The 56,284-nt window shown below is 73.5% G+C and carries 55 protein-coding genes and 1 pseudogene (1 of these 56 cut by a window edge); 29 read left to right on the forward strand and 27 right to left on the reverse strand.

Translation table 11 applies throughout. The features are described 5' to 3' along the window. Positions 1-193 precede the first annotated feature (193 nt). Both AC2H4J_RS23145 and AC2H4J_RS23150 read left to right on the forward strand, forming a co-directional pair. Positions 194-565, forward strand: coding sequence for a phage holin family protein (locus AC2H4J_RS23145; RefSeq protein WP_487467278.1), 372 nt, complete (start codon positions 194-196; stop codon positions 563-565). A gap of 79 nt (positions 566-644) precedes the next feature. Continuing rightward, entirely contained in the window at positions 645-5,618 is a 4,974-nt protein-coding gene (locus AC2H4J_RS23150) for an NAD-glutamate dehydrogenase (protein WP_487467279.1), read from the forward strand. Between the two features lie 134 nt (positions 5,619-5,752). Here the strand turns inward: AC2H4J_RS23150 and AC2H4J_RS23155 are convergent, their stop codons facing one another. Then, positions 5,753-7,165, reverse strand: a complete 1,413-nt coding sequence (locus tag AC2H4J_RS23155; RefSeq protein ID WP_487467280.1) for an amidase — start codon at positions 7,163-7,165, stop codon at positions 5,753-5,755. A gap of 63 nt (positions 7,166-7,228) precedes the next feature. On the opposite strand from AC2H4J_RS23155, the gene AC2H4J_RS23160 reads away from it, so the two are divergent. Further along, the gene (locus AC2H4J_RS23160) at positions 7,229-8,905 is read left to right on the forward strand and encodes a DEAD/DEAH box helicase (RefSeq protein WP_487467281.1); all 1,677 of its coding nucleotides are present in this window, start codon (positions 7,229-7,231) and stop codon (positions 8,903-8,905) included. Here AC2H4J_RS23160 and AC2H4J_RS23165 read toward each other — a convergent pair. Both AC2H4J_RS23165 and yaaA read right to left on the reverse strand, forming a co-directional pair. Next, positions 8,902-11,405 (reverse strand): annotated as a pseudogene (locus AC2H4J_RS23165) (SpoIIE family protein phosphatase). The gene AC2H4J_RS23160 and the pseudogene AC2H4J_RS23165 overlap by 4 nt on opposite strands. A gap of 151 nt (positions 11,406-11,556) precedes the next feature. Beyond that, positions 11,557-12,303, reverse strand: a complete 747-nt coding sequence (gene yaaA / locus AC2H4J_RS23170; RefSeq protein ID WP_487467282.1) for a peroxide stress protein YaaA — start codon at positions 12,301-12,303, stop codon at positions 11,557-11,559. Positions 12,304-12,361: 58 nt separating this feature from the next. Here yaaA and AC2H4J_RS23175 point away from each other — a divergent pair, with 58 nt between their 5' ends. Beyond that, positions 12,362-12,814, forward strand: a complete 453-nt coding sequence (locus AC2H4J_RS23175; RefSeq protein WP_487467283.1) for a VOC family protein — start codon at positions 12,362-12,364, stop codon at positions 12,812-12,814. 6 nt (positions 12,815-12,820) lie between these two features. Here AC2H4J_RS23175 and AC2H4J_RS23180 read toward each other — a convergent pair whose 3' ends face one another. Next, positions 12,821-13,624: an exodeoxyribonuclease III gene (locus AC2H4J_RS23180; RefSeq protein ID WP_487467284.1), complete on the reverse strand. Its 804-nt coding sequence runs from the start codon at positions 13,622-13,624 to the stop codon at positions 12,821-12,823. 28 nt (positions 13,625-13,652) lie between these two features. After that, the gene (locus AC2H4J_RS23185) at positions 13,653-14,603 is read right to left on the reverse strand and encodes an acyl-ACP desaturase (protein ID WP_487467285.1); all 951 of its coding nucleotides are present in this window, start codon (positions 14,601-14,603) and stop codon (positions 13,653-13,655) included. A gap of 242 nt (positions 14,604-14,845) precedes the next feature. Between AC2H4J_RS23185 and AC2H4J_RS23190 the strand changes: the two genes are divergently transcribed. Continuing rightward, positions 14,846-16,393, forward strand: coding sequence for an LCP family protein (locus tag AC2H4J_RS23190; protein ID WP_487467286.1), 1,548 nt, complete (start codon positions 14,846-14,848; stop codon positions 16,391-16,393). Between the two features lie 4 nt (positions 16,394-16,397). Here AC2H4J_RS23190 and AC2H4J_RS23195 read toward each other — a convergent pair whose 3' ends face one another. Genes AC2H4J_RS23195 through AC2H4J_RS23215 form a run of 5 tightly spaced genes read right to left on the reverse strand, consistent with a single transcriptional unit; the run spans position 16,398 to position 20,577 of the window. Further along, a complete protein-coding gene (locus AC2H4J_RS23195; protein WP_487467287.1) occupies positions 16,398-18,002 on the reverse strand; it encodes an ABC transporter permease in 1,605 nt (534 codons plus the stop codon). Continuing rightward, positions 17,999-18,925: an ABC transporter ATP-binding protein gene (locus tag AC2H4J_RS23200; RefSeq protein WP_487467288.1), complete on the reverse strand. Its 927-nt coding sequence runs from the start codon at positions 18,923-18,925 to the stop codon at positions 17,999-18,001. Before AC2H4J_RS23200 ends, AC2H4J_RS23195 begins: the two co-directional genes overlap by 4 nt. Positions 18,926-18,974: 49 nt before the next feature. Further along, the gene (locus AC2H4J_RS23205; RefSeq protein WP_487467289.1) at positions 18,975-19,358 is read right to left on the reverse strand and encodes a VOC family protein; all 384 of its coding nucleotides are present in this window, start codon (positions 19,356-19,358) and stop codon (positions 18,975-18,977) included. 10 nt (positions 19,359-19,368) lie between these two features. Next, positions 19,369-19,641: an ArsR/SmtB family transcription factor gene (locus AC2H4J_RS23210; protein WP_487467290.1), complete on the reverse strand. Its 273-nt coding sequence runs from the start codon at positions 19,639-19,641 to the stop codon at positions 19,369-19,371. A gap of 45 nt (positions 19,642-19,686) precedes the next feature. After that, positions 19,687-20,577: a DNA/RNA non-specific endonuclease gene (locus AC2H4J_RS23215; RefSeq protein WP_487467291.1), complete on the reverse strand. Its 891-nt coding sequence runs from the start codon at positions 20,575-20,577 to the stop codon at positions 19,687-19,689. Between the two features lie 81 nt (positions 20,578-20,658). Between AC2H4J_RS23215 and AC2H4J_RS23220 the strand changes: the two genes are divergently transcribed. The 3 genes from AC2H4J_RS23220 (at position 20,659) to AC2H4J_RS23230 (ending at position 21,740) form a co-directional block, all read left to right on the forward strand. Beyond that, positions 20,659-21,189, forward strand: coding sequence for an N-acetyltransferase family protein (locus tag AC2H4J_RS23220; protein WP_487467292.1), 531 nt, complete (start codon positions 20,659-20,661; stop codon positions 21,187-21,189). A gap of 20 nt (positions 21,190-21,209) precedes the next feature. Further along, positions 21,210-21,416 (forward strand): hypothetical protein, encoded by a 207-nt coding sequence (locus tag AC2H4J_RS23225; RefSeq protein ID WP_487467293.1) that lies wholly within the window; start codon positions 21,210-21,212, stop codon positions 21,414-21,416. Between the two features lie 123 nt (positions 21,417-21,539). After that, positions 21,540-21,740, forward strand: a complete 201-nt coding sequence (locus AC2H4J_RS23230) for a hypothetical protein (RefSeq protein ID WP_487467294.1) — start codon at positions 21,540-21,542, stop codon at positions 21,738-21,740. 7 nt (positions 21,741-21,747) lie between these two features. Here AC2H4J_RS23230 and AC2H4J_RS23235 read toward each other — a convergent pair whose 3' ends face one another. The 5 genes from AC2H4J_RS23235 to AC2H4J_RS23255 all read right to left on the reverse strand — a co-directional run bounded on the left by AC2H4J_RS23235 (position 21,748) and on the right by AC2H4J_RS23255 (position 26,917). Next, entirely contained in the window at positions 21,748-22,959 is a 1,212-nt protein-coding gene (locus tag AC2H4J_RS23235; RefSeq protein ID WP_487467295.1) for an acyl-CoA dehydrogenase family protein, read from the reverse strand. Positions 22,960-22,992: 33 nt separating this feature from the next. Beyond that, entirely contained in the window at positions 22,993-23,265 is a 273-nt protein-coding gene (locus AC2H4J_RS23240) for a hypothetical protein (RefSeq protein ID WP_487467296.1), read from the reverse strand. A gap of 74 nt (positions 23,266-23,339) precedes the next feature. Beyond that, positions 23,340-23,780: a DUF4383 domain-containing protein gene (locus AC2H4J_RS23245; RefSeq protein ID WP_487467297.1), complete on the reverse strand. Its 441-nt coding sequence runs from the start codon at positions 23,778-23,780 to the stop codon at positions 23,340-23,342. A 120-nt stretch (positions 23,781-23,900) separates the two neighbouring features. Continuing rightward, a complete protein-coding gene (locus AC2H4J_RS23250) occupies positions 23,901-25,625 on the reverse strand; it encodes a RecQ family ATP-dependent DNA helicase (RefSeq protein WP_487467298.1) in 1,725 nt (574 codons plus the stop codon). A gap of 62 nt (positions 25,626-25,687) precedes the next feature. Beyond that, the gene (locus AC2H4J_RS23255) at positions 25,688-26,917 is read right to left on the reverse strand and encodes a DUF2786 domain-containing protein (RefSeq protein ID WP_487467299.1); all 1,230 of its coding nucleotides are present in this window, start codon (positions 26,915-26,917) and stop codon (positions 25,688-25,690) included. A 90-nt stretch (positions 26,918-27,007) separates the two neighbouring features. Between AC2H4J_RS23255 and AC2H4J_RS23260 the strand changes: the two genes are divergently transcribed. From AC2H4J_RS23260 to AC2H4J_RS23285, 6 genes are read left to right on the forward strand one after another with little or no spacing between them, the layout of a single operon-like run. Further along, positions 27,008-27,406 carry a TOBE domain-containing protein gene (locus AC2H4J_RS23260; RefSeq protein ID WP_487467300.1) on the forward strand — a complete coding sequence of 133 codons (399 nt, stop codon included), beginning with the start codon at positions 27,008-27,010 and terminating at the stop codon, positions 27,404-27,406. 40 nt (positions 27,407-27,446) lie between these two features. Next, positions 27,447-28,229, forward strand: a complete 783-nt coding sequence (modA, locus tag AC2H4J_RS23265) for a molybdate ABC transporter substrate-binding protein (protein ID WP_487467301.1) — start codon at positions 27,447-27,449, stop codon at positions 28,227-28,229. Beyond that, positions 28,226-29,026 (forward strand): ABC transporter permease, encoded by an 801-nt coding sequence (locus AC2H4J_RS23270; protein ID WP_487467302.1) that lies wholly within the window; start codon positions 28,226-28,228, stop codon positions 29,024-29,026. The genes modA and AC2H4J_RS23270 overlap by 4 nt, the downstream gene beginning before the upstream one ends. Continuing rightward, the gene (locus AC2H4J_RS23275; RefSeq protein WP_487467303.1) at positions 29,023-30,069 is read left to right on the forward strand and encodes an ABC transporter ATP-binding protein; all 1,047 of its coding nucleotides are present in this window, start codon (positions 29,023-29,025) and stop codon (positions 30,067-30,069) included. The genes AC2H4J_RS23270 and AC2H4J_RS23275 overlap by 4 nt, the downstream gene beginning before the upstream one ends. Before the next feature lie 12 nt (positions 30,070-30,081). Continuing rightward, positions 30,082-30,669, forward strand: a complete 588-nt coding sequence (locus AC2H4J_RS23280; protein ID WP_487467304.1) for a nucleotidyltransferase family protein — start codon at positions 30,082-30,084, stop codon at positions 30,667-30,669. Then, complete coding sequence (locus tag AC2H4J_RS23285; RefSeq protein ID WP_487467305.1) at positions 30,666-31,076, forward strand: molybdenum cofactor biosynthesis protein MoaE; 411 nt, start codon at positions 30,666-30,668, stop codon at positions 31,074-31,076. The genes AC2H4J_RS23280 and AC2H4J_RS23285 overlap by 4 nt, the downstream gene beginning before the upstream one ends. On the opposite strand, the gene AC2H4J_RS23290 is transcribed toward AC2H4J_RS23285, so the two are convergent. The 5 genes from AC2H4J_RS23290 to moaA are packed head-to-tail and all read right to left on the reverse strand — an operon-like array spanning position 31,073 to position 33,986. Then, the gene (locus tag AC2H4J_RS23290) at positions 31,073-31,579 is read right to left on the reverse strand and encodes a GAF domain-containing protein (RefSeq protein WP_487467306.1); all 507 of its coding nucleotides are present in this window, start codon (positions 31,577-31,579) and stop codon (positions 31,073-31,075) included. The two genes, AC2H4J_RS23285 and AC2H4J_RS23290, sit on opposite strands and share 4 nt — an antisense overlap. A 49-nt stretch (positions 31,580-31,628) precedes the next feature. Beyond that, on the reverse strand, positions 31,629-32,459 hold the full coding sequence (locus tag AC2H4J_RS23295) for an SMP-30/gluconolactonase/LRE family protein (protein ID WP_487467307.1): 831 nt from the start codon (positions 32,457-32,459) through the stop codon (positions 31,629-31,631). An 18-nt stretch (positions 32,460-32,477) separates the two neighbouring features. Next, positions 32,478-32,669 carry a hypothetical protein gene (locus tag AC2H4J_RS23300; RefSeq protein ID WP_487467308.1) on the reverse strand — a complete coding sequence of 64 codons (192 nt, stop codon included), beginning with the start codon at positions 32,667-32,669 and terminating at the stop codon, positions 32,478-32,480. A 20-nt stretch (positions 32,670-32,689) separates the two neighbouring features. Next, complete coding sequence (locus AC2H4J_RS23305) at positions 32,690-32,932, reverse strand: MoaD/ThiS family protein (protein WP_487467309.1); 243 nt, start codon at positions 32,930-32,932, stop codon at positions 32,690-32,692. 1 nt (position 32,933) lies between these two features. Then, on the reverse strand, positions 32,934-33,986 hold the full coding sequence (gene moaA, locus AC2H4J_RS23310; protein ID WP_487467310.1) for a GTP 3',8-cyclase MoaA: 1,053 nt from the start codon (positions 33,984-33,986) through the stop codon (positions 32,934-32,936). Positions 33,987-34,120: 134 nt separating this feature from the next. On the opposite strand from moaA, the gene AC2H4J_RS23315 reads away from it, so the two are divergent. The 6 genes from AC2H4J_RS23315 to AC2H4J_RS23340 all read left to right on the forward strand — a co-directional run bounded on the left by AC2H4J_RS23315 (position 34,121) and on the right by AC2H4J_RS23340 (position 41,257). Continuing rightward, positions 34,121-35,362 (forward strand): MFS transporter, encoded by a 1,242-nt coding sequence (locus tag AC2H4J_RS23315; protein WP_487467311.1) that lies wholly within the window; start codon positions 34,121-34,123, stop codon positions 35,360-35,362. Next, a complete protein-coding gene (locus AC2H4J_RS23320) occupies positions 35,359-36,219 on the forward strand; it encodes a tryptophan 2,3-dioxygenase (protein WP_487467312.1) in 861 nt (286 codons plus the stop codon). The genes AC2H4J_RS23315 and AC2H4J_RS23320 overlap by 4 nt, the downstream gene beginning before the upstream one ends. 96 nt (positions 36,220-36,315) lie before the next feature. Then, on the forward strand, positions 36,316-37,152 hold the full coding sequence (locus tag AC2H4J_RS23325; protein WP_487467313.1) for an aldo/keto reductase: 837 nt from the start codon (positions 36,316-36,318) through the stop codon (positions 37,150-37,152). A 174-nt stretch (positions 37,153-37,326) separates the two neighbouring features. Further along, positions 37,327-37,899, forward strand: coding sequence for a PadR family transcriptional regulator (locus AC2H4J_RS23330; protein WP_487467314.1), 573 nt, complete (start codon positions 37,327-37,329; stop codon positions 37,897-37,899). Further along, on the forward strand, positions 37,896-38,621 hold the full coding sequence (locus tag AC2H4J_RS23335) for an ABC transporter ATP-binding protein (RefSeq protein WP_487467315.1): 726 nt from the start codon (positions 37,896-37,898) through the stop codon (positions 38,619-38,621). The genes AC2H4J_RS23330 and AC2H4J_RS23335 overlap by 4 nt, the downstream gene beginning before the upstream one ends. Beyond that, on the forward strand, positions 38,618-41,257 hold the full coding sequence (locus AC2H4J_RS23340; RefSeq protein ID WP_487467316.1) for an FtsX-like permease family protein: 2,640 nt from the start codon (positions 38,618-38,620) through the stop codon (positions 41,255-41,257). The genes AC2H4J_RS23335 and AC2H4J_RS23340 overlap by 4 nt, the downstream gene beginning before the upstream one ends. A 27-nt stretch (positions 41,258-41,284) precedes the next feature. On the opposite strand, the gene AC2H4J_RS23345 is transcribed toward AC2H4J_RS23340, so the two are convergent. Beyond that, complete coding sequence (locus AC2H4J_RS23345; protein WP_487467317.1) at positions 41,285-42,094, reverse strand: DUF3097 domain-containing protein; 810 nt, start codon at positions 42,092-42,094, stop codon at positions 41,285-41,287. A 304-nt stretch (positions 42,095-42,398) separates the two neighbouring features. On the opposite strand from AC2H4J_RS23345, the gene AC2H4J_RS23350 reads away from it, so the two are divergent. Beyond that, positions 42,399-43,202, forward strand: coding sequence for a DUF2382 domain-containing protein (locus AC2H4J_RS23350; RefSeq protein ID WP_487467318.1), 804 nt, complete (start codon positions 42,399-42,401; stop codon positions 43,200-43,202). A gap of 60 nt (positions 43,203-43,262) precedes the next feature. On the opposite strand, the gene AC2H4J_RS23355 is transcribed toward AC2H4J_RS23350, so the two are convergent. Further along, positions 43,263-44,546 carry a M18 family aminopeptidase gene (locus AC2H4J_RS23355; RefSeq protein ID WP_487467319.1) on the reverse strand — a complete coding sequence of 428 codons (1,284 nt, stop codon included), beginning with the start codon at positions 44,544-44,546 and terminating at the stop codon, positions 43,263-43,265. A gap of 86 nt (positions 44,547-44,632) precedes the next feature. On the opposite strand from AC2H4J_RS23355, the gene AC2H4J_RS23360 reads away from it, so the two are divergent. The 6 genes from AC2H4J_RS23360 to AC2H4J_RS23385 are packed head-to-tail and all read left to right on the forward strand — an operon-like array spanning position 44,633 to position 49,296. Next, positions 44,633-45,547, forward strand: coding sequence for an AAA family ATPase (locus AC2H4J_RS23360; RefSeq protein WP_487467320.1), 915 nt, complete (start codon positions 44,633-44,635; stop codon positions 45,545-45,547). Then, a complete protein-coding gene (locus AC2H4J_RS23365) occupies positions 45,540-46,643 on the forward strand; it encodes a vWA domain-containing protein (protein ID WP_487467321.1) in 1,104 nt (367 codons plus the stop codon). Before AC2H4J_RS23360 ends, AC2H4J_RS23365 begins: the two co-directional genes overlap by 8 nt. Continuing rightward, the gene (locus AC2H4J_RS23370; protein WP_487467322.1) at positions 46,636-47,757 is read left to right on the forward strand and encodes an XdhC family protein; all 1,122 of its coding nucleotides are present in this window, start codon (positions 46,636-46,638) and stop codon (positions 47,755-47,757) included. Before AC2H4J_RS23365 ends, AC2H4J_RS23370 begins: the two co-directional genes overlap by 8 nt. Before the next feature lie 59 nt (positions 47,758-47,816). Beyond that, on the forward strand, positions 47,817-48,086 hold the full coding sequence (locus tag AC2H4J_RS23375) for a helix-turn-helix domain-containing protein (protein WP_487467323.1): 270 nt from the start codon (positions 47,817-47,819) through the stop codon (positions 48,084-48,086). After that, complete coding sequence (locus tag AC2H4J_RS23380; protein ID WP_487467324.1) at positions 48,083-48,742, forward strand: ClpP family protease; 660 nt, start codon at positions 48,083-48,085, stop codon at positions 48,740-48,742. Before AC2H4J_RS23375 ends, AC2H4J_RS23380 begins: the two co-directional genes overlap by 4 nt. A gap of 20 nt (positions 48,743-48,762) precedes the next feature. Continuing rightward, on the forward strand, positions 48,763-49,296 hold the full coding sequence (locus tag AC2H4J_RS23385) for an MOSC domain-containing protein (protein WP_487467325.1): 534 nt from the start codon (positions 48,763-48,765) through the stop codon (positions 49,294-49,296). Here the strand turns inward: AC2H4J_RS23385 and AC2H4J_RS23390 are convergent. The 3 genes from AC2H4J_RS23390 to AC2H4J_RS23400 all read right to left on the reverse strand — a co-directional run bounded on the left by AC2H4J_RS23390 (position 49,260) and on the right by AC2H4J_RS23400 (position 52,361). After that, a complete protein-coding gene (locus AC2H4J_RS23390; protein ID WP_487467326.1) occupies positions 49,260-50,198 on the reverse strand; it encodes a vWA domain-containing protein in 939 nt (312 codons plus the stop codon). The two genes, AC2H4J_RS23385 and AC2H4J_RS23390, sit on opposite strands and share 37 nt — an antisense overlap. Before the next feature lie 68 nt (positions 50,199-50,266). Continuing rightward, positions 50,267-51,118, reverse strand: coding sequence for an AAA family ATPase (locus AC2H4J_RS23395; RefSeq protein ID WP_487467327.1), 852 nt, complete (start codon positions 51,116-51,118; stop codon positions 50,267-50,269). Between the two features lie 52 nt (positions 51,119-51,170). After that, entirely contained in the window at positions 51,171-52,361 is a 1,191-nt protein-coding gene (locus AC2H4J_RS23400; RefSeq protein WP_487467328.1) for an NDMA-dependent alcohol dehydrogenase, read from the reverse strand. Between the two features lie 103 nt (positions 52,362-52,464). Here AC2H4J_RS23400 and AC2H4J_RS23405 point away from each other — a divergent pair, with 103 nt between their 5' ends. Beyond that, the gene (locus tag AC2H4J_RS23405) at positions 52,465-53,943 is read left to right on the forward strand and encodes a bifunctional 3-(3-hydroxy-phenyl)propionate/3-hydroxycinnamic acid hydroxylase (protein WP_487467329.1); all 1,479 of its coding nucleotides are present in this window, start codon (positions 52,465-52,467) and stop codon (positions 53,941-53,943) included. Here AC2H4J_RS23405 and AC2H4J_RS23410 read toward each other — a convergent pair. Further along, positions 53,903-54,106: a hypothetical protein gene (locus tag AC2H4J_RS23410; RefSeq protein WP_487467330.1), complete on the reverse strand. Its 204-nt coding sequence runs from the start codon at positions 54,104-54,106 to the stop codon at positions 53,903-53,905. The genes AC2H4J_RS23405 and AC2H4J_RS23410 overlap by 41 nt on opposite strands. A gap of 240 nt (positions 54,107-54,346) precedes the next feature. Between AC2H4J_RS23410 and AC2H4J_RS23415 the strand changes: the two genes are divergently transcribed. Beyond that, positions 54,347-55,168, forward strand: coding sequence for a mycofactocin-coupled SDR family oxidoreductase (locus AC2H4J_RS23415; RefSeq protein ID WP_487467331.1), 822 nt, complete (start codon positions 54,347-54,349; stop codon positions 55,166-55,168). Between the two features lie 45 nt (positions 55,169-55,213). Here the strand turns inward: AC2H4J_RS23415 and mftD are convergent, their stop codons facing one another. After that, on the reverse strand, positions 55,214-56,284 hold the 3' portion of the coding sequence (gene mftD, locus AC2H4J_RS23420; RefSeq protein WP_487467332.1) for a pre-mycofactocin synthase MftD. Its footprint extends 165 nt past the window's final position; the window shows 1,071 of its 1,236 coding nt (coding positions 166-1,236); its start codon lies off the right edge, out of view — the gene reads right to left on this strand; its stop codon occupies positions 55,214-55,216.

Consider the following 56,284-nt stretch of genomic DNA (forward strand, 5'->3'; position numbering starts at 1 on the left):
GACGAAGTCCGCCGGGTCCGGCAGCTCATCGCCGTACTCGGTCTCCAGCCAGGCGATGTCGAAGGCGCGCGACTCCTCGGCGGTGAGGATCACCACGCCCTCGTCATCGAACATGTGTTCGATGATATCAACAGCTCGCCGTGTCTACCAGCGCAGATGGGGAAAACCTGCGGCGAGCCGATAGCGTGGCCGAGTGGTTAAGTTCGCGCTCAAGGTGGTCATCCTCGCGGTGGCCTTCTTCGTCATGGGCAAGTACCTGCTCAACGGTCATCTCACCGTCGAGACGAATCCCAGCGGGCCGCTCGGTGAGTACGGCACCTACCTGTGGATCGGGCTCATCTTCGGTGTGGTGAACGCGATCGTCGGGCCCATCCTGCGACTGCTGTCACTGCCGTTCGTCGTCATCACGCTGGGGCTGTTCCTCCTGGTGATCAACGCGGCGCTGCTCGGGATCACCGCCGCGATCAGCGACCGGCTCACCGTCGACGGGTTCGGCACCGCCCTCATCGGCGGCCTGATCCTCGCCCTCGTTGGATGGGCGGCCGACCAGTTGCTCGACCGTTGACGCCCGACGGGAGCACGGGCCGGTAACTCTCGCCGCGTCGCAGTGACGCGCACCTCAAGTCGCAGTAGCGTCGATGAACATGCCCACCACCACCGGTGTCGCCCCGGAGACCCCGGTGCGCAAGCCGGAGAGTGGCTCGGCGGACGGCTCTCTGACCGAGCTGGCCGCCCTCGAAGCCGCTCGCAGAGAAAAGCGTCAACTGCTCGATCGCGCCGCCGCGACGGCCCGGTCGGAGCTCGGGACGAAGCTGCGGCTGCCCGCCGGCTGCGCGCCCGAGGACCTCCCCGCGCTGTTGCAGCGCTACTACTGGAGCGAGCCCGCGGCCGAGGTGCTCGGCCACGAGCCGGAGGACCTCGCGGGCCTCGCCCTCGGGCACCTGAAACTCGCCGAGGTCCGCCCGCCCGGTTCGGCCACCGTCGACGTGCAGCGCCTGCCCGACGGGCGGTCGGTGATCCGCCTGGTCACCGACGACATGCCCTACCTCGTCGACTCGGTCACCGCGGAGGTGGTGCGCCAGGGCGTGACGCTCGCGCACATCGTGCACCCGGTCGTCGTCGTCCGGCGTGACATCCGCGGCAAGATCAAGGCCTTCTGCGACAGCTCGCTCGCGGTCGGCTGCGGCTCCGACGCGCTGACGGAGTCGTGGATGGCCGTCGTCGTCGACGGCGCGCTGGACGACGAGGCCGGCGCCGACCTGGTCAGCGGGCTGCGCACGGTGCTCGACGACGTCCGGGCGGTGGACGAGGACGCCGAACGGCTGCGCGGCCGCGTGCTGGAGCTCGCCACCCGCCTCGAGGAACTGCCGTCGGCGGAGGCCGGCGTGGATCCCGCCGACGACCCGGCCGAGGCCGCGGCGCTGCTGCGCTGGCTGGCCGACGGCAACTTCGTGTTCCTCGGGTCGCGCGAGGTCGATCTCGTCGAGAGCCGTGGCAAGGCCGCCGCGCGCGCGGTGCCCGGCACCGGCCTCGGCGTGCTGCGCAGCGACACCGACATGACCGCCTCGGTCGCCGAGATGCCCGAGGCCACCCGCTCCCCCGCGCACCACCTGCTGGACGTCACCAAGGCCGATGCCCGCTCCCCCGTGCACCGCCGGGCCTGGCTGGATCTGATCGCCGTGACGCTCCCGGCGGCCGACGGCGGTTCCACCCGCCAGCTCCGCTTCGTGGGGCTGTTCCCGTCGGCTGCGTACACGTCCAGCGTGGTCGACGTGCCGCTGGTCCGGCGTCGCGTCGCCGAGGTGATCGCACGGTCCGGTGTGCCGGCCGACAGCCACACCGGCAAGGAACTGCTCGAGGTCCTGGAGACCTATCCCCGTGACGAGCTGCTCCAGGTCGGCGCCGACGAGTTGCTGCCCGTCGCGCTGGCCGTGCTGCACCTGCAGGAACGCCGCCAGACGCGGTTGTTCCTGCGCCAGGACCCGACCGGCCGGTTCTGGTCGGCGCTGGTCTACCTGCCGCGCGACCGCTACACGACCGAGGTCCGCCTGGCGATGCAGCAGATCCTGCTCGAGCGGCTCGGCGGCACCCATGTCGAGTACACGGCGCGGTCCACCGAGTCGGTGCTGGCGCGGCTGCACTTCGTCGTCCGGGTGCCGGTGGGCCGGCGCGGGTCGCCGAAGCCGATGGCCGTCGACGTCGACGCCCTGCAGGCCGAACTCGCCGCTGCCGCCCGCAGCTGGACCGACGACCTCTCCGACGCGCTGCACGCCCGCCACGGCGCCGACGCCGAGAACATGCTCGCCCGCGTCGCCGACGCATTCCCCGCCAGCTACCAGGAGGACTTCTCCGCCGAGCAGGCCGTCGACGACCTGGAGCGCCTGGACGGGCTCGGCGACGGTCAGCTGTCGCTGCGGCTCTGGCTGCCCAAGCGCGCCGCCCCCGGTGACCGGCGGCTGACGATCTACCGGGTCGGCCAGCGGCTGCTGCTGTCCGAGGTGCTGCCGGTCCTGCAGCACATGGGCGTGGACGTCGTCGACGAGCGCCCGTACGAGATCGACCGCATCGGCGCTCCCCCGACCTGGATCTACGACTTCGGCGTGGCCGTGCCGCAGGTCGAGCTGCCGCTGCTGCGCTCGCTGCCGGAACGCTTCACCGAGGCGGTGGCCGCGGTCTGGCGCGGCGAGGCGGAGGACGACGGCCTGGGCGCGCTCGTCCTGCTCGCCGGCCTCAACTGGCGGCAGGTGACCGTCGTCCGTGCGTACGTGCAGTGGCTGCGCCAGGCGGGGCTGCCCTTCGGGCAGCGCTACGTCGAGGAGACCCTGGCCGGCCACCCGGACGTCGTCGCCCGGATGGTCGCGCTGTTCGAGGCGCGGTTCTCCCCCGAGCGCAGCCGGGGCCGCGAGGCCCGGCAGCGCGATCTCGTCGAGAGCCTGCGGACGGCGATCGGCGAGGTGGAGTCGCTGGACGCCGACCGGGTGCTCTCCTCGCTGCTGGCCGCGATCACCGCCACCCAGCGGACGACGTACTACGCCGGCGGCCCGCTGGCTCTGAAGCTGGACCCGCACGCCGTCCCCGATCTGCCCGAGCCGCGGCCGGCCCGCGAGGTCTGGGTCAGCTCGCCCCGGGTGATGGGCATCCACCTGCGCTTCGGCGCCGTTGCTCGCGGGGGTCTTCGCTGGTCGGACCGCCGCGAGGACCTGCGCACCGAGGTCCTGGGCCTGGTGAAGGCACAGATGGTGAAGAACACCGTCATCGTGCCGACCGGCGCGAAGGGTGGCTTCGTCGTCAAGAACCCGCCGCCGGACGGGGCGTCGCGCGACGCCGTCCTGGCGGAGGGGCAGGCCTGCTACAAGATCTTCATCGGGGCGCTGCTGTCGCTGACCGACAACCTGGTGGACGGCAAGGTCGTGCCGCCGGAGCGGGTCGTGCGGCACGACGGTGACGACACCTACCTCGTCGTCGCGGCGGACAAGGGAACGGCGACCTTCTCCGACCTCGCCAACTCCGTGGCGCTGGAGCGCGGCTTCTGGCTGGGCGACGCGTTCGCCTCGGGCGGCTCGGTCGGCTACGACCACAAGGCCATGGGCATCACCGCCCGCGGCGCGTGGGAGTCGGTGACCCGGCACTTCCGGGAGCTCGACATCGACGTCCAGAAGCAGGACTTCACCGTGGTCGGCATCGGTGACATGTCCGGCGACGTGTTCGGCAACGGGATGCTGCTGTCCGAGCACATCCGGCTCGTCGCCGCGTTCGACCACCGGCACGTGTTCGTCGACCCCACGCCCGACGCCGCGTCCTCGTTCGCCGAGCGGAAGCGGCTGTTCGGGCTGCAGCGCTCGTCGTGGGCGGACTACAACCGGTCGCGGATCAGCGCGGGCGGCGGCGTCTGGCCGCGCACGGCGAAGTCGATCCCGGTCTCCGCGCCGATGCGGGCCGCGCTCGGGCTCGCCGACGGCATCACGTCCCTGAGCCCGATCGACCTGATCCGGACGATCCTGACCGCACCCGTCGACCTGCTGTTCAACGGCGGCATCGGCACCTACGTGAAGGCCACGACCGAGAGTGCCCTGGACGTGGGGGACAAGGCCAACGACGCCGTGCGCGTGGACGGCCGCCAGCTGCGCGCCCGGGTGGTGGGCGAGGGCGGCAACCTTGGCCTGACCCAGCGCGGACGGGTCGAGTACGCGCTGGCCGGCGGCCGGGTGAACACCGATGCCATCGACAACTCCGCCGGCGTCGACACCTCCGACCACGAGGTCAACATCAAGGTGGCGCTGAACCGCGTCGTCGACGCGGGCAGGCTCAAGCCCGACGCGCGGGCGGCGTTGCTCCACGAGATGGCCGACGACGTCGGGCTCGCCGTCCTCACGAACAACCACGCGCAGAACGCGACGCTGGCGGTCGAGGTGAGCGCGGCGCGCAGCCTGCTGGACGCCCACGAGCGGTTCATCCGCAGCCTCGAGCGCTCGGGCCGGCTGGTGCGCAGCGTGGAGGCGCTGCCCGATGACCGGCAGCTGGCCGAGCGACGCCGTGACGGTCAGGCGCTGACCAGCCCCGAGCTGTCGGTGCTGCTCGCCTACGCGAAGCTGGCCACCGATTCCGAGGTGCTGCACTCCTCGCTGCCCGACGACCCGGCGCTCGAGGAGCTGCTGGTCGACTACTTCCCCAAGCCGCTGCGCAAGCGGTTCCCGACGGCGATCACCGGCCACGCGCTGCGGCGGGAGATCATCGCGACGGTGCTGACCAACCGCGCGGTCAACATCGCGGGGGTCACCGGGCTGTTCCGGCTGACCCAGGAGACGGGCGCCCCGCTCGCGCGGGTGGTGCTGGCACACGCGGTGGCCCGGTCGGTGTTCGACGTCGACCGGCTCTGGGACGCCGTCCGGCCGCTGGACAACGTCGTGTCGGCCGCCACGCAGGTGGAGCTGCGGTCGGAGGCGACCCGGCTGGCCGAGCGCACGACGCGGTGGATCCTGCGCCAGCCGGAGCTCGCCGAGGAGACCGCCCCGGCGATCGCCGACGTGCGTGACCGGTTCGCCGCGCCCGTGGCGGCCGTGCGGGCGGGTCTGCCGCGCTGGCTGCTGGGCGGGGAGGCGGAGGCCTATGCCGAGCGCGCCGCGCGGCTGCACGAGGCCGGCGTGCCGGCCGCGCTGGCGGCCGAGGTCGCGGCGGCCCCGCTGCTGCCGGCCGCGCTCGACCTGGCCGTGGTCACCGAACGCACCGGTGCGCCGGTCGCCCTGGCCGGGCAGGTGATGCAGTGCGTGACCGAGCGGCTGGCGCTGGTGCCGCTGCGCGAGCTGGTCATCGCCCTCCCCCGCGACCGGCGCTGGCCGTCGATGGCCCGCGCCTCGCTGCGGGACGATCTCGCCATGGAGCAGGCGTCGCTGGTCGAGGACGTGCTGAGCCTGCGGACGGCGGACACCGACCCGCCGGAGAAGCTCGTCGCGGCCTGGGCCGACGGCTGGGACACCACGCAGGCGCGGTCCGCGGCTCAGCTGGCCGACATCGCCGCGGGGGACCGCCACGAGCTGGCCGAGCTGCTGGTCGCCGTCCGGACGTTGCGGGGTCTGCGCAAGCGCCGCCAGGCCCGCCGGCTGCCGCGTCCGGAGAAGTGAGCACTTTCCGGGACCGAGTGCGACGATGTGGGGGCCATCAACGCCTGATGGCCACCACTTCGTCGCACTCGAACGCGGCTCCCTAAAGCCGTCTCGCGATGTCTAGCCGCGCTGCTAGAGAGTCGTAGATCGGTTCAGAGATCGGGACGGCGCTCGCCGAACCCGGTGGCCTGCTCGAAGGCGTGGCCCACCTCGAGCACCTGACGGTCGGCCCGGGGCGCGCCGATGATCTGCAGTCCGACCGGCAGTCCGTCGTCGGTGAACCCGCCCGGCACCGACAGCGCCGGGCAGCCGGTCGCGGAGATGATCGTGCAGGAGCGCATCCACTCCAGGTAGTTGTCCTGCGGCACCCCGCCGATCTCGGTCGGGTACTCGAGCTCCACCGGGAACGGCAGCACCTGTGTGGTCGGCGCGAGCAGCACGTCGTACCGCTCGAAGAACGCGACCATCCGCTCGTACAGCTTCGTGTGCGCGATCTCGGCCCGTGCCAGGTCCGCGCCGGTCAGCTTCGCGCCCATCTCGGCGTTCCAGCGGATCGACTCCTTCAGCTTGTCCGGTGTCCGCTGGGCGATCTCCGAGAAGTTCGTGTCGAAGATCCACGCCCGCAGCGTCCCGAACACGTCGTCGGCGTCCTTCAGGTCGGGGCAGGCGTCCTCGACCGACGCACCCAGCGACTCGAAGACGCCGCCCACCGACGACAGCACCGCCGTGATCGCCGGATCGACGGTGATCCGGCCACCGAGATCCGGCGCCCAGGCCACGCGCAGTCCGGCGAGCGACGACGGCAGCGGCTCAGCAAAACCGGCCGGGTCGCCCGCCAGCGAGATCGGCACCCGCGCGTCCGGCCCGGCGATCGCCGACAGCTGCAGCGCGACGTCGGACACCGTCCGTCCCATCGGGCCCTGCACCGACAGCTGCGACCAGCCCATCGACGTCGGCCACGACGGCACGCGCCCCGGGGTGGCACGGAACCCGACGACGTTGCAGAAGCCGGCCGGGTTGCGCAGCGAACCACCCATGTCGCTGCCGTCCGCGAGCGGCACGAAGCCGGCAGCGAGAGCCGCGGCCGCGCCGCCCGAGGACCCGCCCACCGAGAGGCCGTGCCGGTACGGGTTGTGGGACGCCCCGAACAACGGGTTGAACGTGTGCGAGCCCGCGGCGAACTCCGGCACGTTGGTCTTGCCGACGCGTACCGCCCCCGCGGCCTTGTACCGGGCCACGATCAGCTCGTCGCGCAGCGGCACGTCGTCGGCGTGCAGCGGCGAGCCCCACGTCGTCCGCATACCACCGGTGGCGTGGGTGTCCTTGTGCGCGACCGGCAGGCCGTGCAGCGGGCCGACGTCCTCACCCGCGGCCAGCGCGGCGTCGGCCGCGTCCGCGGCGGCGCGCGCACCCTCGGCATCGAGGGTCACGACCGCGTTGAGGGCGGGATTGAGGCGGTCGATGCGGGCGAGGTGCGCGTCGAGCAGTTCGCGGGCGGAGATCTCCCGGGCACGCAGCATCCCGGCCAGCTCCGTCGCGGGCCGGAAGCAGAGGTCGTCGGTCACGCTGTCCAGCCTGACATGGGGCCGCCTGCGGACTCCAGGGGCAGCCGGGGAACGATGGTGCCGATGGACAGCCAAGCAGACACCAGCACGGAGCAGGGCCCCACCTTCGACGACCTCGGCCTCCGGCCCGAGCTGCTGCGTGCCCTGTCCGCGCTCGGCTACGAGGAGCCGACGCCGATCCAGCGCGAGGCGATCCCGCCGCTGGTCGAGGGCCGCGACCTGCTCGGCCAGGCCGCCACCGGCACCGGCAAGACCGCCGCCTTCGCGCTGCCGGTCCTGCAGGTCCTCGAAGCGCACCGCCGCGCCAAGGCCCCGGTCGCGCTGGTCCTGGTGCCCACCCGCGAGCTCGCCGTCCAGGTCTCCGAGGCCCTGCACCGATACGGCAAGGAGCTGGGTGCCCGCGTGCTCCCCGTCTACGGTGGCGCCCCCATCGTCCGCCAGCTGCGCAGCCTCGACTCCGGCGTCGACGTCGTCGTCGCGACCCCCGGTCGGGCCCTCGACCTGCTCAACCGCGGCAGCCTGAAGCTGGGCGAGATCGCCACCGTCGTGCTCGACGAGGCCGACGAGATGCTCGACATGGGCTTCGCCGAGGACCTGGAGGCGATCCTCGACGAGACGCCGGAGACACGGCAGACCGTCCTGTTCTCCGCCACCATGCCCCGGAGGCTCGACAGCCTCGCCCGCCGCCACCTGAACGACCCGGTCCGCATCACCATCGGCCGCGAGAAGGCCGAGCCGGGGGAGGCGCCGCGAGTCCGGCAGACCGCCTACGTCGTCCCGCGCGCGGCGAAACCCGCCGCCCTCGGCCGGATCCTCGACGTCGAGGCGCCCGCGGCCGCGATCGTCTTCTGCCGTACCCGCGAGGAGGTCGACTCGCTCACCGAGACCCTCAACGGCCGCGGCTACCGCGCCGAGGCGCTGCACGGCGGGATGAGCCAGGAGCAGCGCGACCGGGTGATGGGGCGCCTGCGGGGCGGGACGGCGGACCTCCTGGTCGCCACGGACGTCGCCGCGCGGGGCCTGGACATCGACCAGCTCACCCACGTCGTCAACTACGACGTGCCGTCGGCGCCGGAGTCCTACGTGCACCGCATCGGCCGCGTGGGCCGCGCGGGCCGGGAGGGCGTCGCGATCACGCTGGCCGAGCCGCGCGAGCACCGGATGCTCAAGACGATCGAGAAGGTCGCCGGGGCGCCCATCGCCGTCCAGCAGGTGCCGACGGTCGCCGATCTGCGCGCCCGCCGGCTCGACCTCACCCGCGGCGCGCTCCGGGAGAGTCTCCTGGGCAACGACCTCGACGGCTTCCGGGTGGTCGTCGAGAGCCTCGCCGACGAGTTCGACCTGATGGAGGTCGCGCTGGCCGCGGTGAAGCTGGCCCACGAGGCCGGGGGAGCGGTCGACGACGACGAGGAGATCCCACAGGTCGGGTTCAGGGTCGATCAGGGTGCTCCCGCGCGGGACCGAGCGGACCGTCCCGCGCGTCGTCCCTCCGGTGGCGGTCCGGTGGCGCGGCTGTTCGTCGGCGTGGGCCGCGACGCCGGCATCCGCCCGGGCGACCTGGTCGGCGCGATCACGGGGGAGACCGGGCTGAAGGGCCGGGACATCGGCTCCATCGAGATCCACCAGCGGTTCGCGCTGGTCGAGGTGCCCGACGGTGCCGCGGACGAGGTCGTCCAGGCGCTCCGCGCCACGATGATCAAGGGACGCAAGGCGACCGCCCGCCGCGACCAGAAGAACTAGGAGGCTGGGTCGTCCGGCACGTCCGGCGGGACGTCGCTCGGTCCGGCCTCGGCCGGCCGGGGCCGGTCCTGCCGGTGCAGACGGACGGCGACCAGTGCGACGTCGTCCTCCGGATGCCCGTCGACCAGCCGCTCCAGCACCTCGTCCAGCAGCTCCTCGAGCGGCAGGTGCGCGAGCTCCATGAGGGTGTCGCGCAGCCGCACCATGCCGGCGTCGAGATCGGCGTCGCGGCGCTCGATCAGGCCGTCGGTGTAGAGCAGCACGGTGGCCCCGCGGTCGAGGGTGACCACGGACTCGCGACGGTCGGCGTCCGGGTCGACGCCCAGCAGCAGGTCGCCCCGCCAGGCCGCGAGCTCCGCGACGCTGCCGTCGGGGTTGACGATCAGCGGCGGCAGGTGCCCGGCGTTCGCCCACCGCATCACCGTGACGCCCCGCTCGTACTCGTCCGGCGTCTGTTCGAAGCGCGCGACGGCTGCGGTGGCGAGAGCCCGGTCTGCAAGGTCGTCATCGACGCGTCGAGGCCGCGCAGCACCTCGGCCGGCCCCGCGTCGCTGTAGGCCGCGATCCCCCGCAGCAGCCCGCGCAGCTGGCCCATCGCCGCCGCGGCGGCGGTGTCGTGCCCGACGACGTCGCCGATCACCAGCATGGTCGAGCCGCCGGGCTGCAGGAACGCGTCGTACCAGTCGCCACCGACCCGGGCGGCCTCGGCGGCGGGCTGGTACCGCACCGCGATCTGCCCGTGGTCGGGCTGCGGCGGTTCGGTGAGCAGGCTCCGCTGCAGCTCCTCGGCCAGCTGCTGCTGGGCGTTGTAGAGGCGCGCGTTGTCCAGCGCCATGCCGGCGCGGTCGGCGACGTCCTGCGCGGTGGAGAGGTCCTCGTCCTGGACGACGGTGCCGGGCGCGAAGTAGAGCGTGAGCAGCCCCAGGGTGCGGCCGCGGCCGAGCATCGGGATGACGACGACCGACTCCGGCAGGAGCAGCCGCAGCAGGTCCCGCGCCTCGCCGGGCGGCAGCATGTCCAGCACGCTGCGGCCCCCGGCGCGGATCGACTCGCCCGAGATCAGCGCGCGGGCGACCGGTGAGACGGCGGGCATGGTCTCGAGCCGCACGGTCGTGTAGCGGTCGAGGAGCTTCCGCTGCCTGGGATCGGCGTGCCAGGAACCGATGTCGCGCGCCCGGCCGTCGCGGTCGACCACCGTGACGACGGCGAAGTCGGCCAGGGCCGGGACGACGAGCCGCGGCAGGTGCGCCGCCGCGGCCTGGGCGTCCATGGTGCCGGCGAGCTCGGCGGCCACCTGGGCGAGGATGGCCAGCCGGCGCGCGGAGCGCTCGGCCTGCTCCTGCACGCGCCGGCGCTCGGTGATCTCGGTGAAGTAGACCGACAAACCGTCGGGGCTCGGCCACGCCCGCACCTCGAACCAGCCGTCGAGCGGAGCGGGGTAGTAGGCGTCGAACGAGACCGGGAGCCCGGTGCGGACGGCGGTCCGGTAGCTGTCCTCGAAGACGCTGCCGCTCGCCGCCGGCCAGTCGTCCCAGAACACCCGGCCCAGCAGGCTCTCGCGGGTCCGCCCGAGCAGCCGCTCGGCCTCGGCGTTGACGTGGGTGAAGCGCCATTGCTGGTCGAGGCTGAAGAAGCCGGCCGGCATCGCCTCCAGCACCCGGGTGACCAGCGCGGCGCCCTCACGCGCACCCGTGGTGTCGTACGCGGCGCCGAGCAGCCGACCGGCGGTCCCGTCGGGCCCGGGGATCGCCCGGCCGCGGGCGTGCACCCAGCGGGTCGCGCCGTCCGGCCGGACCACCCGGTACTCGGCGTCGTAGTCCCCGCAGACCTCGATGCAGTGCGCGAGGATCTCGGTCACCCGCGGCAGGTCAGCGGGATGGAGCCGGGCGTTGAACGCTTCGATGCTGTGGTCGAACGTCGCGGCGTCGTAGCCGAACATGCCGATCAGCTGCTCGTCCCAGGCCAGGTGGCCGGTCTCGAGGTTCCAGTCGAACGTGCCCACCCCGGCGGCGTCGATCGCGAGCCCCCACCGCACGCGGTCCCGCTCGTACTCGCGGACCGTCGCGGTCAGCTCCAGCTCGCGGACCGCCGCGTCGGCCAGCCGGCGCAGCGTGGAGACGTCGCCGTCGGACCAGTCGCGCGGCTCGGGGGCGTAGACGCACAGGGCCCCGATGGCCACGCCGGTCCGGTCGACGAGCGGAGTGCCGAGGTAGCTGCCCACCGTGCCGGACAGGACGGAGGGAAGGTCCCGGGCCCGCTCGTCGCCGCGCGCGTCAGGAATGACGAGCGACGCGGTGCCGGCCGCGGTGACCGAGCACAGCCACTCGTCGAGCGGGCTCGGGCGCAGCTCCGTCCCCGTGAGGAGCGAGGCCTGGGCGGAGGGGACGCCGAGCAGCCGCGTGGCGAGCTCGACCAGCCGGTCCACCAGGGCCGTTCCGCCGTCCTGGGAGAGCAGCCGCCGGGCCTCGTCCACGCGGGCGTGATCTGCGGAGACGTCCACCGAAGCCTTCCTGCCGGCGAACTGCCGGAACGCACTGATCGGGCTGTCACCCGCTGCTCGAGGAGACCCGTCCCGAAGTTATGTCACGGGGGGTCGATTGGGCGCAACCGACTGGACGAGGATCACGTTCCCGCCCGGGCGGACCGGCTGGTCAGGGAGCAGGGACGAAGAGGGTGAGGCGCGTCGCGCCGTCGTGTTCCACGTGCAACCCCGCCCGCCTCAGCAGCCCCCTCAGCCGCACGACGTCGCCCGGTTCGGCCGTCGTCGTGGCCAGCAGCCGGGCCAGCCGGCCCTTGTGCGCCTTGTTGAAGTGGCTGACCATCGATCGGCTGCCGTCGGGTCGCTCGCTCAGCACCTCGACCGACACCGCTCCGGCGACCGGGGCCAGCGCCGCGTAGGACCCGCTGCGCAGGTCGACGACGAGGTCGTCGACCTCGGCCAGGACCGGGGACAGAACGGGCTTCCACAGGGCGCGCAGGGTCGGCAGCCCCGGCAGCTGCGACCCCGCCGACAGCCGGTAGGCCGGGATGGCGTCGTCCGCGGCGACCAGGCCGAACAGGGCCGAGCCGACGGCCAGCCGTCGTCCGGCGCGCGCCCGCTGCGCCCGGGTCATCGACCGGACGTCGAGGGCGTCGTAGAGGACGCCGGTGTAACGCAGCACCGCAGGCATCGTGGGGGCCGTCCACAGCTCGGCGTTGCGCGCGATCTCGCCGTCCTGCTTCGGCGAGAGGCCCAGCGCCGCGCGAGCGGCCGCGACGTCGCCGGCCAGTTTCCCCAGGTTCTCGACGAGCTCGGTGCGGACGCCGGTCAGTTCCGGAGCGGTGAGCGCGGCCAGATCGAGCGGGGCGCCGTCCCCACCGGGCGCCTTGGTCTCCGACGGGGGCAGCAGCACGAGCACGAGGCGCCAGGCTACGTGAGCCCCCGGCCGCGTCAGTGCCCGCGGATACCGTCCACCCGTGGAGAACCTCGCAGCGGCGCCGCAGCTCGCCCTGACCTTCGACTGCGCGGACGCGCGCGGGCAGGCGCGATTCTGGGCCGTCGCGCTCGGCTACGTCCCCGCTCCGCCGCCGGAGGGCTGGCAGACCTGGGAAGAGTTCTATGCCGACCACGACGTGCCGCCGGGGGAGCGGGACGACGGCGCCGCCATCTGCGATCCGGGTGGCCGACGACCGACGATCTCGTTCCTGCGCGTGCCCGAGCGCAAGCGCGCTAAGAACCGGCTGCACCTGGACGTGAAGGTCTCGGGCGGACGGCACGTCGACCCGGAACTGCGGACGCAGCGGATGGAGGACAAGGTCGCCGAGCTGCTCGGCGCAGGCGCCAGGGTGCACGCGCGAGACGTGCTGCACGGCCGGCTGGACCACGTGGTCATGCTCGACCCCGAGGGGAACGAGTTCTGCGTGGTCTGACGTCGGTCAGTCGGCCAGGTCGACGATCACCGGCGCGTGGTCGCTGGCGCCCTTGCCCTTGCGCTCCTCGCGGTCGATCAGCGCACCCTTCACCCGGCCGGCCAGCGCGGGGGATCCGAGCACGAAGTCGATCCGCATGCCCTCCCGGCGCGGGAACCGCAGCTGCGTGTAGTCCCAGTAGGTGTAGACGCCCGGTCCCGGCGCGTAGGGGCGGACGACGTCGGTGAACCCGGCCTCGACGACCGCGCGGAACGCGGCCCGCTCGGGCGGCGAGACGTGCGTGGAGTGGGCGAAGACCGTCATGTCCCAGACGTCGTCGTTCTCCGGTGCGATGTTCCAGTCGCCGACCAGGGCCACCTGGGCCGCCGGGTCCTCGGCCAGCCAGCCGGCGGCCGTGGTGCGCAGCGCCGCGAGCCAGTCGAGCTTGTACTGCAGGTGCGGATCGGCCAGCGTGCGGCCGTTCGGTACGTAGAGGCTCCAGATCCGGACGCCGCCACAGGTCGCGCCCAGGGCGCGGGCCTCGGGTGCGGGGTCGACACCCTCCTTCGACGACCACGACGGCATGCCGGGGAAGCCGACCTCGACGTCCTCGATGCCCACGCGGGAGAGGAGGGCGACGCCGTTCCACTGCGAGTGGCCGACGTGCGCGACCTCGTAGCCGATCGCGTTGAACATCATCTCGGGGAACTGGTCGTCGCGGCACTTGGTCTCCTGCAGCGCGACCACGTCGACGTCGCTGCGCTCGAGCCAGGCGGCCACCCGGTCGGCCCGACTGCGGATGGAGTTGACGTTCCAGGTCGCGATCCGCATGGGGGTCGAGATTACGGACCGGCCCCGCTCAGACCTGGACGGGGACCTGACCCTTCGCGGCCATCCGCGCCCGCATCCGCTCGCGGCTCTCCACGAACTTGGTGGCCTGGGCGTCGAGGCCGGCGAGGAAGGCGGCGAGCTGCTCGCGGGCCTGCTCGCCCTCCGGCCCGAAGTCGCTGCGCTCGAAGACCTTCCAGGTGCGCAGGATCGGGCTGACCACCTCGTCGTGGTGCAGCCGCAGGTCGTAGATGCCGGCCTTGGCGATGATCGTGGAGTTCTTCCGGAAGTTCGCCATGTTCGCGCCGGGCATCTCGAAGTTCATCACCTCGTTGGCGACGGCCTTCATCATCTCGTCGGGATTGATGTCGAACGCCGCGGTGACCAGGTTCCGGTAGAAGATCATGTGCAGGTTCTCGTCGGTCGCGATGCGGGCCAGCAGCTTGTCGGCGATCGGGTCACCGGTGGCCCGCCCGGTGTTGCGGTGCGAGACCCGGGTGGCCAGCTCCTGGAACGACACGTAGGCGACCGCCTCGAGCGGCGTCTTGTCCCCTGAGTCGTAGCCGGTGGTCATGTAGTCCATCCGCGCCCGCTCGAGCTCGACCGGGTCGACCCCGCGGGTGACCACGAGGTAGTCGCGGATGGCGATGCCGTGCCGGCCCTCCTCCGCCGTCCAGCGCCCGACCCACTGTCCCCAGGCGCCGTCGCGGCCGAACCGGGTGGCGATCTCGCGGTGGTAGCTGGGCAGGTTGTCCTCGGTGAGCAGGTTGACGAACATCGCCGCCTTGGCCGTCTCGTCCAGCCGGGACTGCTCGGGTGTCCAGTCCTCGCCGCCGAGGAAGGCGAAGTTGCGGCCCTCGTCCCACGGCACGTAGTCGTGCGGATGCCATTCCTTGGCCATCCTGATGTGCCGGTCGAGGTTCTCGGCGACCACCGGCTCCAGCTCGGTCAGGACCGCGGCGTACGGGGACGTCTGGGGCATGAGCACCTCCGGGATTCTCGACCTACGGCTGCGTAACCTACGCTGCCGTAACCAACGGCCGGTGTCCACCGTGGAGTTCCCCGCCGCGGGCCCCTTCACGCCTGCCCGAGACATCGAGGCAGGTCGCCGCGGCGAGTCGCGTCTTCCCCGCCGGCCGTCAGCTCGCTTCCAGCCAGCGCCCAGACGCCGGTTCGGTGGGAGCATGGGCCGATGATCATGCAGCCCCGGTCGACGGACGACGTGTGACCGCCACCCCGGACGGGGCGGTACCGGCCCGCGGGCGCCGCCGAGCCGCCCGTGGCTTCGGGTCCGCCCTCGGCTGGACCGTCCTCGGCGCCGTCGTCCCCGGCACCGGTTTCCTCGCCGCCGGACGCCGGATCCTCGGTGCCGTCACCCTGGTCGTCTTCCTGCTGCTCGTCGGCGGTGGGGTGTGGCTGGCCACGGGCGGACGGCGGACGGCGCTGCGCACCGCGGTCGACACCAGCGCACTGGTCTGGGTGGTCGCCGGGATCGCCCTGATCGCCCTGCTCTGGATCGTGGTCGTGGTCAGCGGGTACCGGATGCTCCTGCCCGAGCGGGTCGGCCGCGGCAAGCACGTGCTCGGGGCGTTCGTCGTCCTCCTGCTGGTCGCGGTGATCGCCGCGCCCGCCGTCCTCGTCGGCCGCCTGGCGGCCACCCAGCGCGACCTGATCGCCGGCGTCTTCCACGACAACGGCAAGTCCGCGACGGTCGACCCGAAGAAGAATCCGTTCGGCAGTCAGGACCGGGTGAACGTGCTGCTGCTCGGCGGCGACGGGGGAGCGGGCCGCGAGGGGGTGCGCACCGACACGGTCATCGTGGCGAGCATCGACACCCGGAGCGGCGACACGACCCTGTTCAGCCTGCCGCGCAACCTCGAGAACCTGCCCTTCCCTCCGGACAGCCCGCTGGCCAAGCTCTATCCGGAGGGCTTCACCGCGGACAAGGAGGACGAGGGTCTGCTCAACGCCGTCTACCGCAACGGACCGGCGCTGCACCCCGACGCCCTCGGCCCGACCGACGATCCCGGCGCCGACTGGCTCAAGCTCGGCGTCGGCCAGGCGCTGGGCCTGAAGATCGACTACTTCGTGCTGGTGAACCTCGACGGTTTCAGCCAGCTGGTCGACGCCCTCGGCGGCATCACCGTCAACGTCAACTACTACGTGCCCGTCGGTGGCGAGCCGACGATCGGCACGCTGCCCGACGCCTACATCGCGCCCGGTCCGAACCAGCACATGGACGGGCCGACGGCGCTCGCCTTCGCCCGGGGCCGGTTCGGGCTGACCGACTACGACCGGATGGCCCGGCAGCGCTGCACGATCAAGGCGATCATCGACGCCGCCGACCCGGTCACGCTGCTGGAGAAGTACCAGCAGCTCGCCGCCACCACGAAGGACATCCTCAGCACCGACATCCCGCGCTCGGTGCTCGACGACTTCGTCGACCTCGGCTTCCTGGTGAAGGACGCCGACGTCCGCAGCGTCGTGTTCGACGAGAGCCTCATCAAGCCCGCCTACCCGGACTACGACAAGATGCGCCAGATCGTGCAGGAGGCGCTGGCGCCCGCGGCCACGGCTTCGTCGTCGCGCAGCAGCGCACCCGCGGGCAGCAGCGCGCCCTCCAGCAGCGCCGCGGCGCCGAGCTCGGGCGCGGCGGCTCCGTCGGCCGCCGCGCAGGACCCGGCAGCCGACGTGGGCGACGCATGCAAGTACGACCCCGCGCGGGCGAAGCAGGCGCTGGACGAGGGGCAGCCGCCGACCAAGAGGAAGTGAGCGATCAGGCCGTGGACAGGTCGCGGCGCCGGAAGGTGCCGAAGCCCACGGCCAGCAGCCCGGCGACGGCGGCCACCAGACCGACGGCCGCGGGCAGGGTCCAGGCCTCGATCGGCACCCGGGGTGTCCAGGTGAACGGCGACAGGTCGCCGATCCAGTCGGGCCAGTTCAGCGGTCCGGCGAAGACCGAGACGATCACGACGTAGCCGAGCATTCCCCAGGCCACGGCCGCGGCCACCCGGGGGAGCAGCCCGAGCGCGGCCACGGTGAGCGCGGCGAGCACCCACACGGCCGGCACGTAGGCCAGCGACGCCGGGAAGAGCCGGCCGAATGCGCCGGCGTCCCCGCTCTGCGCGGCGTGGACCAGTGCAGTGCCCGCGCCGGCGACCGCGACCATGGCCGCGGACCCGGCCAGGGCGACCGTGACGTGGCTGCCGAGCCAGGCGCTGCGGCTGGTGGCTGTGGCGAGCACGGGCTCGGTGCGTCCCGCGGCCTCCTCCCCGTGGGCACGGAGCACCGACGAGACCGCGAAGGCGCCGGCCAGCAGGGCGTCGATGGAGAAGATGGTGGCCAAATAGGCGTCGACCAGTCCCGCTGAGGACACCCCCGGGAAGAAGACCTGGGCCTGCCGGTTGTCGCGGAAGAGCGTGTCGACGGCGTCCCCCATGGCGCCGTAGACCGCGCCGAGCAACGCGAGGCTCACGCCCCAGGCCAGCAGGGCGGCGCGCTGCAGCCGCACGGCGAGCCCCAGCGGCGAGCCGAGCAGGCGACCGCCCGTCGGCGGGCCGGGCCGCCCGGACAGCAGGCCCGCGCCGAGGTCGCGGTGGTCCAGCAGCACCTCGGCCGCCAGGACCAGGGCGACCGCCGCGATCAGGCACAGCAGCAGGGGGAGCGGGCGGTTGTCGGAGAACGGGTGCACCGCCTGCGCCCAGCCGATCGGAGACACCCAGCTCACCCAGCTGCCGTTGATGTCACCGACGGCGCGCAGCAGGAACGCGACCCCGAGCACGGCCCCGACCAGCCCGTAGGTCGACCGGGTGGACTCGGTGATCTGCGCGGCGGCCGCGGTCACGCCGGTGAAGACCAGCCCGCAGGCGGCCACGGCCGCGCCGAGCAGGAACGAGCCGGCCGCGGGCAGGCCGGTGGCCGTGCCGACGACGCCGATGGCCACGCCCGTCGCCAGGCACGCCAGGACCGACACGGTCACCGCGGCGACGAGCGGGGCGTGCCGGCCGACGTCGGCGGACCGGACCAGCTCGGTGCGCCCGGCCTCCTCGTCGGCCCGCGTGTGCCGTCCGGTGGTGAACATCGCCAGCAGCGCCACGGCGATCATCGCCGATCCCGAGATCTCGAACGCCACCGTCCCGGCCACGGTGTCCAGCCCCACGGGCGGACCGGAGAAGGCGATCGCCGCGGCGCTGCGGCCCACCGTCGCCCGGTAGATCGCCAGGGCGCCGGGGGTGCTGTACAGCGTCTGGCTGCTCGCCGACTGGGAGGCCACGAGCCCCGCGATCACGGCCACCCACACCGGCAGCCTGATCCGGTCGCGGCGCAGACCGAACCGCACCAGCGTCCGGGTGCCCGCCAGGACGGGGTGGGCGACGTTCACGACCGGTCCAGCGCGGCGAGCGGCACGCCGTCCTCGGCCAGCTCGTCGCCGTAGTGCCGGAGGAACAGCTCCTCCAGCGTGGGCGGGGCGCTGCGCAACGAGCGGACGCCGAACGCGGTCAGGTGCCGCAGGACGTCGTCCAGATGGTCGGTGTCGACGTCGAAGCGCACCCGGCCGTCCCGCACCGCGGCGTCGTGCACGCCGGGGAGGGCGTCCAGCCCGGTGACCGGTCGCGCCGTCTCGACGGCGATCGACGTCCGGGTGAGGTGACGGAGCTCGTCGAGACTGCCGGTCTGCACCGTGCGGCCGTGCCGGATGATGCTCACCCGGTCGCAGAGCGCCTCGGCCTCGGCCAGGATGTGGCTCGACAGCAGCACGGTGCGGCCGGCGGCGCGCACCTCGCGGATGTGCTCCTGGAAGACCGCCTCCATGAGCGGATCGAGCCCCGACGTCGGCTCGTCCAGGATCAGCAGCTCGACGTCCGAGGCCAGGGCGGCGACCAGCGCGACCTTCTGCCGGTTGCCCTTGGAGTAGCTGCGCGCCTTCTTGGTGGGGTCCAGGTCGAAGCGCTCCAGCAGCTCGGCCCGGCGCGCGGGGTCCAGGCCGCCGCGCAGCCGGCCGAGCAGGTCGATCGCCTCGCCGCCGGTGAGCTGCGGCCAGAGGGTCACGTCGCCGGGTACGTAGGCCAGTCGGCGGTGCAGGGCCACGGCGTCGTCCCACGGGTCCCCGCCCAGCAGCCGGACGGCTCCCGCGTCCGGGCGCAGCAGACCGAGCAGGACGCGGATGGTGGTCGACTTCCCCGACCCGTTGGGGCCCAGGAAGCCGTGCACCTCGCCGGTGGCGACCTCGAGGTCGAGGCCGTCGAGGGCCCGGGTGGCGCCGAAGGTCTTGACCAGGCCCGAGACCGCGATCGCAGTGCTCATGTCTGGAACCTAGAACTCCCGCGGACCGTTGGTCAGCCCCGGCGCGCTGTCACATGGCGGCGATCTGGATCAGGTTCCCGCAGGTGTCGTCGAGCACCGCCGTCGTCACCGGGCCCATGGCCGTCGGCGGCTGGGTGAACGTGACGCCCAGCGCGGTGAGCCGCTCGTACTCCTTGTGCACGTCGTCCACGGCGAAGGAGGTGAACGGGATCCCGTCGGCGACGAGGGCCTCCTTGAAGGGCCGCACAGCCGGGTGCTCGCTCGGTTCGAGCACGAGCTCGACGCCGTCCGGTTCGTCGGGCGAGACGACCGTGAGCCAGCTGTGGCCGCCCAGCGGGATGTCGGTCTTCTTCACGAAGCCCAGCACCTCGGTGTAGAAGCGCAGGGCCTTCTGCTGGTCGTCGACGAGCACGCTCGCCAGGTTGATCCGCACGATCGTCTCCTCAGGTGTCGGTGGGCCATCGGTCGGTGATGGCCCGCAGGGGCGTGGTGTCCAGGTCGTGGAACTTGTAGCGGCCCTCGCGCCGGGTCCGGACCAGCCCTGCCTCCTCGAGGACGTCCAGGTGCTGGGAGACGGCCTGCCGCGACGAGCTGAGCCCGTGCCGGGTGATCAACCGGCTGCACAGCTCGAACAGGGTCTGGCCGTTCCGTTCCTGTAGCTCGTCGAGGAGAGCGCGACGGGTCGGGTCCGCGAGGGCCTTGAACACATCGCCCACGGGACCACCATAGGCAAGTGGATACTTGCCTGACAAGACCTTCCGTCAACCGTCCAGGACCATGTCGTCCAGCGAGCCGAGCGGCACCCACGTCGAGGACGTCCCGCCGGGAGCAGGCGGCGTCTCGCCGGTCGCCGGGGCGTTGAGACGGTCCACCAGGATCAGCTGGTCGAGGTCCACCCCGGCCAGGACGGCGATGTCGGCGATCGGCACCTGGAAGGTGCGGAAGGCGCCGAGCGGCGGCGCCTCACCGGCGGCGGCCGCCTCGGCGAGGACCGCGTCGACGTCGTGGACCAACGGGGTCTGGTCGAGGATGTAGCCCGTCGCCGCGAGCGCGCCGTCCTGGACGAAGGCGACGACCTTCCAGAACCGCAGCGGGATCTGGATGCCGCGGTAGGGCGGGTCGTCGGGGTCGAGGACCGGTCCGGCGAACACGGCGAGCTTCCGGTCGAAGGCGTTCGCGTTCTCGAGGACGTAGTCCTCGAGCCCCAGCCACAGCTCGTGCCCCTGGTTGAACAGCGCCGCCTGGGGTGCCGCGTTGGTGAAGTAGAAGGTCTCGGCCTCCGCCTGGCGGGCCTCGTCCTCCGTGTCGCCCCAGGTGGAGGACGAGCGCATCACGAGGTGCCCCCGGTCGAGGTCGTTGTCGAGGTAGACCGGCGGTCCGGCCTGCGCGTCCTTGGGCACCCGGGGGTCGAACAGCCACTTGTCGGTGCGCACGATGTTCTGCAGGGAGGCGCCGTCGAGATCGAGTGCGGTGACCGCGGCGAACTTCCGGTCGGGACGGAACAGCACGGAGTAGTGCAGGTAGGGCAGCAGCACGGTGGCTGCGTCGGTGGTGACACCGGGCATGGGCACGCCGGGGCCGAGGAACGCCGGGTCGTAGCCCGTGCGATCCGCCAGGTCCTGTGCCGTCGGAGTTCCGGCAAGGTCTGTCATGGCGGAACGCTAGGACCGCGCGACCGGGCCGCGCCAGGAGGTCCTGCGCGGCGCTCCGAACCCACGCGGGACGATGGTGACGTGTCCGATGTCCGTGCCCACGTCGCTGTCCGTGCCGTCTCCGCCGTCGACGACGTCCTCCGCGCGGAGCTGCTGGCCTGCTGGACCGACGTCTCCAACGCCGGTGGCGCCGTGGGTTTCGTCCCCCCGGTCACGGCGGACGACGTCGAGCCCGTGCTCGCCCACCTGCTGGAGGGCGTGCACTCCGGCCGCGACGTGCTGGCGGTGCTGACCGTCGACGGCGCCACCGCCGGCTGGGCGGCCGTCGTCGGGTCGTCGAGCCCGCTGCGCAGTCACTGGGGAACGGTGCTGCGCGTGCAGGTGCATCCGTCCCGCCAGGGGCAGGGCCTCGGCCGGGTGCTGATGGAGGGCGTCCACGAGATCGCCCGGCAGCGCGGCTGGGAGTTCCTGACCCTCACCGCGCGCGGCGGTACCGGGGTCGACGGTTTCTACCGGGGGCTCGGCTACCACGAGGTCGGCCGGATGCCGGGCGCGATCCGCGTGGCGCCGGGGGACGACCGCGAGGAGATCCTGCTGCGCCGCGCGCTGTGACCGCCTGAGAGGGTGGGCCCATGGACGGATCGGCGCCCGACCCCCGCGACCCCGCGCGGGAACGGCTCTACGGGCTCCTCGCACTGGGGGTCGCCCTCGTGCTGCTCGTGTCGTCGGTGACCTGGTTCGGCACCGGTCAGACGCTCGTGGGCATCGGGCAGCTCGTGCTCGGCGTCGGCCTGGCCGCCGTCGGCGCGGTCCTCTACCGCCGGTCGCAGCGCGGCTGATCCGGTGTGCGCGGGCCTGGTTGAACGAGGTCGTGATCGACCTGGACGGTCGAGGCCACGTTGCAGCGGGTCGATCCGCGCCGCAGACTCCGGATCTGGACGTCGGTGAGCAGGGGAGATGCCGTGAAGCTGGACAAGCAGGAGTTCGTGCGCGTGCTGCGCACCGAGGGCGACAACGACACCGCGGACAAGGTGGACGCCGCGCTGCCCGACGAGATCGACACCGACCGGGACGCCGACGCCCTCGAGAGCGCCGGGCTCGACCGCACCCAGCTGATGGCCAAGCTGGCCGGTGGCGGCCTCGGGGGCACGGTCGCCCCGTAGCGAGGGCTCAGCCGCGGTAGGGGCGCTCCCGCGCCAGCTCCTCCTTGGCCACGCCGCGGATGTGCACCGCGTCGGGGCCGTCGACGATCCGCAGGGTGCGGGCGCTGGCGTAGAAGCGGGCGAGCACGGTGTCGTTGCTGACGCCGGCCCCGCCGTGCACCTGGATGGCGCGGTCGATGACGTCGAGGGCCACCTTCGGGGCGGCGACCTTGATCGCGGAGATCTCGGTGCGCGCTCCCTTGGCGCCGAACTTGTCGATCAGGTCGGCGGTCTTCAGCACGTAGAGCCGGGCCTGGTCGATCTCGATGCGGGACATCGCGATCGCCTCCCGCACGGTGCCCTGCTCGGCGAGCGGCCGGCCGAACGCGACGCGGCTCTGGGCCCGCTCCACCATCAGGGCCAGAGCGCGCTCGGCCATGCCGATGGCGCGCATGCAGTGGTGGATCCGGCCCGGGCCCAGGCGCGCCTGGGCGATCATGAACCCGTCCCCCTCGCCGGACAGGATGTTGCTGGCCGGCACGCGGACGTCGGTGAAGCGCAGCTCCGAGTGCCCGTGCTGGTCCTGGTAACCGAAGACGGGCAGGTGCCGGATGATCTCCAGCCCCGGGGTGTCCCGCGGCACGAGCACCATCGACTGCTGGCGGTGCGGGGCGCCGTCCGGGTCGGTCTTCCCCATGACGATGAAGATCTGGCAGCGCTCGTCGGCGGCACCGCTGGTCCACCACTTGCGGCCGTTGATCACGTACTCGTCGCCGTCCCGGACGATCGACGTCTGGATGTTGCGGGCGTCGGAGCTGGCGACGTCCGGCTCGGTCATCGCGAAACCGGACCGGATCTCGCCCTCCAGCAGCGGGTTCAGCCACCGCTGCTTCTGCTCGTCGGTGCCGAACAACATGAGCGTCTCCATGTTGCCGGTGTCGGGCGCCCCGACGTTCATCGCCTCCGGGGCGATGGTGGGGGACCAGCCGGTGATCTCGGCGACCGAGGCGTACTCGAGGTTGGACAGCCCGCCCAGCTCGTGGTGGAACAGGTTCCACAGGCCGCGCTTGCGAGCCTCGGCCTTGAGCTCCTCCAGCACCGGTGGGTGCTCGTGGTTGTCGTACCCACGCTCGGCCCGCCACTGCTCGTACACGGACTCGGCGGGGAACACGTGCTCGCGCATGAAGTCCCACGCGCGGGCGCAGACGTCCTCGGCTTTGGCGGAGAGCGCGAAGTCCATGCCCGCAACGTAACGGCGGAGGTGACCGGCGTCTCAGGCGGGGGCGTCGGGAGGCTCTGGATCCCCGGCGCAGAGCCACGCCACCAGTACCGGCGAGGAGAGGACCAGCAGCATGGCCAGCACGCCGAGCGTGACCCGGGCGGGGAGCAGCAGTGCCGGGATCAGCAGTGCCGGGATCAGCAGTGGGAGCAGCAGCCACGCGGCCGGGTGCCGGTGGCGGCGGCGCCCGCTCAGCAGCGCGGCGAGCGCCGGGTCGTCGTGCTCGAGGTAGGCGTCCAGCGCGGACAGGACCGGATCCTCGTCCATGACGCACTCCTTCCGCCCGCGCCAGAAGTGTGCGCCGGCGAGGGCGGAAGGCGGAAGGTGCGCGCGTGCGTCGGTCAGCGGGCGGCGTGGACGGCCGTGCGAACCGGCAGCAGTGCGATCACCAGGCCGACGACGGCGGTGAGGATGTGCAGGACGTTGTCGCCGGCGTTGATGTTGAGGAAGTCCCAGTTCTTGCCGACGGCGATGAGGCCGTAGACGAACAGTGCGGCGTACAGGCCGGCGAGGAGCCAGCCATAGGTACGGGCGCCGGCCAGCGTGCGGGCGAGCACGAGCCCGACGACGCCGACGAGGATGTGGGCGATGTTGTGGAGCGGGTTGATCATGAAGAGCCCGAGCAGCATCTCGTGCTGCTCGTTCCCGGCGAAGTTGTCGAAGCCGGTGACGAAGAATCCGACGATCCCGACGAGCAGGTAGACGGCTCCGAAGACCAGCGCCAGGATCTCCGGGACGCTCTTGCCCCGGCCCGTGGTGGTGTTGTCCGCAGCTGCGGCCATGTGTGGTTCCTCCTGGGAAGTGGTTCCGCCGGTGGTCCGGCGGTCAGGAGGCGGGATACCCGGCGCGCACGGCCCTATTCGTATTTCGCCCGATCGTGTGGCGCGCAACTTTCCCGCCGATCACCCCGGTGTGCGCGACCGGAGGAGGCCGTTCTCGGTGACCGCGACGAGCCCGAGGGTCTTGTAGCCGACCTCGTCGAAGAGGACGACGACCCGGTCGTCCTCCACCCGCATGACCACCCCGTTGCCCCACTCGGCGTGCTCGACCGGCGTCTCGACCGGGAAGGGAGTGTCGTGGTCGGCCGGGCCCGGGTTCGCCTGGGCGGTGCCGGCCGAGCAGTTGTCGCAGTTGCCGCACGGCTCGTCCAGTTGCTCGCCGAAGTACCCCAGCAGGAACTGGCGGCGGCACTCGATGGTCTCGGCGTACCCGCGCATCATCTCGACCCGGGACTGGTCGACCCGCTCGTGGTGCTCGGCCAGTTCGCGGGCTGCGGCGGCGGCCTCGCCCGGCGGCGGGGCGTGGTCGGCGGGATGCGCGGCGCCGTCCTCGTCCAGGACGACCGCGGACACCTGCTCCAGCAGGTTCAGGTCGCGCACCAGCGGGGTGGCCGCCCGTCCGGTCTCCTCCCGCAGGTCCTTGACGTCCACACCGTCGATGCCGGCAGCGGCCGCGGCCACCACGAGCCCGGCGACCTGCTGGAGCTCCTCCTCGGCGGGAGTGCCGGCGGCGAAGAACCGACGCAGCCCGAGGTCCTCCTGCCGGTAGACGAGGACGGCCAGGGCCGGCTTCCCGTCCCGGCCGGCGCGGCCGATCTCCTGGTAGTAGCTGTCGACGGAGTCCGCGGGCTCGGCGTGGACGACGAATCGGGTGCCCGGCTTGTCGATGCCCATGCCGAACGCGGTGGTGGCGACGACGACGTCCAGCTCGTCCTCCATCCAGGCGCGCTGGGTGTCCTCGCGCTCCGCGCGGCTCAGGCCGGCGTGGTAGGGCCGGACGCGGAGTCCGCGCTCGGTCAGGGCCTCGGCCACCTCCTCCGTGCTCCGGCGCGTGGCGCTGTAGACGATGCCGGGCCCTCGGCCCTCGCCGATCTCGGCGAGCACCCGGTCCAGGACGCCCTGGTCCTTGCCGTAGGCGTCGGCGTAGTGGTCGACCTCCAGGCGGATCTCCGGACGGTCGAAGCCGGCCACCACGACCCGGGCGTCGCGCATCTCCAGCCGCTCGACGATCTCGGCGCGCACCGGAGGCGCCGCCGTCGCGGTCAGCGCCAGGACCGTCGGGTGCCCGAGCTGCTCGACGACCTGGCCGAGGCGGAGGTAGTCCGGGCGGAAGTCGTGACCCCACGCCGACACGCAGTGCGCCTCGTCGACGACGAACAGGGCGGGCGCGGCCTCGCGCAGGGCGTCGACGACCTCGGGCTTGGCCAGCTGCTCCGGGGCGAGGAAGACGAAGCGGACCGATCCGTCACCCAGTGCCTCGAGGACCTCGCGCTGGTCGCCGGCGGACATCGTGGAGTTGAGCTGGGCCGCGCGCCCGGCCCGGTCCTCGATCTCCGACAGCCGGTCGACCTGGTCGCGTTGCAGGGCGATCAGCGGGGAGACGACGACGACTGGGCCGTCGAGCAGCTGGCCGGCCACCTGGTAGATCGCGGTCTTGCCGGCACCGGACGGGAGGACCGCGAGAGTGTCCTGCCCGGCGACGACCGACTGCATCGCCTCTTCCTGGCCGGGCCGGAACTCGTCGAACCCCAGGGTCTCGCGGGCGAACTCCCGGATGCGGCGGGTGCGGACCGACGCCGACCGGCCGGCGGGACTGTCGACGTCGTCCGCAGGGGAAGCAGGAGGCACCGACACCACCTCCCCGGCGTCCGTGATCGGCAAACGGTGGGGAACGCCACCGGCGAGGCGCGTCACCGCAGCGGTGACCGGTGACGCCCGACGTCGGCGCGCTCCGCCGCGGCGCGACCGGCGAACCAGCCGCCCGCGTCCACCGAGGACCTGCTCCGGCTGGAGCGCACGCGAGGGAACAGCTCGGCGACCCGCTCCTCCACCGCCGCCTGACGCGACCGCAGGACGGGCAGCAGGTCGACGCCGTGGGTGGCCCGGGCCTCGGCGCCGGCCTCGGCGGTGGCCCGCTCACGCGCCGTCGTGAGCCGTTCGCGGATCCGATGCGCGTAGCCGTGCAGGAACGAGCGGCGGAACGAGCGGGAGGCGGACCTGAGGCCTGCCGTCCGCTCGGCCGCCCCCAGTGCCTGCGCCACCTGGAGCAGGAGCGAGGTGAACAGCAGCTCGACGGCGTCGGCGTCCGTGCTCGCGCCGACCAGGTTGGCGATCCCGAGGGACTGGTACCAGACCAGCCGGACGTCGTTCGCCTCCGCGACGGCCGCGAGCAGCTGCATCTTGGCCCGCACGTACGGGTCCTGCACGTGTACCCGGCGGGTGCCCACCGCCGCGCGATGGGACGACGACGAGCCCGCCTCGAGCAGGGCGGCGTCGACCGCGTGCCTGGTCATCAGCTCCTGCGCCTTCGCGGTGAGCGCTTCGGCCTCGTCGGGGAACTCGGTCGACTCGGCCTTCGCCAGCAGGCCGCGGATGCGCCGCATCGCCCGGTCGTCCCCGGTGGCGGACGCGACCGTGGACCGGTCGCGAGGTGGTCCCCACCGCGAGGGTGGCGGCACCAGCACGTCGATCCGCACGGCGCCGCGCAGGAAGCCGATCAGCAGCAGGACGATCCGCCAGGCCTCCTCGGGCGTCCGTCGTTCTGCCCGGTGCCAGGCGGCGACGACGTCGGGGTCCTGTGCCGGCACGGCCCCGACCTCGCGCAGCTGGTCCAGCCACTCGTCCGGTGCGCGCGACGTCGCGTCGGTGCGGCGTGCGTGCTCGCCGATCAGCCTGACGACCAGCGTCACGGACCCGGCGGTGGCCGCCCGGCGGGCGGTATGGACGACGTCGGCGGGCTGCCAGCCCCGCTCCCACGTCTGGTCCAGGGCCTCCAGCAGCGCCCGTGTCGCGATCCCCCGGCCGTCGACCGAGGGATGGCGCGTCGCCAAGGTGGCCGCGAGCTCCCGGGCCAGGTCGGCGTCGCCGAGCAGACCGCTGCGGTCGAGGAGGAGGTCGGTGAGCCAGGCGTCGTCGAACATGTGGCCGATCGTCCCTGGTGCCACCGACGGGGAGACCGTTGCGCCTGTGGACGGAGGTCGTCGTCCACAGCTCCCTCTAGGGTCTTGCGCGTGGGCGCCACGACGTATCGCATCGCCGAGGCGGCGGAGCTGCTCGGGGTCAGCGACGACACCGTCCGCCGATGGATCGACAGCGGCCGGCTGCCGGCCCGCCGTCAGGGGACCGGCCCGGCGCAGGTCGACGGAGTGGCGCTCGCGCGGCTCGCGGCCCAGCTGCACGAGGCGCCGGAACCCGGGCTGACGCGGTCGTCCTCGGCGCGCAACCGGCTGGCCGGCATCGTCACCCGCGTGGTCCGCGACACCGTCATGGCTCAGGTGGAGATCCAGGCCGGGCCCTTCCGGCTGGTGTCGCTCATGTCGCGGGAGGCCGCCGACGAGCTCGGGCTGGAGACCGGGGTGCGGGCGGTGGCGACGGTCAAAGCCACCCAGGTGAGCGTCGACGTCCCCTAGTCTCTGCACCTGCGGAGATATCGACGCTAATCTCCCGCACATGCGGATCCGCAGCGTGGTCGTCTCCCTCCTGGCGTCGATGCTCGTCGCCGGCTGCGGGGGTGGCAGCCCCGCCGCATCGCCGTCAGCGGGCGGGGGACTCAGCGGGACGCTGACCGTGTTCGCCGCGGCGTCGCTCACCGACGTGTTCACCGGGCTCGGCAACCGGCTCACGGCCGACAACCCGGAGCTGGACGTGCGGTTCAACTTCGCCGGGAGCTCGGCTCTGGCCACCCAGCTCACCCAGGGCGCCCCCGCCGACGTGTTCGCCTCGGCCAACGACGAGCAGATGACGGTGGTCACCGATGCCGGGCTGCAGCGGGAGGACCCGGTGATCTTCACCGAGAACGTGCTCGAGATCGCCGTCCCGAAGGGAAACCCCGGTCACGTCACCGGGCTGGCCGATTTCGCGAAGCCGGATCTCACCCTGGCGATCTGCGCACCGGCCGTGCCGTGTGGCGCGGCCGCCCAGAAGGTGTTCCAGGCTGCGGGCGTCACCGCCGTCCCCGACACCGAGGAGGAAGACGTCAAGGCCGCGTTGACCAAGGTCCAGCTCGGTGAGGTGGACGCGGCGCTGGTCTACGCCACCGACGTGCAGGCGGCCGGGCCCGACGTCGAGGGCATTCCCTTCCCGGAAGCGGAGAAGGCGGTCAACCAGTACCCGATCTGCACCCTGCGGGCGGCGCCCAACCCGAAGGCCGCCCAGGCCTTCCTCGACCTGGTGCAGTCCGACGCCGGGCAGAAGGCGCTCACCGCGGCCGGCTTCCGTGAGCGCCCGGCGTGAGGCGGCGCGGCCTCGGCGTGCCCCTGCCGTTGCTGGTGCCGGCCGCGGTCGGCGTCGTCTTCCTCGTCCTACCGCTGCTCGGACTGCTCGTCCGGGCGCCCTGGTCGGACATCGGGCCCGCACTGGGCCGGCCGGAGATCGGCCAGGCGCTGCGCCTCTCGTTGCTCTCGGCCAGCCTGGCAACCGTGGTCTCGACCGTGCTCGGTGTGCCGATCGCCTGGGTGCTGGCGCGCTCCCGCATCCGCGGCCGGGCCGTGCTGCGGGCACTCGTCACCGTTCCGCTCGTGCTGCCGCCGGTGGTCGGCGGCGTCGCCCTCTTCCTGGTGCTCGGTCGGCAGGGGCTGCTCGGGCGGTGGCTGTTCGAGCACTTCGACGTCACGATCCCGTTCACCACCACCGCGGTCGTCATCGCCGAGACGTTCGTGGCCATGCCGTTCCTCGTGATCAGCGTCGAGGGCGCCCTGCGGGCCGCCGACGCCCGGTTCGAGGACGCCGCCGCCACGCTCGGCGCCGACCGGTGGACGACGTTCCGCCGCGTCACCCTGCCGATGGTCGCGCCCGGCGTCGCGGCCGGGGCGGTGCTCTGCTGGGCCCGCGCGCTCGGCGAGTTCGGCGCGACGATCACCTTCGCCGGCAACTTCCCGGGCACGACCCAGACCATGCCGCTGGCCGTGTACCTGGCGCTGCAGCACGACCCCGAGGCGGCGATCGTGCTCTCGCTGGTCCTGCTGGTCGTCTCGGTGGCCACGCTGCTGCTCCTGCGCGACCGGTGGCTGGGCCGGAGCCCGGTCGCATGAGCCTGTCCGCGCGGGTCGTCGTCCGCCGGGGATCGCTGGACCTGGACGTGGCCCTGGACGTCGCCGACGGCGAGGTGCTCGCCGTCCTCGGGCCCAACGGCGCGGGCAAGTCCACGCTCCTGCGTGTCCTCGCCGGGCTGCTGCCGCCCGACGGCGGCAGCGTCGTCCTCGACGGGCACGAGACCTGGGACGGCGGCCGGCACGTGCCCGCGCACCGCCGGGCGCTCGGCATGGTCTTCCAGGACCACCTCCTGTTCCCGCACCTCTCCGTCACCGACAACGTCGCCTTCGGCCTGCGCACCCGAGGGGTCCGCACGCACGCCGCCCGGGACACGGCACGGGCGTGGCTCGGCCGCGTCGGCCTGGACGGGCTCGGCGACCGCCGGCCCGGCCAGCTGTCCGGGGGGCAGGCGCAGCGGGCCGCGCTGGCCCGGGCACTGGTGGGCGAGCCGCGGGTGCTGCTGCTCGACGAGCCGCTGTCCGCGCTCGACGCGCGCACCCGGCTCACCGTCCGCGCCGAACTGCGCCGGCACCTGGCCGAGTTCGCCGGCAGCACGGTGCTCGTGACCCACGACCCGGTCGACGCGATGGCGCTGGCCGACCGGGTCCTCGTCGTCGAGGACGGACGGGTCGTCCAGGAGGGCACCCCGGCGGAGGTGAGCCGGCACCCGCGCACCGACTACGTCGCCCGTCTGGTGGGGCTGTCGCTCCTTCCCGGCACCGGTCAGGGCGCGGCCGTCCGCCTGGACAGCGGCGGCACGGTGGCGGTGGCCGAGGCGGCGGACGGGCCGGTGTTCGCCGCCATCCGCCCCGAGTCGGTGGCGCTGTACCTGGCCCGGCCCGACGGGAGCCCGCGCAACGTCTGGCCGGCGACGCTGGTCGGCGCGACGCCCCACGGGGCCACCGTGCGCTGCGAGCTGGCCGGGGAGGTGCCCCTGATCGCGGACGTGACGGAGACCGCCTTCGCCGAGCTCGGGCTCGTGCCGGGGGTGACCGTGTGGGCGACCGTGAAGGCCTCCGAGGTCGCCGTCTACGCGCGCTGAGAAGGTGGGCGGGTGAACTCACCGATCGTCGCCGCCGTCGTCCTCGCCGCGGGGGGCGGTCGCCGCTACGGGATGCCGAAGGCGTTGGTCGAGTACGAGGGCAGTCTCCTGGTCGAGCGGGCGGTGCGGACGGCGTCCGCAGTCTGCGACCCGGTGCTCGTCGTCCTCGGTGCGCAGGCGGTCGACGTGTGGCGGGCCGCCGATCTCGGCGGGGCCACCGTGCTCGCGAACAAGGACTGGGAGACCGGCATGGCCTCCTCGCTGCGGGTCGGCCTCGAGGGGATCCGCGGCTGGCCGGACCAGGTCGACGCGGCGCTGATCACCTTGGTGGACATGCCGGGGATGACGCCGGAGGCCCTGGAGCAGGTGCGCGCCGAGGGGTCGCCGGGCGCGCTGGCCGTGGCCACCTACGACGGCGTCCGTGCCCACCCGGTGCTGATCGGCCGCGAGCACTGGGACGGCGTCATCGAGACCCTCACCGGCGACGAGGGCGCTCGGAAGTACCTCGCTGCGCACGACGTCGTCGAGGTCGACTGCACGGGCCTCGCCGATCCGGCCGACCTCGACGTCCCGCCGCCCGGAGTACCTTCGGCGCCGTGATCGCGCAGGTCGTCGACGAGCCGCTCTCCGTGGCCGAGCACGAGGACGCCGTCGCCGACAAGGCGGCCGGTGCCGTGGTCTCGTTCGCCGGTGTGGTCCGCGACCACGACGGCGGCCGGTCGGTCACCGAGCTGGAGTACGTCGGCCACCCGACCGCGGCGGACGTGATCCGCGAGCTGGCCGACGAGTTCGCCGCCCGCCCCGACGTGCACGCCGTCGCCGTGTCGCACCGGATCGGGCTGCTCGGCATCGGCGACGTGGCCCTCGCCTGCGCGGTCAGCGCGTCGCACCGTGGTCAGGCGTTCGCGGTCTGCGCCGAACTCGTGGACGAGGTGAAGAAGCGGCTGCCGATCTGGAAACGGCAGGTCTTCACCGACGGCGAGGAGGAGTGGGTGGCCTGCCCCTAGGCGCGATCCTCGTCCGGGTGCGGCGGGGTGGGCGGTGGTGGCATCCCGGCCGCCAGCAGGGTGCTGAGCACGCGGGCGCTCATCTCCACGAGCGGTAGGTCGCGGGCGGCGCTGCGCGGCTTGGCCCGGAAGGCGATGCCGCAGACGGTGCCGAACAGCTCGAGGTCCGGATGGACCAGGGGGGCGCCGACGTAGGCGGCCGCGTCCCTGCCCAGTCCCTTCGTCCGCGACGCGTACTCCGGGACGGCCGCGGTCACCGTGGCTATCCGCGGCGCCGTGCCCTCGACCATCGCGTGGCAGAAGCTCTCGGCCCAGGGCAGCCGAGCCCCGGGGCGCACGGAGCCCTCGGGAAAGGCGGTGAGCACGATCTGGTGCCCGCCCTCCACGCGGGTCACCATCCAGACGTCCCAGCCCACGTGCTCGGAGAGGAAGCGCAGGATGCCCTCGGCCGCGGTCTGCCAGTCCGGCCACGGGGCCACGTCGACGATTCCCTCCGGAACCACGACGGTCGTTATTCCCGCGGGGGCGGGCGGCCAACCCTCGGGCGACGCGTCAGCCGGCGAACTCCCGCACCGGCCGCCCGGCCACTCCCACGTCCGCGCGGAACAGCGAGCCGGCGATCGGGTCGTCGCCCGGCGCCATCCCCTCGCGCGACGTGGTGATGAACAGCTGGTCCAGGTGCGGGCCGCCGAACGTGCACGCGGTGACCTGGGCGGTGGGCACCTCCACGGCGGCGTCGAGCGCACCGGCCGGGGTGTACCGGTGCACGAGCCCGCTGCCGTTCAGCGCCACCCACACGCCGCCGTCGGCGTCGACGGTCAGGCCGTCGGGCCGGCCCTGATCGCCCAGCCGGACGAACGGACGGCGCCCGGTGAGACCGGTGTCGCGGTCGTAGTCGAAGACGTCCACCCGGTGCGTCGCGGTGTCGTCGTAGTAGGCCAGTGATCCGTCGGGGCTCCAGTCCAGCCCGTTGGAGATGGTGACGCCCTCGAGCTCGGTGTGCACGACGCCGTCCGGGTCGAGCCGGTAGAGCGCCGCGGCGCCGGGCGTCTTGGCGTAGGCCATGGAGCCGCACCAGAAGCGGCCGTCGGGGTCGCAGCCGCCCTCGTTCATGCGCACCGCCGGATCGGCCCACACCGGGTCGAGCGGAGTGAGGGTGCCGTCGGGGTCCTCGAGGGCGAAGCCGCGCTCCACCGCGATCACCGCGCCGCCGCCCCGCCGGGGCCGCAGCGCAGCCGCGATCCGCCCGACGTGCCGGCGCGCGACCGTGCCGTCGTCGGTCAGGGACAGGACGTCGCCGGCGAGCATGTCGACCCAGCGCAGGCCGCCCCAGCTCTCCGACCAGACCGGGCCCTCGCCGTGGTAGGCGACCCGGTCGGTCACCCGCTCCGCACGCATGCGTCAGCGTGCGCCGGTGGGGTCCTCGCCGCGGTGCTCCCGGCGCTCGAGCTGTTCCTCCTCGGCCTCGGCCTCCAGCACGTGGGCCTCGCCGGCGACGGTGGCGGCCGCGTCGCCGTGCGACTGGCCGTACACCTGCTCGGCCCGGCCCAGCAGTTCCTCGGCCTTCGCCTTGGCCTTGTCGAAGAAGCTCATGCCGTCATCCTTCCGCCAGGTCATCCCCCGGCGAAAGGCGGGAGGACGTCCACGACCGCACCGGGTGACAGCTGCAACGCCCGGTTACGGGTCGAGGTTCCGTCGACGAGGAACGAGCACGCGGTCAGCACGCGCTCCAGCCGCTCGCCGTGGTCGGCCACGATCTGCCCGACCAGGTCGTCGAGGGACGTCGCGTCGCGGGTCTCGGCGTCGACTCCGGAGGCCGCCCGGGCCCCCGCGAAGTAGCGGACGGTGACGGGCACGTCAGCCCCCGATCGCCGACATCGGCCGGGACGGCTGCAGGAAGCTCGGGTCGTCGATGCCGTGGCCCGGGAGCTTGCTCAGGGTCGCGATCCGCCAGCGGTCGGCCAGCTCCTCGTCGGTGGCGCCCTCGCGCATCGCGGTCCGGAGGTCGGACTCCTCGCGGGCGAACAGGCAGTTGCGGATCTGCCCGTCGGCGGTGAGCCGCGTGCGGTCGCAGGCCCCGCAGAAGGACCGGGTCACCGACGCGATGACGCCGACCGTGGCCGGGCCGCCGTCGACCAGCCAGCGCTCGGCCGGTGCGGCGCCGCGCGGCTCGGTGTCGGGCGTGAGGGTGTACGCCGACGACAGCCGTTCGAGGATGTCCTCCGCGGTCACCATGCGGCCCCGGGTCCAGGCGTGGTGGGCGTCCAGCGGCATCTGCTCGATGAACCGCAGCTCGTAGCCGTGCTCGAGGCAGAAGTCCAGCAGCGGGACGGCGTCCACGTCGTTGATGCCGTGGAGCAGGACGGCGTTGACCTTCACCGGCGTCAGCCCGGCCTCCTGCGCGGCGGCCAGGCCGGCCAGGACGTCGTCGAGACGGTCGCGCATCGTGAGCTGCTTGAACCGGGCCGGGTCGACCGTGTCGAGGCTGCAGTTGATCCGGTCCAGGCCGGCCGCCGCGAGCGCCGGGGCGACGCGGGCCAGGCCGATCGCGTTCGTGGTGAGGCTGACCTCGGGGCGCGGCGCCAGCGCGGTCGCGGCCGCGACGATGCCGACCAGGCCCGGGCGCAGCAGCGGCTCGCCGCCGGTGAAGCGCACCTCGCGGATGCCCAGCTGCTCGACGCCGATCCGTACCAGGCGCCCGATCTCCTCGTCGGTGAGCACCTCGACCTTCGGCAGCCAGTCGAGACCCTCGGGCGGCATGCAGTAGGTGCAGCGGAGGTTGCACCGGTCGGTCAGCGAGACCCGCAGATCGGTGGCCACGCGGCCGTGCCGGTCGACCAGGCCGCCCGATCCCGGGACCGGGGCAGCACCGCGTACCACGGGGTCGGGCAGCGGGCTGGTCGCGGTCACACCCTGAATGTAGTGCGGGTTCGAGGAAAAGCACCGGTCGAGGGGAGAGGTGCCCGGCTAGGGTTGGCGCGCCACCCGAGAGACCGGCGGAGGATTTCCCGCACTCGCCCGTGGCCAGAGAGCGCGAGAGAACCGTGTCACCCCGCACCGTCTTCAGTCCCTATGTCCGCCTGTTCGCCGTGCCGGGATCGGCGGCGTTCTCGATCGCCGGCTGGGTCGGCCGCCTCCCGGCGCCGATGCTGGGCCTGGGCTCGGTGTTCCTGGTCGAGCAGGCCTCGGACAGCTACGGACTGGCCGGCGCGGTGTCCGGCACGCTCGCGCTGTCCTACGGCCTCGCGGGCCCGCAGTGGGCCCGCGCGATGGATCGCCGCGGCCAGGCGCCCGTCCTGCGCTGGGCCATGGCGGCCTTCCTGCTCACCGGTTCCGCCTTCGTCTCCGCGGTCGTGGCCGGCGGTCCGCGCTGGAGCTGGTTCGCCCTCGCCGCCGCGGTCGGTGCGACGGGGCCGAACATCGGCTCCCTGGTGCGGGCCCGGTGGTCGGCCGTGCTCGATCCGGCTGCGCGGCAGACGGCGTTCGCCTTCGAGGCCGTGGTGGACGAGGTCGTGTTCGTCGTCGGCCCGCCGCTGGTGACAGTGCTGGCGACGCTCATCGCCCCGCCCGTGGGCTTCCTGACCGGTGTCGTCCTCGGCGCCGGAGGCGGCCTGTGGCTGGCCTCGCAGCGGGCCACGGAACCGCCGCGGCACCCCCGCGACGCGGACGCACCGGCGCGCCGATGGTCGTCGGTCCTCACCCCGACCCTGCTCGTCGTCGTCGTGACGTACGGGGCCGTCGGAACCGTGTTCGGCGCCATCGACGTCGTGGTGGTCGGTTTCGCGCAGGCCCAGGGGGCTCCGGCGATGTCGGGCGCCGCGCTGGCGTTCTTCGCCGGCGGGAGCCTCGTGGCCGGGCTCGTGTACGGGCTGGCCCGGCTGCCCGGGACGCTCGCGGCGCGCTTCGTCGGCACCGCGGTCGCCTTCGGGCTGGCCGCGCAACTGCTCTGGACGGTCAGCTCGCTGCCGCTGCTGATCGCCTGCGGTTTCCTCGCCGGGCTGACGATCGCACCGGTGCTCGTGTCCGGCACGTCCCTGGTGGAGTCCCGGGTCGGCCCCGGTGTCCTCACCGAGTCCCTCGCCTGGACCATCACCGGTCTGACGCTCGGTGTCACGGCCGGCTCGGCGGTCGCCGGCGCGGCCGTGGACGCGTGGGGTGCCGAGGCGGCCTTCGCCGTCCCCGCGCTCGCCGCGGCGCTGGCCGCCGTCCTGGCGCTCTGCGGGGCCGGCGTGCTCGGCAGGGCGCCTTCCCCGCGCCGGCACGACGCAGGGATCCTGAGCCGGTGAGCACCAGGAAGCTGCGCGGGTCGGCGGCCCAGGGCGTCCAGGCCCCGGCCGAGCCCCTCGTCGAGTTCGCCGAGGTCACGCCGTACGAGCAGTACGTCGGCGTGCGCGAGCTGCAGGGCCTCGTCCGCACCGTGACCGATCACCCGGCCGAGCCGTCGTTCCTCGTCGTCACCCAGATCATGGAGCTGTGGTTCACCCTGCTCCGCCGGGAGTGGGAACAGGCCCAGCGGTGCCTGCGGGACGACGACCTGGACGGCGCGGTCGCGGCCATCCGCCGATCGGTGCACCACCTCCGCTCGCTGAACGCCACCTGGGGCTCGCTGATGTGGATGACCCCGGCGGAGTTCAACGGCTTCCGCGAGCAGCTCGGCGAGGCGTCGGGCTTCCAGTCCTACGAGTACCGCCACGTGGAGTTCCTGCTCGGGCTGAAGGCGGAGCCCGTCGTCCGCCCGCACCGCGCCCTGCCGGCCGTGTACGCGGACCTGCAGCGCGCCCTGGCGGCGCCGTCGCTCGAGGACGACGTGCACGTCTACCTCGCCCGCCGCGGGCTGCCGGTGCCCGCCGACGTGCTCCACCGCGACCGCACCGAGCCGCACGAGGCGCACCCCGCGCTCACCGCCCTGTGGGCCGACGTCTACGCCGATCCACGACCCGGCAACGACCTCTTCACCCTGGGCGAGGCGCTCACCGACGTCGCCGAGGAGTTCACGACCTGGCGCCAGCGGCACGTGACCGCGGTGCGGCGGGCGATGGGCGCCAAGCCCGGCACCGGCGGCTCGGCCGGGCTCGCCTGGCTCGAGCGCAGCGCCGCCCGCGTGGTCTTCCCCGATCTCTGGGCGGCGCGCACCGAGCTCTGATCGAGGCTCTGGTTGAGACGAGTGCCCTCGGGTAGCGGGGCTTGCAGGCAGGCGCCGGACTCGCGCGCCGCTCTCCCCGATCGGAAGGAACCCCCTGTGGCAACCGTGCCCACCCTGACCCTGAACAACGGCGTCCAGATCCCGCAGCTCGGGTTCGGCGTCTTCCAGATCAAGCCCGAGGACACGGTGAAGGCGGCGACCTCCGCCCTGGAGATCGGCTACCGGCACATCGACACGGCGCAGATGTACGGCAACGAGCGGGAGGTCGGCCAGGCGGTCCGCCACTCCGGGCTCCCGCGCGAGGACGTCTTCGTCACCAGCAAGCTGAACAACAACAGGCTCGAGCGCGACGACATCCTGCGCGCGTTCGACCAGACGATGTCCGACCTGGGCTTCGACTACCTCGACCTCTTCCTCATCCACTGGCCGCTGCCGGCCGTCGCCGACCACGTCGCGCGGTGGAAGGTGATGGAGGAGATCTACGCGAGCGGCCGAGTGAAGGCCATCGGGGTGTCCAACTTCCACCCCCACCACCTGCGCAACCTCTTCGTCGCCAGCGAGATCACGCCTGCCGTGAACCAGATCGAGGTCAGCCCGTTCCTGACCCAGGACGAGCTGCGGGCGTTCGACGCCGAGCACCAGATCGTCACCGAGGCCTGGTCGCCGATCGCCCGCGGCAAGGTGGCCGACGACCCGGTGATCGGCCGCATCGCCGAGCGGCTGGGACGCAGCCCCGCCCAGGTCACGCTGCGCTGGCACATCCAGCGGGGCGACGTCGTCTTCCCGAAGTCGGTGACGCGCAGCCGGATCGAGGAGAATTTCGCGATCTTCGACTTCGAGCTGGAGGACGCCGACATGACGGCGATCTCCGCGCTCGACCGCGGCGAGCGCACCGGCCCGAACCCGGACGAGTTCAACTATGTCCCTCGGTGATGCTGTGACACTGCGATCCTCCGGATCGCACCGCGGCCAGGAGCCTGGACCGGTCGAGTCGAGCGTGTCCATGTTCCGCGGCGGGAGGCCTCCGGCCCCCGCGCCGCAGAACATCCGCGAGTAGCGCGTTCGGGTACTTCCCCTCCGCATACTCAGTATGCATACTCCGTATCCATGTCCATCCGACACGGATTGCTGGCGCTCCTGGAGCGCGGTCCCAGCCACGGCTACCAGCTGCGGGCGGAGTTCGACGCGGCCACCGGCGCGACCTGGCCGCTGAACGTCGGGCAGGTCTACACCACCCTCGACAGGCTCGAACGCGACGGTCTGGTCGCGCAGGACGGGCCACCGGACGCCGACGGGCGCATCGCCTACCGGCTCACCGACGCCGGCCACGCCGAGGTGCGCACCTGGTTCACCTCACCGGTCAGCCCCAAGGCCGCGCCCCGGGACGAGCTGGCGATCAAGCTCGCGCTCGCCGTCACGACGCCCGGCGTGGACGTCGTCTCGGTGGTGCAGACCCAGCGGACGGCGACCATGGCGTCGCTGCAGGAGCTGACCCGGCTGAAGGTCCGTGGGGGCGGGGACGACCTCGCGTGGTCGCTGGTGCTGGACTCGCTCGTCTTCCGGGCCGAGGCGGAGATCCGCTGGCTCGACCACTGCGAGTCGCGGGTCGCCCGCGCCGCGCTGAACCGCCCGGCCCCGTCGGCGGCCGTCGAGACCGCACCGAAGGCGGTGCGGCGATGAGCGCGCCGGTGCTGCTGCTGTCGGGCGTCACCCGCGACCACGTCCAGGGCGGGACCACGGTGCACGCCCTGCGGGGTGTCGACCTCGCCGTCCGGGCGGGTGAACTGGTCGCCGTCATGGGCCCGTCCGGGTCCGGGAAGTCCACGCTGCTGCACATCGCCGGTGGCCTGGACACCCCGACGTCCGGCCGGGTGCTCGTCGAGGACCGGGACCTGGCGACGCTGTCGGCGGCGCAGGTGGCCGCCGTCCGCAGGCGCAGCGTCGGCTACGTGTTCCAGGACCTCAACCTGCTGCCCTCGCTGTCCGCCATCGAGAACGTCGCCCTGCCCCTGGAGCTCGACGGCGTCCGGGGCGGCGTCGCCCGGCGCACCGCCCGGGCCGCGCTCGAGGAGGTGGGCGTCTCGGCGTTGGCCGGCCGGTTCCCGGACGAGATGTCCGGCGGCCAGCAGCAGCGCGTGGCCATCGCGCGGGCCCTGGTCGGCCCGCGAAGGCTGTTGCTCGCCGACGAGCCCACCGGTGCCCTGGACTCGGCCACCGGTGAGGAGGTGCTCCGGGTCCTGCGGGCGCGGTGCGAGGCCGGGGCAGCCGGCGTGCTGGTCACCCACGAGGCACGGCACGCGGCCTGGGCCGACCGCGTGGTGTTCCTCCGCGACGGTGTGGTCGTCGACCAGAGCGGACCGGCCGCCGGCGCGGAGTCGCTGCTCGCCGGTGGTGCCGTGTGACCGCCTGGTTGGTGCGCTGGCGGCTGGCGCTGCGCATCGCCCGCCGCGACGCGCTGCGGCACAAGGGCCGGACACTGCTGGTGATCGCGATGGTCGCGCTGCCGGTGCTGGCGGTCGTCGCGGCGGACACCCTCAACCGGACCAACGACGTCAACCCGGTCGAGGCACTGCCCTCCCGGCTCGGCGCGGCCGACGTCCGGATCGAAGGGGCGTCCCGCGACCCGCTCTACGCAGATCCGGCGACCGGCGACGTGTACGCCACGAAGGATGCGGCCGACCCCGCCTGGACCCGGGAAGAGGTGGCGGCGGCGCTGCCCGCCGGATCGCGGATCGTGCAGTCGGAGACCGGCCGGATCACGTACCGCACCGGCCTCGGCTACGCGCCGGTCACCGGGATCGCCGACGATCTCACCGATCCGATGCGGACGGGCGCCGCGACCCTGATCGAGGGCCGGCTGCCCACCGCGGGTGACGAGGTGGCGGTCAGTCCGACGATCGCGCGCCGAGGGTTCGGCGTGGGGGACGAGCTCGAGCTGACCACCGGCGCCGTGCGCGTCCGGATCGTCGGAGTGGTCAGCGTGGGGGAGCAGGCGGGCGGACCGGTGGTCGTCCTGCCACCGGCGGACGCCGACCTGCTGCAGTCACCCGGCGCGGTCTTCTACGCCACCGTGCCGGGGGGGCTGGACTGGCCGGCGGTGCACGAGCTGAACGAGGCGGGTCTGGTCGCCGTCTCCCGCCCGGTGGTGCTCGATCCCCCGCCGACGAGCGCCTGGTTGCCGGCGGAATACGGGAGCGGCCCCTCGATCAGTTCCACGACGGCGGCCGTGCTGGCCCTGGTCGTCGTCTCGGTCGTGCTCGAGATCGTCCTGCTCGCCGGGCCGGCGTTCGCCGTCGGAGTCCGGCGGCAACGGCGCGACCTCGCCCTGGTGGCGGCGGCCGGAGGCAACCCGTCGGACCTCCGCCGGGTGGTCCTCGCCGTCGGGGTGCTCCTCGGCGGGAGCGCGGCCGTGCTCGGTGCCGTCCTCGGTGTGGGCGCCGCCCGGGCCGCGGTGCCGATCCTGGAGCGGCTGCGGAACGCGAGCTTCGGCCCCTTCGACGTGTCGCCGCTGGTCGTCGCGCTCGTGGTGCTCGTCGGCGTCGTCGCAGGGCTCGTCGCGGCGTACGTCCCGGCGCGCCAGGCGGCCCGCACCGACGTCGTCAGCACCCTGGCCGGCCGTCGCGGGCAGGTGCGCACCTCGTGGCGGTCGCCGGTGGCCGGGCTGGTGCTCTTCGCCGCCGGCATCGGAGCGGTCGTCCTCGGTGCGCGTGGCAACGAGGTGGGTGTGGCCGGTGGCGCCGTCCTCCTCGTCGTCGGCGTGGTCACCGCGGCGCCGTGGCTGGTCGGGCTGCTCGCCCCGCTCGCCCGGCGGCTGCCGACCAGCGGCCGGCTCGCGGTCCGCGATGCCACCCGGAACCGCAGCCGCACCGCGCCCGCCGTCGCCGCCGTCATGGCCACGGTCGCCGGCGTCACCGCGCTCGCCATCGGCAGCACGAGCGACAGCGCCCAGTCCCGCCGGGACTACCTGCCGCAGACGCCGATGGGAATGGCCACGCTCCAGGGTGACATGGACGAGCAGACGTGGACGGGGGTGGCGGGCATGCTGGCCGCCCAGGCCCCCGGCCGGGACGTGCACCGGCTCCGGGCCGTCCGGTTCAGCGGCACCGACGCGGCGACGGCGGCGATCACGCGGGCCGGCTGCACCGGTTCCGCCGGCGAGTGCCAGTGGTATCCGGAGGGTTTGGACCCGCGCTCCAGCACCGGCCCCGATCTGGTCGTCGCCGACGCCGCCGCCGTGCGGGCGGTCTATCCGGAGCCGGTGGCCGCGCGGATGGCGGCGGCCGTCGACAGTGGCCGGGTCGCCGTGCTCGGGGACGGCGCGGTGGGGCCGGACGGGTCGGTGCAGGTATCGGTCGTGCGGTACGACGACCGGGGCAACGCGTCGCAAGTAACGTCGGTCCCGCTGCCGGCCACCCGGGTCGCGGCACCCCGGGACGTCCCGCTGACCATGGCGTCGCCGGTGATCCCGCCCCTCCTCGCCGACCGGTTGCCGGTGGAGTTCGCCACGACGCAGCTCTTGATCGGGGGCCCCGGAGAACCGGTGACCCCGGCCGAGCAGCAACGGATGACGGAGATCCTCACCGCCCAGGCGCCCGCGTCCCACCTGTACGTGGAGCGGGGCTGGACGGACGGCCTGGCGACCCCGCGGCTGATCCTCGCCGGGCTCGGCGCCCTGCTGGTGCTGATCGCGACGTTCACCGCGACCGGCCTGGCGCTCGCCGATGCCCGGCCCGATTTCGCGACGCTGGCCGCCGTCGGTGCGGCACCACGCACCCGCCGGTTCGTGGCGATGGGGTCGGCCGCCGTGGTGGGGGGCCTGGGCGCGGTGCTGGGCGTGCTGGTCGGGTTCGCGCCGGGGATCGCCGTGACCGGGCCGCTGACCGTCCACGCCGGGTACGGCACGGACACTGCCGGCCCGGTGATCGTGATCCCGTGGCTGCTGCTGGCGGGGGTAGCGATCGCCGTGCCGATGCTCGCCGTCGCCGTGACGGGTCTCGTCGTCCGTTCGCGGCTGCCGATGGTCAGCCGGGTGGGGTGAGGTCCGGCTGCAGGAGTGCGGCCGGCGTCAGTCCGTGGTGACGAAGTCGATCAGCTCTTCCACCCGGCCGAGCAGCTCCGGCTCGAGGTCGGTGAAGCTCGTGACCCGGGCGAGGATCCGCTGCGCCCAGACGTAACCGGTGTCGTCCTCCCAGCCCAGCCGGCGGCACACGCCTTCCTTCCAGGACTCGCCCTTCGGCACCACCGGCCAGGCCGGAATGCCGACCACCGACGGCTTGACGGCCTGCCAGATGTCGATGAACGGGTGGCCGACCACCAGGGCGTGCTCCCCGGTGATCTGCTCGGCGATCCGCGACTCCTTCGAGCCCCGCACCAGGTGGTCGACGAGTACGCCGAGCCGGCGTCCCTGGGTCGGCCGGAACTCCTTCACGATCGCCGGCAGGTCGTCGACGCCGTGCAGCGGTTCCACGACGACGCCCTCGACCCGCAGGTCGTGACCCCAGACCTTCTCCACCAGTTCCGCGTCGTGCTTGCCCTCGACGTAGATGCGGCCGGCGCGCGCCACCCGTGCCCGCGCGCCGGCGACGTAGGTCGAACCGGACGCGCTGCGCATCGGGCCCGACGGTCCCTTCTGCTTCGGCCGGACGAGCACGACGGGGCGCCCGTCCACCCAGAAACCCGGGCCGAGGGGGTAGCCGCGGACCTTGCCGAAGCGGTCCTCCAGGTGGACGACGTCCTTCTCGCACCGGATCACGGCGCCCACGAAGCCCGAGCTCGGGTCTTCCACCACGAGGTCCTTCTCGGCCTCGATCGAGGGGGCCGGCTTCTTGACGGTCCGGGGATGGACGAGGCTGTCGTACGGAGAGCGGGGAGGCACCGGTCGACGCTAAGCAGCAACCCCTGCCGGTTCCCGGACGACGCGCCGGACCGGGTCCGACACGACACGCCGGTCGGAAGGCAGAGGTGCGGAGAGTGACGACGCCGTCGCGGTCTTGCGGCACCGGGTTGCGCGCCACCGAAAGGTCGGCTGACCAGCACGAATGCAGCGGCGACGGGTCGACGGTCGACCGGCGATTAGGTGTGTCTTTGCATCACGTACAGGACGTTCCTGTTTCGTCGGAGCGACGACGGTCACCCAGACGAGTGACCGCACACCCGTTCACGGACAGGAGCGCACACACATGATCGGCACCGACACCATCAGCCGAGTGATCGGCCAGGACGTCTACGACGAGTCCGGCGAGAAGATCGGGTCCGCCGCCGAGGTGTACCTCGACGACGAGACCGGGCAGCCGGAATGGGTCACCGTCCGCACCGGCATGTTCGGCACCAAGGAGTCCTTCGTCCCGATCCGGAACGCCGACCTCACCAACGACGGCGTTCGTGTACCCGTCACCAAGACCCAGGTGAAGGACGCCCCGAAGATCGACACCGACGGCCACCTCTCGCCGCAGGAGGAGCAGGAGCTCTACCGCTACTACGGCATGGGCACCGGCACCGGTACGGAGACCGCCGGCTTCGAGACGACCGACACCGGGATGCGCAACATGGGTGGCGCCGAGACTCGCGGCACCGTCGGCCACGACACCTCCGGCCCCACGACGGACGACGCCATGACCCGGTCCGAGGAGCGCCTCAACGTGGGCACCCGGTCCGAGGAGATCGGCCGCGCCCGGCTGCGCAAGTACGTCGTCACCGAGAACGTCACCGAGACCGTCCCCGTCACGCGGGAAGAGGTCCGCGTCGAGCGCGAGCCGATCACCGACGCCAACGTCGGCAACGCCATGGACGGTCCCGCGATCAGCGAGGAGGAGCACGAGGTCACGCTGCACGCCGAGCGGCCCGTGGTCGAGAAGGAGGCCGTGCCGGTCGAGCGCGTCCGCCTCGACAAGACCACGGTGACCGACCAGGAGCAGGTCGCGGAGAACCTCCGCAAGGAGGAGATCGAGGTCGAGGGCGCGACGGACACCGACCGCCGCATGTGACCCGACCGCACCCGTAGAACGACGGCGGCCGCCCGGGACACCCCCGGGCGGCCGCCGTCGTCAGCTCTCCAGGCAGGCGGTCAGGGCGGCGACCATCAGCGGGACGTCGAGTGCGGAGACCAGCTCGCGGCAGGAGTGCATGGCCAGCGTGGGAGCGCCGACGTCGACCGTGGCGATGCCCAGCCGGGTCGCCGTCAGCGGCCCGATCGTGCTCCCGCACGGCAGGTCGGCCCGGCTCACGAAGTGCTGGACCGGCACGCCGGCCTCGGCGCAGCGCTCGGTGAACCAGCCGCCGGTGACCGCGTCGGTCGCGTAGGCCTGGTTCGCGTTCAGCTTCAGCACCGGGCCGCCGCCGAGCTGCGGGCGGTGCTCCGGCTCGTGCCGGTCGGAGCGGGTCGGGTGCACGGCGTGGGCCATGTCGGCCGAGACCAGCACCGAATGGGCGACGGCGCGGTGCACCGCCTGGGGGTCGCCCGGATCGGTCGCGGCGGCCAGCCGCGCGACGACGTCCTCGAGGAAACTCCCGCGCGCCCCGGACATGGACCCGCTGCCGACCTCCTCGTGGTCGTTGCACACGAGCACCTGGGTGCGCTGCCCCGCAGCGGCCGCGAGCAGCGCCAGCAGGCCCGAGTGGCAGCAGCCCTGGTTGTCCAGCCGGGGTGCGGCGATCCAGCTGCCGTCCGCGCCGGTGGCAGCAGCGGGCTGGACGTCGGTGAGCACCAGGTCGTGCCCGACCACGTCGGTCAGGTCGGCGCCCACCGCGTCGGCCAGCGCCTCGGCCAGGCCCGGCTCGGTGCCGAGGTCGCGGTCCCAGACCGGCACGAGGTGCCGCTGCGGATCGAGGGTCAGCCCCTCCTTCACGCTGCGGTCGAGGTGGATCGCCAGCGAGGGCAGCCGCAGGGGTGCGCCGGCCAACCGGACCAACTCCGTCCGCCCTCCCCGCAACGCCACCCGGCCGGCGACCGTGAGCTCGCGGTCGAGCCACGTGTGCCACAGGCCGCCGCCGTACGGCTCGACCCCGATCAGCCGGTACCCGGCCTGGCGGACGTCGGAGTGGGGGCGGACCTTGAACGTCGGCGAGTCGGTGTGGGCGCCGATGATGCGCAGTCCGGCTTCCGACAGCGGCCGGCTCCCCAGCCGGAACGCGACCAGGCTGCCGGACCGGACCACGTAGTGACCGGCCCCCGGCGAGGGCGCCCAGGAGTCGGTCTCGGCCAGTTCGGTGAACCCTGCCGCCGCGAGCCTGCGGGCCAGCTCGGCCACCGCGTGGGCGGGGGAGGGCGAGGCGTCGACGAAGGACCGCAGGTCGTCGCCCAGGAGGAACTCATCGGTGGAAGCCGGCATGGCTGCATCGTCCCGTGCGCGCGTGGGACGTCGCCGACCGGCCTCGCCCGGCCACCGGTCCGCCCGCGGGTGGGATGCTCGCAGATGTGAGCGAGCCCACCGTGCAGCCGATCGTCGCCGAACCCGCGGACTTCGCCGGACCGGACGACCTGGCGGCGGCCCTGGAGAAGACCGGTTACCTGCCCGACGAGGGGCTCGCGACGGCGGCCTACCTCGCCCTGGTCATGCACCGGCCGCTGTTCCTGGAGGGCGAGGCCGGCGTGGGGAAGACCGCGCTGGCCCACGCGCTGGCCGAGGTGACCGCCCGCCCGATCTACCGGCTGCAGTGCTACGAGGGCCTCGAGGCGAGTCAGGCGCTCTACGACTGGGACTTCGGCCGCCAGCTGCTGCACCTGCGCGCGGCCGAGGCCGCCCACGCCAACCAGGACACCGAGGCGCTCGAGGCGTCGCTGTACGACCGGCGCTTCCTCCTCGCGCGGCCGCTCCTGCAGGCGCTGGAGGACTCCCCGAGCGTGCTGCTCGTCGACGAGGTCGACCGGGCCGACGACGAGTTCGAGGCCTTCCTGCTGGAGGTCCTCTCGGACTTCACCATCTCGATCCCGGAACTGGGCACGGTCCGGGCGGTCACCCCGCCGCTGGTGATCCTCACGTCCAACCGCACGCGCGAGGTGCACGACGCCCTCAAGCGCCGCTGCCTCTACCACTGGCTGGAACATCCGGAGTTCGACCGCGAGGTCGCGATCCTGCGCCGGCGGTTGCCTGAGGTGACCGAGCAACTGGCCCGCGAGGTCGCCCGAGCCACGGCGAAGCTGCGCACGCTGGACCTGCTCAAGCCACCCGGCATCGCCGAGGCGATGGACTGGGCCACCGCGCTGCACACCCTCGGCGCCCGGGACCTCGACCCGGATCTCGCCGCGCGCACGCTCGGCGCCGTCCTCAAGTACCGCGAGGACACCGACCGGGTGCACGCTCTCGCGCGGGGAGCGCTCTTCGGTGCGTGACGTCGTCGAAACCGCCCTCGGGTTCGCCCGCACCCTGCGCCACGCAGGTGTGTCGGCGTCGCCCGATCGCGTCGAGGCGATGCTCGCCGCGCTCGGAGCGCTGGACGTGCTGGACGCGACCGACGTGTACTGGGCGGGCCGGCTGACGCTGTGCGGCGGCCCGGACGACCTCGATCGCTACGACGCGGCGTTCGCGGCGTACTTCGCCGGCGAGGCGCCGCGGCCGGCACGCCCGCAGGAGCGCAGCCGCCCCCAGCTGACGACGACCGCGCCACTGGAGTCCGGCACCGGCCAGGACGACGACGCCCCCGATCCGCCCGAGCTCGCGACCCAGGCCAGCGCCGACGAGGTGCTGCGCCACCGGGACGTCGCCGAGATGACGGTGGCCGAGCGCGACCACCTGCGCCGGCTGTTCGCGCTGCTGCGCCCGGCGACGCCGATGCGGCCGGCCCGGCGGCGGCGGCCGAGCCCGCGGGGCGCCGTCCATCCGTCCCGGACGGTGCGGCGGGCGCTGCGCGACGGCGGCGAGGTGACCCGGCTGCTGCGCCGTCGGCGCACCCCCCGGCCGCGCCGCGTCGTCCTGCTGATCGACGTCTCCGGATCGATGTCGCCGTACGCGGACGCCCTGCTGCGGTTCGCGCATGCAGCCGTGCGGGCGCGACCGGCGTCGACCGAGGTGTTCACCATCGGCACGCGGCTGACCCGGGTGACCCGGGAGATGCGGCTGCGCGACCCGGACAAGGCACTGGCGGCCAGCGGTTCGGCGATCCCCGACTGGTCCGGCGGCACCCGGCTCGGCGAGGTGCTCAAGGCGTTCCTCGACCGGTGGGGTCAGCGCGGCACGGCCCGCGGCGCCGTCGTCGTCGTGTGCAGTGACGGCTGGGAGCGTGGCGGCACGGAGCTGCTCGCCGAGCAGATGGTGCGGCTGCGCCGGCTGGCGCACGCGGTCGTCTGGGTGAACCCGCACAAGGGCCGCAGCGGCTACGAACCGCTGACCGGGGGGATGGTTGCCGCGCTGCCGTCGATCGACCATTTCGTGTCGGGCCACAGCATGGCCGCGTTCGAGGAGCTGACAGGAGTGATTCAGCATGCGTGAGGTACTGGACGAGCTGGTCGGCTGGTGGCAGGCGGGGGAGACGGTCGGGATGGGCACGGTCGTGGCCACCTGGCGCTCCGCCCCGCGCCCGGCCGGCGCCTCGATGCTCGTCGGGCCCGACGGGACGGCGGTCGGCAGCGTCTCCGGCGGCTGCGTCGAGGGTGCGGTCTACGAGGAGGCCAAGGACGTCGTCGCCACCGGCGAGCCGACGCTGGAGCGCTATGGCGTCAGCGACGACGACGCGTTCGCCGTCGGCCTGACCTGCGGCGGCATCCTCCACGTGTACGTCGAGTCGATCTCCCGCGAGTCGTTCCCCGAGCTCGGGGAGGTCGCCGAGTCGGTCGGTCGGCACGAGCCGGTCGCCGTCGTCACCGTGGTCAAGGGGCCCGACGACCGGCTGGGCCGGCGGCTGGTGCTCTGGCCGGACCGCGCCTCGGGCACGCTCGGCCTGCAGCGCCTGGACGACGCGGTCACCGCCGACGCGCGCGGCATGCTGGCGGCCGGCCGCACCGGCATCCTGCACTTCGGTCACGACGGCGAGCGGCGGGGCGACGACCTGGAGCTCTTCGTGAACGCGTTCGCGCCCCGCGCGCGGATGGTCGTGTTCGGCGCCATCGATTTCGCCGCGGCCGTCGCCCGGGTGGGCGCCTTCCTCGGCTACCGGGTGACCGTCTGCGACGCCCGGCCGGTGTTCGCGACCCCGAAGCGATTCCCGGACGCCGACGAGGTGATCGTCGAGTGGCCGCACCGGTATCTGCAGGCGGAGGTCGACGCCGGCCGGATCGACGAGCGCACGGTGCTGTGCGTGCTGACCCACGACCCGAAGTTCGACGTCCCGCTGCTGGAGGTCGCGCTGCGGATCCCGGTCGCCTACGTCGGGGCCATGGGGTCGCGGCGCACGCACGAGGAGCGGGAGGCGCGGCTGACCGAGGCGGGGCTGACCAAGGAGGAGATCGGCCGGCTGTCCTCGCCGATCGGCCTGGACCTGGGCGCCCGGACGCCGGAGGAGACCGCGGTGTCCATCGCCGCGGAGATCATCGCGGGCCGCTGGGGCGGCACCGGGGAGCGGCTGGCGGGCATCGACGGCCCCATCCACGCGACCGCCGATCGCTGAGCCTGTCGCCCCGCGGTGACCCCTGGCCGGCATAGCGGAGAAGGGATACCTTTTCCGCTATGTCGTCGACGCCGCGACGCAGCAACTTCCCGGGCCTCGCAGCCCGGTCGGAGCGCCGGCACGAGCTGATCGAGGAGCTGGTCCGGGCCCGCCGGGAGAGCGAGCTCAGCCAGACGCAGATCGCGGCGCGCATGGGGACGTCGCAGTCGGCCGTCGCTCGCCTGGAGAGCGGCGAGCTGGACGCACGGCTGTCCACGCTGGAGCGCTACGCGGCCGCGCTCGGCCGCACCGTCGACTGGCAGGTCCGATCTTTCGAGGAGGAACGATGAGCCGACCCCTGGGCACGAACCCCTTTCCGCCGCAGCCGCCCGAGCCTCCCGCTCCGCCGCCGTCCCCCTGGCTCCCCGGTCCGCGGCCGGTCCCCGGCGCCCCATCGACGGCCTCAGCCTCGCTGACCATCGGGATGCAGGACCCGCTGGGGGAGCGACTGCTGGCGCAGCGGGTGCTCGCCCTGGCCGGCGAGCTCGACGCCGAGACGGTGAACCGGGCCGTGGCCACCCTCGCGCTCTTCGACGCCGACGGCGACGCACCGGTGAGCCTGCGCCTGTCGGGCGTGAGCGCCGATCTGGACGCCGCACTGACCCTGGTGGACGCGCTCGATCTCATGGGCGCACCCGTGCACGCCACCTGCCTGGCCACGCTCACCGGCCCGGCCGTCGCGCTCCTCGCGGTGGCCGATCGCCGGATCGCCGGCCGCCACGCCACCGTGCACCTCTGCGAGCCCCGCTCGCCGCACGGCATCCACGGCCGCGAGCTCGAGACCCTTGCCGCCGGGCGTGCCCGGCAGCTGCGCCGCCTGCAGGACCGGATCGCCGAGGCCTGCGGGAGACCGGCGGACGAGATCGCCGCCGACATGCGGGCCGGGACGCTGCTGACGGCCGACGAGGCCCGCGACTACGGCCTCCTCGACCGGACGCAGCCCTGAGCGGGCCCGACCTGCACGTCGTGGCGGTGGTGGGGCTGCTCGCCGCGCCCCGGCACCGCTACGACGGCCGGCCGGGGACGACGGTGCCGGAGCAGGCCGCTGATCGGCGGGACCGGCTGGAGATCCGGGCGGGCTTCGGCGTGGTGGGGGACCGCTACGCCGGCCGGCCCGCGCACCGCGACGCGTCGGTGACCGTGATCGCGGCCGAACCGCTCGACGCGCTGGCCGCGGATCTGGGCGTGCCGCCGTTCGACCCGCTGCTCACCCGGCGCAACGTCGTCCTCCGGGGGGTGGACGTCGAGAGCCTGCGCGGCCGCACCTTCGCGCTGGACTGCGGCGAGGGCGTCGTGGTCCTGCGGGGCGGGCGTCCCGCCAACCCGTGCGCCTGGATGGACGTCGTCCTGGCGCCGGGAGCGCACCGCGGCATGCGCGGCCGGGGCGGCATCCGGTGTGCGCCGGAGACCGGCGGAGTGCTGCGGCTCGGCCCCGCGATGCTGTTCGTCGGGGACGACGTCGCTCAGCCGAGCAGCTCCCGGACGGCGCCCGGCGCCTGACTCGGCCGGTGCAGCGCGGCGACCCGGCCGCCGCCGGCCGCGGCCAGCGCCGCGCAGGAGGCCATCGCCTCCTCCTCCGGTGAGAGCGCCAGCACCTGCAGCCGCGCCGGGATGCGGGCCAGGGCTGACGCGGCGTTCACCGGGTCGGGGCTCTCGGTGGGGATCCCGTCGGACAGCAGCAGCACCTGCCGGTCGGCCGCCCGCGAGCGGGCGATCTGCGCGGCCGCGGTGCGCAGCGCCAGCTCCAGGTCGGTGGTGCCGCCTCCCCGCAGGTCGCAGAGCCGGTCGACGACGACGTCGACCCGCGGGTCGGCCGACAGCGGCCGGAGGACCACCGCGGTCGACCAGAAGGCGACGACGCCGAGCTCGTCGCCCGGCCGCATCCGCTGCACGAGCGCCGAGGCGGTCAGGACGGCGGCGGCCAGCTCGTCGCCGGCCACCGAGCCGGACGCGTCCACCAGCAGCACCGTCGCGCGGCCGGTCGAGCGCCAGCCGCGGGTGTGCAGGTGCTCGGCCCGCCAGTGCGGTTCGGCGCCGCGCGCGGCGAGGGTGGCGTCCAGGTCGACGTCCGAGCCGGTCGGCTCCTGCCGGGTCACCACCCGGCTGGTCCCGGGCCGGTCCGGGGTGCCGCGGCGCGGCGTGCCCATCGGGAGCCGGGCGGCCAGCGTCCGCGCGGCTGCCCGCAGGCGCGGGTCGAACGCCCGGGCTGCGGCCGCGAGCACACGGGCGGCGGCGTCCGGGTCGCGGGCCGCGAGGTCGGCCACCGCGGCGGCGTCCAGCTCACCGGCCTCCGGTGAGACGGCGTCGAAGTCCGGATTGCTGCGGGAGAGCTGGTCGCGGCTGCTCCGCCGGGCCGCCTGCGAGCGGAGCAGCTCCTCGACCGCCTCCGGGTCCTCGACCACCTGCGGGGCGCGGCCGCCGGGGGGTGCAGCTCCGGGAGACGCCGGCCCGGGCGCCTCCTCCCCGGGCGTCAGGCTTTTCCCGGCTCCTCACCGGCCCGCTGCCAGATGTCGGCGACGACGTCCTCGACCGGCCGGGCGACGCCGTCGGCGAGGGTGACCTTGCCGGTCAGGGCGGCGAGCGCGGCGTCGAGCCCGGTGCCGTCCTCGTCGGCCGCCGTCCCCCGCACGGTCGCGAGCTCCACGGCGATCAGCACGCTGTCGATGGCGCCGCGCACCGAGGCGCCGAGGCGGAGCTCCGGGTGGTCGCGGGTGATCCGCACGGCGCGCACCGCCCGGGCGACGAGCGGTCCGGGCGCCCCGGTCGCGGCGGCGACGACCTGGCGCTCGGCGTCCTCGTCCTGGTAGCCCATGGCCACCCGGCAGGAGCGGTCGTACAGCGCCGGGGTGACCCGGGCGGTGCCGACCGCGTCGAACGGGTTCATGGCCGCCACCAGCCGGAAGGTCGGCCGGGCGGCGACCCGGCCGAAGCGCGGCACGTGCATCTCGCGCTCCGAGAGCACCCCGAGCAGGACGTTCATGGTCTCCTCGGGCACGCGGTTGAACTCCTCGACGTAGAGCAGCGCGCCCTCTGTCATCGCCCGGGTGAGCGGCCCCGGCACGAAGTTCTCCGGCCGGTAGTCCTCGGCCAGCACCCGCGAGGCGTCGTGGTGGCCGACCAGCCGCGTGGGCGTGAGCTCCGCGTTGCCCTCGACGAGCACCAGCGGCACGCCGGCGCCGTCGGCCAGCGAGCGCAGCAGCGTCGTCTTCCCGGTGCCGGGCGGCCCCTCGAGGATGACGTTGCGCCCGGCGGACAGGGCCGCCGCCACGACCTCCGCCTCGCGGAGGCGGGCGACGACCCTGTCCCGGGCGACCCGCACCATGCCGCCGACGTCGAGCCGGGCGGCGGCGGTGGTGCTCAGCGGGGTCTCCTGCTCAGCTGTCGTAGACGATGACGCCGCGCAGGTTCTTGCCGTCGTGCAGATCCTTGTAGCCCTGGTTGATGTCGTCGAGCGAGTAGCGCGTGGTGATCAGCTCGTCGAGCTTGATGTTCCCCTCCTGGTAGAGCCGGAGCATCTTCTGCATGTCGGAGCTGGGGTTCTGGTCGCCGAAGAGCGCCCCGCGGATCTCCTTGGTGAACAGCGCCAGCATGCTGGGATTGATCGGGATGCCGACGTCGGTCAGGTCGCCCAGGCCGGTGATGACCACCCGGCCGCCCTTGCCGATCGCGTCGAACGCCTGGGCGACGTGCTCGCCCTTCAGCACGCCCACGGTGACCAGCGCCTTGTCCGCGCCCTGGCCGTTGGTGACGCTGCGGGCGAAGTCGGCCGCCTCCTCGATGCTCGCGAAGGTCTCGGTCGCGCCGAGCTCCATCGCCTTCTCGCGCTTGAAGGCCACCGGGTCGACGGCGATCACGTGGCTGGCCCCGGCGTTCGCCGCGCCCTGGACGGCGTTGATGCCGATGCCGCCGACGCCCATCACGATGACGGTGTCGCCGGCCCGCACCTCGCCGGCCTGGACGGCGGTGCCCCAGCCGGTGCCCACGCCGCAGCCCACGAGGCAGGCCACCTCGAGCGGGATGCTCTTGTCGATCTTGACCGTCGAGCGGATGTCGACGGTCGTGATCTCGGCGAACGTGCCGAGCCCGCACATCTGGCCGACCTCCTCGCCGTCGGCGGTCTTCACCCGGAAGCTCGTCGCGTCGTCCCAGCGGGACCCGACGAGGAGGTTCGCGCCGGAGTCGCAGATGTACTGCTGGCCGTTCGCGCAGTACCGGCAGCGGCCGCACCCGGGCAGGAACGAGAAGACGACGTGGTCGCCCTCCTCGTAGCCCTTCACGCCGGGGCCCACCTTGGTGACCACGCCGGCACCCTCGTGGCCGCCCAGGAAGGGGTACTTGCCGACGGGCATGTCGCCGGTGGCGATGTGGTCGTCGGAGTGGCACAGCCCGGAGGCGGCCAGCTTGACCTGCAGTTCCCCCTCCTGCGGGTCGTCGACGACGAGGTCGACGACCTCCCACGAGCCGGGAGCCGAACGCATGATCGCGCCACGGGTGTTGACGGGCACAGGGACCTCCTCGTCGCCCTCGTCGTCGAGGGCCTTTCTCCGCACGCGCGGGACACGCATGCCTGCCCCTGCACGCTATGGCTCAGGTCACACCGGGGAAAGTGCTCTGCAACCTTGTGGGCCGGCCGGCGCATCCCGTGCAACGTCCGGCGAGACTGACGTCGTGCGCACGGACCCGGTCGTCGTCGTGGGCGCCGGGCCGGTCGGGCTGACCGCCGCGCTGCTGCTCGCCCGGCGGGGGCTGTCGGTCGTCGTCCTCGAGAAGCATCCCGCGCCCTACCCCCTGCCCCGGGCCGTGCACCTGGACGACGAGGTGTTCCGCGTGCTGCAGGCGGCCGGGGTCGCCGAGGAGGTGCAGGCCCGCAGCCGTCCGCTCGCGGGGTTGCGCGTGCTCGACGGCCGGCACCGCGTGCTCGCCGAGTTCCGCCGGGACCCCCGGGCCGGTGGGAACGGGTGGCCGCAGGGTTCGCAGGTGCACCAGCCCGACCTCGAGGAGGTGCTGGCTGCCGCGGCCGAGGCGGAACCGGCGATCACGGTGCGGCGCGGCGTCGAGGTGGCCGGGCTGACCCAGGACGACGACGGCGTCACGCTCGCCGTGCGCGACGGCGGTTCGGACCGGTCCGTCCGGGGTGCCGTGGTGCTCGGCTGCGACGGGGCCGGCAGCACGGTCCGCGACCTGATCGGGTCGTCGATGCGGCGGCTGGGCCCGCCGGACCGCTGGCTGGTGCTCGACGTCCGGGCGGCCGAGCCGCTGCCGATCTGGCCGGGCGTCCACCAGGTGTGCGACTCCCGCCGTCCGGCGACGTTCATGCCGGTGACCGGCGAGCGCTACCGCTGGGAGGCGCGCCTGGCGGCCGGGGAGACCGTGGCCGAGGCGACGGCTCCGCACCGGCTCGCCCCGCTGCTGGCGCCCGTGGATCCGGCCGCCGTCGAGATCGTCCGCGCGGTCGAGTACAGGTACCGCGCCGAGGTCGCCGACCGCTGGCGGGACCGGCGGGTGCTCCTCGCCGGCGACGCGGCGCACCTCAGTCCGCCGTTCATCGGGCAGGGCCTGGGCCTCGGGCTCCGCGATGCGCACCAGCTGGCCTGGAAGCTGGCGGCCGTGCTGTCCGGGGAGGCGGGGGAGAACCTGCTCGACAGCTACCAGGCGGAGCGGGAGGCGCACGCCCGCGCGCTCATCGGGATCGCCCAGCTGCTCGGCCGGCTGATGACCCGCGGCGGCCGCCCTGGGAACGCGCTGCGCCGCGGTGTGCTGGCCGTCGTCCGCCGGATCCCGGCGGTGTCCCGGCTGGCGACCGACAGTCGGACCCCGCCGCTGACCGGGGGGCCGGAGGTCGACCGGCGCGGCCGAGCAGGCCGGCGGCTCGCCGGCACGCTCGTCCCGCAGCCGGAGGTCCTCGTCGACGGACGACGCTGCCGGCTCGACGACGTGCTGGGAGCGGACGCGGCCGAGATCCGGGCCGGCGACGGGCTGGTCGTGCGACGGGCCGACGGGACACTCGTCAGCATCGAGGACCCGGCCGGCATCCTGCGCGGGTGGCTGCGAGGCGCCACCCGGGTCGTCGTCCGTCCGGACCGGATCGTGCGGTCGGCGGGGCCGCTCAGACCGCGCCGCGCCGCCCGAGGACGGCCTGCACGGTGAGGAACTGCAGCCGCGTCCGGCGGCTCGCGGACGCGACGCAGGCCGGGCCGCCGTCCCGCGCCCGGCGCAGGACGGCGACCGCCAGCTCCGCCGCGTCGTCCTCGTGCGTCGACAGACCCCGGAGCCACCCCAGCACGAGTGCGACGTCGTCCGGTTCGCGCACGGCCCGGGGCGCCGGGACCGAGGCCCGTGCCTCGCCTGCCGAGCGGCGCCGGCCTGCGCGCCGGACGGACATTCCATCGTTCGTCATTTGATGGAGCACTATCCGACGTGCGCGCCGCCGACGCCATTCGGTGGGGGATGGCCCTCCCCCGCCTGACGGGATCCGCGGTCCGACGGCCGGTGGGATGGTGGTGGGGACCCGCGGACGCGGGTCGTCGACTCCCCCGACTGGAGCTGCACCATGGCCGAACGATTCGCTGGCAAGGTTGCTTTCATCACCGGAGCGGCGCGGGGGCAGGGCCGCGCGCACGCCGTCCGCCTGGCCCGGGAGGGCGCCGACATCCTCGCCCTGGACGTCGCCGGCCCGCTGCCCGCGGGTGTGCCCTACGACTCGGCCACCCCCGACGACCTGGCGGAGACGGCGAAGCTGGTCGAGGCGCTCGACCGGCGGATCCTGACCCACCAGGGCGACACGCGGGACCTGGACGGCATGAAGGCGTTCGTCGAGCGCGGCGTCGCCGAGCTGGGGCGGCTCGACCTGATCGTGGCCAACGCCGGCATCTGCATCCCGCAGACCTGGGACGAGATCACGCCGCAGACGTTCCAGGACACCATCGACATCAACGTGGTCGGGGTGTGGAACACCGTCATGGCGGGCGCCCCGCACATCATCGCGGGCGGCAACGGCGGCGCGATCGTGCTGACCAGCTCCTACGCCGGCAAGAAGATGCAGCCGTTCATGATCCACTACACCGCGAGCAAGCACGCCGTCACCGGCATGACGCGGGCGTTCGCCGCCGAGCTGGGCAAGCACGGCATCCGGGTCAACTCGCTGCACCCGGGCGGCGTCAACACCCCGATGGGCGGCGGCGACATGATGACCCAGATCGAGCGCACCAACGCCACCAACCCCAAGCTCGCCGCCATGGGGACGACGTTCATCGAGCCGGCCTGGGGTGAGCCGGAGGAGATGGCCGACGCCGTGGCGTTCCTGCTGTCGGGTGAGGCGCGGTTCATCACCGCCGAGCACCTCTCGGTGGACGGCGGCATGCAGTACTTCTGATCGGCCGACCACGGGTGGCGGCGCGCGCCGCCACCCGTGCCGGGATCACGCCTCCCGGCTGCGGCTGCGGGCCGGCGAGCTGCTCAGCAGCGCGTTGGTGACGGCCACCTCGCCCAGCTGTCGCTCGAAGCCGTCCGGCATCAGGACGTCGCTCCTGGTGAATTCGGTGACCGAGGAGTGGCTGAGCCCGATCATCGCCGAGCCGAGGCCGTCGCGGAGCAGGTCGAGCACGTTCTCCACCCCCGCCTGCCCGTTGGCCGCCAGACCCCACAGGTACGCGCGTCCGATCATCACGGCCTTCGCGCCCAGGGCCAGGGCCTTGGCGACGTCGCCGCCGCGCCGGATGCCGCCGTCGAGCAGCACCTCCACCTGGTCGCCGACCGCTTCGGCGATCGCAGGCAGCGCCCGGATCGAGGCCGGCGTCCCGTCCAGGTTGTTGCCGCCGTGGTTGGACACCGAGATCGCGGTGACCCCCGCGTCGACGGCACGCTTGGCGTCGTCGACCCGGATGACGCCCTTGAGCATGAACTCACCGCCCCACTGCTCGCGCAGCCAGGCGACGTCCTCCCAGCTCGGCATGGGCGACTGGTTCCACATCCCGTAGGCCCCGAAGAAGGTCGGCGCCTGCTCTCCGGGAGTGGCGACCATGTTGGGGACCGTGAGGTCGGGGATCCTGCCGGTCTTGGCGAAGTCCAGCAGCCAGCGGGGCTTCAGCATCACCTGCGGTGCGTAGCGGCGCACCGCCTCGAAGTTGATCTTCTCCGGGATGAACGGACTGCCCCAGTCGCGGCCGTAGGCGAACGACCAGTCCAGCGTCGCGATCAGACCCACCGCGCCCGCCCGGCGTGCGCGCTCCATCCGGGCGGCCATCTCGTCCCGGTCGCCGACCCAGTACATCTGGAAGAACGTCTTCGGGTTGGCGGCCACGACCTCCTCGATCGGCTTGCTGGCGAACGATGACAGGCCCATCGCCACGCCGCGCGCAGCCGCGGCCCGCGCGACGGCGACCTCACCGTCGGGGTGGACGGCCTGGACGCCGGTCGGGCTGATCAGGATCGGCATGGACACCTGCTGGCCCATCACCGTGATGCCCATGTTCCGCTCGTTGGACAGCCC

Source organism: Blastococcus sp. OS1-29, from assembly GCF_057628075.1.

Coding starts and splice junctions, on each gene's coding strand:
- AC2H4J_RS23150 (WP_487467279.1), top strand. CDS start 645: ATGCCCACCACCACCGGTGTCGCCCCGGAGACCCCGGTGCGCAAGCCG.
- AC2H4J_RS23160 (WP_487467281.1), top strand. CDS start 7,229: ATGGACAGCCAAGCAGACACCAGCACGGAGCAGGGCCCCACCTTCGAC.
- AC2H4J_RS23180 (WP_487467284.1), bottom strand. CDS start 13,624: ATGCGGATCGCGACCTGGAACGTCAACTCCATCCGCAGTCGGGCCGAC.
- AC2H4J_RS23185 (WP_487467285.1), bottom strand. CDS start 14,603: ATGCCCCAGACGTCCCCGTACGCCGCGGTCCTGACCGAGCTGGAGCCG.
- AC2H4J_RS23200 (WP_487467288.1), bottom strand. CDS start 18,925: ATGAGCACTGCGATCGCGGTCTCGGGCCTGGTCAAGACCTTCGGCGCC.
- AC2H4J_RS23215 (WP_487467291.1), bottom strand. CDS start 20,577: ATGACAGACCTTGCCGGAACTCCGACGGCACAGGACCTGGCGGATCGC.
- AC2H4J_RS23225 (WP_487467293.1), top strand. CDS start 21,210: ATGGACGGATCGGCGCCCGACCCCCGCGACCCCGCGCGGGAACGGCTC.
- AC2H4J_RS23235 (WP_487467295.1), bottom strand. CDS start 22,959: ATGGACTTCGCGCTCTCCGCCAAAGCCGAGGACGTCTGCGCCCGCGCG.
- AC2H4J_RS23240 (WP_487467296.1), bottom strand. CDS start 23,265: ATGGACGAGGATCCGGTCCTGTCCGCGCTGGACGCCTACCTCGAGCAC.
- AC2H4J_RS23245 (WP_487467297.1), bottom strand. CDS start 23,780: ATGGCCGCAGCTGCGGACAACACCACCACGGGCCGGGGCAAGAGCGTC.
- AC2H4J_RS23255 (WP_487467299.1), bottom strand. CDS start 26,917: ATGTTCGACGACGCCTGGCTCACCGACCTCCTCCTCGACCGCAGCGGT.
- modA (WP_487467301.1), top strand. CDS start 27,447: ATGCGGATCCGCAGCGTGGTCGTCTCCCTCCTGGCGTCGATGCTCGTC.
- AC2H4J_RS23275 (WP_487467303.1), top strand. CDS start 29,023: ATGAGCCTGTCCGCGCGGGTCGTCGTCCGCCGGGGATCGCTGGACCTG.
- AC2H4J_RS23300 (WP_487467308.1), bottom strand. CDS start 32,669: ATGAGCTTCTTCGACAAGGCCAAGGCGAAGGCCGAGGAACTGCTGGGC.
- AC2H4J_RS23330 (WP_487467314.1), top strand. CDS start 37,327: ATGTCCATCCGACACGGATTGCTGGCGCTCCTGGAGCGCGGTCCCAGC.
- AC2H4J_RS23335 (WP_487467315.1), top strand. CDS start 37,896: ATGAGCGCGCCGGTGCTGCTGCTGTCGGGCGTCACCCGCGACCACGTC.
- AC2H4J_RS23350 (WP_487467318.1), top strand. CDS start 42,399: ATGATCGGCACCGACACCATCAGCCGAGTGATCGGCCAGGACGTCTAC.
- AC2H4J_RS23355 (WP_487467319.1), bottom strand. CDS start 44,546: ATGCCGGCTTCCACCGATGAGTTCCTCCTGGGCGACGACCTGCGGTCC.
- AC2H4J_RS23370 (WP_487467322.1), top strand. CDS start 46,636: ATGCGTGAGGTACTGGACGAGCTGGTCGGCTGGTGGCAGGCGGGGGAG.
- AC2H4J_RS23375 (WP_487467323.1), top strand. CDS start 47,817: ATGTCGTCGACGCCGCGACGCAGCAACTTCCCGGGCCTCGCAGCCCGG.
- AC2H4J_RS23380 (WP_487467324.1), top strand. CDS start 48,083: ATGAGCCGACCCCTGGGCACGAACCCCTTTCCGCCGCAGCCGCCCGAG.
- AC2H4J_RS23395 (WP_487467327.1), bottom strand. CDS start 51,118: ATGGTGCGGGTCGCCCGGGACAGGGTCGTCGCCCGCCTCCGCGAGGCG.
- AC2H4J_RS23400 (WP_487467328.1), bottom strand. CDS start 52,361: ATGCGTGTCCCGCGCGTGCGGAGAAAGGCCCTCGACGACGAGGGCGAC.
- AC2H4J_RS23415 (WP_487467331.1), top strand. CDS start 54,347: ATGGCCGAACGATTCGCTGGCAAGGTTGCTTTCATCACCGGAGCGGCG.